51 protein-coding genes and 5 pseudogenes (2 of these 56 only partly in view) are annotated in these 55,688 nt (G+C 72.3%); 26 read left to right on the forward strand and 30 right to left on the reverse strand.

The features are described 5' to 3' along the window. The 6 genes from ACFT41_RS01225 to ACFT41_RS01250 form a co-directional block, all read right to left on the reverse strand. Window positions 1-497, reverse strand: partial view of an AMP-binding protein gene (locus ACFT41_RS01225; protein WP_377587612.1) — the beginning only. Its footprint begins 2,602 nt before the window's first position; 497 of the gene's 3,099 nt are visible here — the first part of the coding sequence; the start codon lies at window positions 495-497; its stop codon lies off the left edge, out of view. A gap of 16 nt (window positions 498-513) precedes the next feature. Continuing rightward, the gene (locus tag ACFT41_RS01230; protein ID WP_377587611.1) at window positions 514-732 is read right to left on the reverse strand and encodes a phosphopantetheine-binding protein; all 219 of its coding nucleotides are present in this window, start codon (window positions 730-732) and stop codon (window positions 514-516) included. A gap of 89 nt (window positions 733-821) precedes the next feature. Beyond that, window positions 822-1,865, reverse strand: a complete 1,044-nt coding sequence (locus ACFT41_RS01235) for a hypothetical protein (protein WP_377587610.1) — start codon at window positions 1,863-1,865, stop codon at window positions 822-824. Continuing rightward, the gene (locus ACFT41_RS01240; protein WP_377587609.1) at window positions 1,862-2,464 is read right to left on the reverse strand and encodes an O-methyltransferase; all 603 of its coding nucleotides are present in this window, start codon (window positions 2,462-2,464) and stop codon (window positions 1,862-1,864) included. Before ACFT41_RS01240 ends, ACFT41_RS01235 begins: the two co-directional genes overlap by 4 nt. 153 nt (window positions 2,465-2,617) lie before the next feature. Beyond that, a complete protein-coding gene (locus tag ACFT41_RS01245) occupies window positions 2,618-3,307 on the reverse strand; it encodes an O-methyltransferase (protein WP_377587608.1) in 690 nt (229 codons plus the stop codon). A gap of 241 nt (window positions 3,308-3,548) precedes the next feature. Then, window positions 3,549-4,814, reverse strand: a complete 1,266-nt coding sequence (locus ACFT41_RS01250; RefSeq protein ID WP_377587607.1) for an MFS transporter — start codon at window positions 4,812-4,814, stop codon at window positions 3,549-3,551. 184 nt (window positions 4,815-4,998) lie between these two features. On the opposite strand from ACFT41_RS01250, the gene ACFT41_RS01255 reads away from it, so the two are divergent. Beyond that, window positions 4,999-6,810 (forward strand): condensation domain-containing protein, encoded by a 1,812-nt coding sequence (locus ACFT41_RS01255; RefSeq protein ID WP_377587606.1) that lies wholly within the window; start codon window positions 4,999-5,001, stop codon window positions 6,808-6,810. On the opposite strand, the gene ACFT41_RS01260 is transcribed toward ACFT41_RS01255, so the two are convergent. The 3 genes and pseudogenes from ACFT41_RS01260 to ACFT41_RS01270 all read right to left on the reverse strand — a co-directional run bounded on the left by ACFT41_RS01260 (window position 6,771) and on the right by ACFT41_RS01270 (window position 10,589). Then, window positions 6,771-9,839: a BTAD domain-containing putative transcriptional regulator gene (locus ACFT41_RS01260; protein WP_377587605.1), complete on the reverse strand. Its 3,069-nt coding sequence runs from the start codon at window positions 9,837-9,839 to the stop codon at window positions 6,771-6,773. The two genes, ACFT41_RS01255 and ACFT41_RS01260, sit on opposite strands and share 40 nt — an antisense overlap. A 191-nt stretch (window positions 9,840-10,030) precedes the next feature. Further along, window positions 10,031-10,282, reverse strand: a pseudogene (locus ACFT41_RS01265) (BTAD domain-containing putative transcriptional regulator); the annotation flags it as partial. Further along, the gene (locus tag ACFT41_RS01270; RefSeq protein WP_377587604.1) at window positions 10,257-10,589 is read right to left on the reverse strand and encodes a winged helix-turn-helix domain-containing protein; all 333 of its coding nucleotides are present in this window, start codon (window positions 10,587-10,589) and stop codon (window positions 10,257-10,259) included. The gene ACFT41_RS01270 and the pseudogene ACFT41_RS01265, both read right to left, overlap by 26 nt. Window positions 10,590-11,039: 450 nt before the next feature. Here ACFT41_RS01270 and ACFT41_RS01275 point away from each other — a divergent pair, with 450 nt between their 5' ends. Continuing rightward, entirely contained in the window at window positions 11,040-13,376 is a 2,337-nt protein-coding gene (locus ACFT41_RS01275; RefSeq protein WP_377587603.1) for an ATP-binding protein, read from the forward strand. Between the two features lie 196 nt (window positions 13,377-13,572). On the opposite strand, the gene ACFT41_RS01280 is transcribed toward ACFT41_RS01275, so the two are convergent. From ACFT41_RS01280 to ACFT41_RS01295, 4 genes and pseudogenes are all read right to left on the reverse strand, one after another. Further along, the gene (locus ACFT41_RS01280) at window positions 13,573-13,929 is read right to left on the reverse strand and encodes a transposase (RefSeq protein WP_377587602.1); all 357 of its coding nucleotides are present in this window, start codon (window positions 13,927-13,929) and stop codon (window positions 13,573-13,575) included. Between the two features lie 234 nt (window positions 13,930-14,163). Further along, a pseudogene (locus ACFT41_RS01285) lies at window positions 14,164-14,513 on the reverse strand (DDE-type integrase/transposase/recombinase); the annotation flags it as partial. Window positions 14,514-15,086: 573 nt separating this feature from the next. Next, the gene (locus ACFT41_RS01290; protein ID WP_377590455.1) at window positions 15,087-16,610 is read right to left on the reverse strand and encodes a cellulase family glycosylhydrolase; all 1,524 of its coding nucleotides are present in this window, start codon (window positions 16,608-16,610) and stop codon (window positions 15,087-15,089) included. A 573-nt stretch (window positions 16,611-17,183) separates the two neighbouring features. Then, window positions 17,184-17,396, reverse strand: a complete 213-nt coding sequence (locus tag ACFT41_RS01295; protein ID WP_377590457.1) for a hypothetical protein — start codon at window positions 17,394-17,396, stop codon at window positions 17,184-17,186. Window positions 17,397-17,559: 163 nt separating this feature from the next. Between ACFT41_RS01295 and ACFT41_RS01300 the strand changes: the two genes are divergently transcribed. After that, window positions 17,560-18,765: an MFS transporter gene (locus ACFT41_RS01300; protein WP_377613710.1), complete on the forward strand. Its 1,206-nt coding sequence runs from the start codon at window positions 17,560-17,562 to the stop codon at window positions 18,763-18,765. A gap of 34 nt (window positions 18,766-18,799) precedes the next feature. Here ACFT41_RS01300 and ACFT41_RS01305 read toward each other — a convergent pair whose 3' ends face one another. From ACFT41_RS01305 to ACFT41_RS01320, 4 genes and pseudogenes are all read right to left on the reverse strand, one after another. Continuing rightward, window positions 18,800-19,063, reverse strand: a complete 264-nt coding sequence (locus ACFT41_RS01305; RefSeq protein WP_377590399.1) for a hypothetical protein — start codon at window positions 19,061-19,063, stop codon at window positions 18,800-18,802. A gap of 126 nt (window positions 19,064-19,189) precedes the next feature. Next, window positions 19,190-19,651: an SRPBCC family protein gene (locus tag ACFT41_RS01310; RefSeq protein WP_377590397.1), complete on the reverse strand. Its 462-nt coding sequence runs from the start codon at window positions 19,649-19,651 to the stop codon at window positions 19,190-19,192. 52 nt (window positions 19,652-19,703) lie between these two features. Continuing rightward, a complete protein-coding gene (locus tag ACFT41_RS01315) occupies window positions 19,704-20,120 on the reverse strand; it encodes a DUF2795 domain-containing protein (RefSeq protein ID WP_377590403.1) in 417 nt (138 codons plus the stop codon). A gap of 114 nt (window positions 20,121-20,234) precedes the next feature. Next, a pseudogene (locus ACFT41_RS01320) lies at window positions 20,235-21,083 on the reverse strand (YihY/virulence factor BrkB family protein); the annotation flags it as partial. A gap of 188 nt (window positions 21,084-21,271) precedes the next feature. Here ACFT41_RS01320 and ACFT41_RS01325 point away from each other — a divergent pair. Then, on the forward strand, window positions 21,272-21,676 hold the full coding sequence (locus tag ACFT41_RS01325) for a ChaB family protein (protein WP_377590395.1): 405 nt from the start codon (window positions 21,272-21,274) through the stop codon (window positions 21,674-21,676). A gap of 58 nt (window positions 21,677-21,734) precedes the next feature. Here the strand turns inward: ACFT41_RS01325 and ACFT41_RS01330 are convergent, their stop codons facing one another. Further along, window positions 21,735-23,168 (reverse strand): aldehyde dehydrogenase family protein, encoded by a 1,434-nt coding sequence (locus ACFT41_RS01330; protein ID WP_377583226.1) that lies wholly within the window; start codon window positions 23,166-23,168, stop codon window positions 21,735-21,737. A gap of 72 nt (window positions 23,169-23,240) precedes the next feature. Between ACFT41_RS01330 and ACFT41_RS01335 the strand changes: the two genes are divergently transcribed. Continuing rightward, window positions 23,241-24,881 carry a phytoene desaturase family protein gene (locus ACFT41_RS01335; protein ID WP_377583224.1) on the forward strand — a complete coding sequence of 547 codons (1,641 nt, stop codon included), beginning with the start codon at window positions 23,241-23,243 and terminating at the stop codon, window positions 24,879-24,881. 24 nt (window positions 24,882-24,905) lie between these two features. Here ACFT41_RS01335 and ACFT41_RS01340 read toward each other — a convergent pair whose 3' ends face one another. Further along, complete coding sequence (locus tag ACFT41_RS01340; RefSeq protein ID WP_377583222.1) at window positions 24,906-25,673, reverse strand: polyprenol monophosphomannose synthase; 768 nt, start codon at window positions 25,671-25,673, stop codon at window positions 24,906-24,908. A 301-nt stretch (window positions 25,674-25,974) separates the two neighbouring features. On the opposite strand from ACFT41_RS01340, the pseudogene ACFT41_RS01345 reads away from it, so the two are divergent. The 8 genes and pseudogenes from ACFT41_RS01345 to ACFT41_RS01380 form a co-directional block, all read left to right on the forward strand. Further along, window positions 25,975-27,618, forward strand: a pseudogene (locus ACFT41_RS01345) (HAD-IIIA family hydrolase); the annotation flags it as partial. A gap of 215 nt (window positions 27,619-27,833) precedes the next feature. Continuing rightward, on the forward strand, window positions 27,834-28,808 hold the full coding sequence (locus tag ACFT41_RS01350) for a glycosyltransferase (RefSeq protein WP_377583220.1): 975 nt from the start codon (window positions 27,834-27,836) through the stop codon (window positions 28,806-28,808). Then, window positions 28,793-30,010: a glycosyltransferase gene (locus ACFT41_RS01355; protein WP_377583218.1), complete on the forward strand. Its 1,218-nt coding sequence runs from the start codon at window positions 28,793-28,795 to the stop codon at window positions 30,008-30,010. Before ACFT41_RS01350 ends, ACFT41_RS01355 begins: the two co-directional genes overlap by 16 nt. After that, complete coding sequence (locus ACFT41_RS01360) at window positions 30,010-30,759, forward strand: SIS domain-containing protein (protein WP_377583216.1); 750 nt, start codon at window positions 30,010-30,012, stop codon at window positions 30,757-30,759. Before ACFT41_RS01355 ends, ACFT41_RS01360 begins: the two co-directional genes overlap by 1 nt. Before the next feature lie 12 nt (window positions 30,760-30,771). Next, entirely contained in the window at window positions 30,772-32,262 is a 1,491-nt protein-coding gene (locus ACFT41_RS01365; protein WP_377583214.1) for a PfkB family carbohydrate kinase, read from the forward strand. Beyond that, window positions 32,259-32,960, forward strand: a complete 702-nt coding sequence (locus tag ACFT41_RS01370) for an SDR family oxidoreductase (RefSeq protein ID WP_377583212.1) — start codon at window positions 32,259-32,261, stop codon at window positions 32,958-32,960. The genes ACFT41_RS01365 and ACFT41_RS01370 overlap by 4 nt, the downstream gene beginning before the upstream one ends. Beyond that, window positions 32,957-33,931, forward strand: coding sequence for a glycosyltransferase family 9 protein (locus tag ACFT41_RS01375; RefSeq protein ID WP_377583210.1), 975 nt, complete (start codon window positions 32,957-32,959; stop codon window positions 33,929-33,931). The genes ACFT41_RS01370 and ACFT41_RS01375 overlap by 4 nt, the downstream gene beginning before the upstream one ends. Continuing rightward, entirely contained in the window at window positions 33,909-34,898 is a 990-nt protein-coding gene (locus ACFT41_RS01380; RefSeq protein WP_377583208.1) for a DNA topoisomerase IB, read from the forward strand. The genes ACFT41_RS01375 and ACFT41_RS01380 overlap by 23 nt, the downstream gene beginning before the upstream one ends. A gap of 348 nt (window positions 34,899-35,246) precedes the next feature. Here ACFT41_RS01380 and ACFT41_RS01385 read toward each other — a convergent pair whose 3' ends face one another. Then, window positions 35,247-35,690 (reverse strand): winged helix-turn-helix transcriptional regulator, encoded by a 444-nt coding sequence (locus ACFT41_RS01385; protein WP_377583206.1) that lies wholly within the window; start codon window positions 35,688-35,690, stop codon window positions 35,247-35,249. 142 nt (window positions 35,691-35,832) lie between these two features. Between ACFT41_RS01385 and ACFT41_RS01390 the strand changes: the two genes are divergently transcribed. After that, on the forward strand, window positions 35,833-36,696 hold the full coding sequence (locus ACFT41_RS01390) for an aldo/keto reductase family oxidoreductase (protein ID WP_377583204.1): 864 nt from the start codon (window positions 35,833-35,835) through the stop codon (window positions 36,694-36,696). An 83-nt stretch (window positions 36,697-36,779) separates the two neighbouring features. Here the strand turns inward: ACFT41_RS01390 and ACFT41_RS01395 are convergent, their stop codons facing one another. The 4 genes from ACFT41_RS01395 to ACFT41_RS01410 form a co-directional block, all read right to left on the reverse strand. Then, on the reverse strand, window positions 36,780-37,268 hold the full coding sequence (locus tag ACFT41_RS01395) for an ankyrin repeat domain-containing protein (protein ID WP_377583202.1): 489 nt from the start codon (window positions 37,266-37,268) through the stop codon (window positions 36,780-36,782). A gap of 168 nt (window positions 37,269-37,436) precedes the next feature. Continuing rightward, a complete protein-coding gene (locus ACFT41_RS01400) occupies window positions 37,437-37,940 on the reverse strand; it encodes a hypothetical protein (protein WP_377583200.1) in 504 nt (167 codons plus the stop codon). Between the two features lie 240 nt (window positions 37,941-38,180). Continuing rightward, the gene (locus tag ACFT41_RS01405) at window positions 38,181-39,131 is read right to left on the reverse strand and encodes a TIGR03557 family F420-dependent LLM class oxidoreductase (protein WP_377583198.1); all 951 of its coding nucleotides are present in this window, start codon (window positions 39,129-39,131) and stop codon (window positions 38,181-38,183) included. A 156-nt stretch (window positions 39,132-39,287) separates the two neighbouring features. After that, complete coding sequence (locus ACFT41_RS01410) at window positions 39,288-39,413, reverse strand: hypothetical protein (protein WP_377583196.1); 126 nt, start codon at window positions 39,411-39,413, stop codon at window positions 39,288-39,290. A gap of 147 nt (window positions 39,414-39,560) precedes the next feature. Here ACFT41_RS01410 and ACFT41_RS01415 point away from each other — a divergent pair, with 147 nt between their 5' ends. Next, window positions 39,561-41,141 carry a glycoside hydrolase family 3 protein gene (locus tag ACFT41_RS01415; RefSeq protein ID WP_377583194.1) on the forward strand — a complete coding sequence of 527 codons (1,581 nt, stop codon included), beginning with the start codon at window positions 39,561-39,563 and terminating at the stop codon, window positions 41,139-41,141. A 68-nt stretch (window positions 41,142-41,209) separates the two neighbouring features. On the opposite strand, the gene ACFT41_RS01420 is transcribed toward ACFT41_RS01415, so the two are convergent. After that, on the reverse strand, window positions 41,210-41,497 hold the full coding sequence (locus ACFT41_RS01420) for a GNAT family N-acetyltransferase (protein WP_377583192.1): 288 nt from the start codon (window positions 41,495-41,497) through the stop codon (window positions 41,210-41,212). 172 nt (window positions 41,498-41,669) lie between these two features. Between ACFT41_RS01420 and ACFT41_RS01425 the strand changes: the two genes are divergently transcribed. From ACFT41_RS01425 to ACFT41_RS01455, 7 genes and pseudogenes are all read left to right on the forward strand, one after another. Further along, entirely contained in the window at window positions 41,670-42,035 is a 366-nt protein-coding gene (locus ACFT41_RS01425; protein WP_377583190.1) for a hypothetical protein, read from the forward strand. Window positions 42,036-42,097: 62 nt separating this feature from the next. Next, complete coding sequence (locus tag ACFT41_RS01430) at window positions 42,098-42,922, forward strand: DUF1206 domain-containing protein (protein ID WP_377583188.1); 825 nt, start codon at window positions 42,098-42,100, stop codon at window positions 42,920-42,922. 104 nt (window positions 42,923-43,026) lie between these two features. Next, window positions 43,027-44,208, forward strand: a pseudogene (locus tag ACFT41_RS01435) (mechanosensitive ion channel family protein); the annotation flags it as partial. Window positions 44,209-44,536: 328 nt separating this feature from the next. Further along, window positions 44,537-44,971: a phage holin family protein gene (locus tag ACFT41_RS01440; protein ID WP_377583186.1), complete on the forward strand. Its 435-nt coding sequence runs from the start codon at window positions 44,537-44,539 to the stop codon at window positions 44,969-44,971. Beyond that, a complete protein-coding gene (locus ACFT41_RS01445; protein ID WP_377583184.1) occupies window positions 44,968-45,324 on the forward strand; it encodes a DUF3618 domain-containing protein in 357 nt (118 codons plus the stop codon). Before ACFT41_RS01440 ends, ACFT41_RS01445 begins: the two co-directional genes overlap by 4 nt. Beyond that, window positions 45,321-45,593: a DUF4235 domain-containing protein gene (locus ACFT41_RS01450; RefSeq protein ID WP_377583182.1), complete on the forward strand. Its 273-nt coding sequence runs from the start codon at window positions 45,321-45,323 to the stop codon at window positions 45,591-45,593. Before ACFT41_RS01445 ends, ACFT41_RS01450 begins: the two co-directional genes overlap by 4 nt. A 293-nt stretch (window positions 45,594-45,886) precedes the next feature. After that, a complete protein-coding gene (locus ACFT41_RS01455; RefSeq protein WP_030338233.1) occupies window positions 45,887-46,090 on the forward strand; it encodes a cold-shock protein in 204 nt (67 codons plus the stop codon). Window positions 46,091-46,249: 159 nt separating this feature from the next. Here ACFT41_RS01455 and ACFT41_RS01460 read toward each other — a convergent pair whose 3' ends face one another. Together ACFT41_RS01460 and ACFT41_RS01465 are read right to left on the reverse strand one after the other, a co-directional pair. Further along, window positions 46,250-46,447 carry a hypothetical protein gene (locus ACFT41_RS01460; RefSeq protein WP_377583179.1) on the reverse strand — a complete coding sequence of 66 codons (198 nt, stop codon included), beginning with the start codon at window positions 46,445-46,447 and terminating at the stop codon, window positions 46,250-46,252. Window positions 46,448-46,532: 85 nt separating this feature from the next. After that, the gene (locus ACFT41_RS01465) at window positions 46,533-47,516 is read right to left on the reverse strand and encodes an aldo/keto reductase (RefSeq protein WP_377583177.1); all 984 of its coding nucleotides are present in this window, start codon (window positions 47,514-47,516) and stop codon (window positions 46,533-46,535) included. Between the two features lie 84 nt (window positions 47,517-47,600). On the opposite strand from ACFT41_RS01465, the gene ACFT41_RS01470 reads away from it, so the two are divergent. Further along, the gene (locus tag ACFT41_RS01470; RefSeq protein ID WP_377583175.1) at window positions 47,601-48,407 is read left to right on the forward strand and encodes a trans-aconitate 2-methyltransferase; all 807 of its coding nucleotides are present in this window, start codon (window positions 47,601-47,603) and stop codon (window positions 48,405-48,407) included. Beyond that, a complete protein-coding gene (locus tag ACFT41_RS01475) occupies window positions 48,404-49,429 on the forward strand; it encodes an adenosine deaminase (RefSeq protein WP_377583173.1) in 1,026 nt (341 codons plus the stop codon). The genes ACFT41_RS01470 and ACFT41_RS01475 overlap by 4 nt, the downstream gene beginning before the upstream one ends. A 285-nt stretch (window positions 49,430-49,714) precedes the next feature. Here the strand turns inward: ACFT41_RS01475 and ACFT41_RS01480 are convergent, their stop codons facing one another. Next, entirely contained in the window at window positions 49,715-51,118 is a 1,404-nt protein-coding gene (locus tag ACFT41_RS01480; RefSeq protein ID WP_377583171.1) for an ATP-binding protein, read from the reverse strand. Between the two features lie 29 nt (window positions 51,119-51,147). Further along, the gene (locus ACFT41_RS01485) at window positions 51,148-51,837 is read right to left on the reverse strand and encodes a response regulator transcription factor (protein ID WP_377583169.1); all 690 of its coding nucleotides are present in this window, start codon (window positions 51,835-51,837) and stop codon (window positions 51,148-51,150) included. A 72-nt stretch (window positions 51,838-51,909) separates the two neighbouring features. Between ACFT41_RS01485 and ACFT41_RS01490 the strand changes: the two genes are divergently transcribed. Further along, a complete protein-coding gene (locus tag ACFT41_RS01490; RefSeq protein ID WP_377583167.1) occupies window positions 51,910-52,827 on the forward strand; it encodes an ADP-ribosylglycohydrolase family protein in 918 nt (305 codons plus the stop codon). A 79-nt stretch (window positions 52,828-52,906) separates the two neighbouring features. On the opposite strand, the gene ACFT41_RS01495 is transcribed toward ACFT41_RS01490, so the two are convergent. Further along, the gene (locus ACFT41_RS01495) at window positions 52,907-53,815 is read right to left on the reverse strand and encodes a YcnI family protein (RefSeq protein WP_377583165.1); all 909 of its coding nucleotides are present in this window, start codon (window positions 53,813-53,815) and stop codon (window positions 52,907-52,909) included. A gap of 255 nt (window positions 53,816-54,070) precedes the next feature. Between ACFT41_RS01495 and thrS the strand changes: the two genes are divergently transcribed. Beyond that, window positions 54,071-55,688, forward strand: partial view of a threonine--tRNA ligase gene (gene thrS / locus ACFT41_RS01500; RefSeq protein ID WP_377583163.1) — the 5' portion only. It continues 395 nt past the right edge of the window; the window shows 1,618 of its 2,013 coding nt (coding positions 1-1,618); the start codon lies at window positions 54,071-54,073; its stop codon lies off the right edge, out of view.

Consider the following 55,688-nt stretch of genomic DNA (forward strand, 5'->3'; position numbering starts at 1 on the left):
ACGCAGTATGCCGCTGCCCGCGGTGTCCGCACCGCCATGCGTTCGCTGTGTTCGAGCACAGCATGGTCATCCCATTGCTGAGCGTGTCTACTCAGGTCCCGTCCGGTAACGGTGACCGGTTCGTTCGTCAGGTTCGCCGGCGTGGTGTCGGCGGATGCGCCGGCCAGGAGGACCACGTCGGCGCCGAACTGGTCGATGAGCTGCCGCCGCACGGCGTCGCTTTCCTGGTCGTCGATGACCATGAAGGTCCGCCCCGTCCAGAAACATGCCGCGATCAATGCGCTGACCTCGATCGACGCCGCGCCGACGATGACAACCCGTTCCGCGTGCCGTTGACCGAAGAAGTCGTCGCATGTGCGGGCGAGCGCGCCGAGGTCGGCGTACGACAGGACATTGCCGGTGCTGTCCACCAAGGCTGTCTCGGCCGCTCCACGACGGATGCGCTCTGCCAACACCGTCGCCAGGGTTGCTTGTCCGTCCACACCAGAGCTGATCATGATCGCTTCCCCTTGGTCACGCGGCGTCCGCCATCATCACCACGAATTCATTCATGCTGGCCGCGGACAGGAGGTCGTCCAGTGAAACGTCGTATCCGGCCTCCCGCAGTCCTCCCAGCAAGGAGAGAATCCCCAGCGAGTCGAGGCCAAGCCCGAATACGTCTACCGCCATGTCCGTCAGTTCGCGACCAGTCACCACGCGGAACTCTTGTTCAAGAACTTTGCGCGCCTGCATCGTCAGCCTCCTTTTTCGCGTAACGCGAGGTAGTCAGATCGCCGCGATCACGGCCCGTCGGCTTTCCCCCGCACTCCGCGTGCCTGAGGTCATCGTGCTCGACAGTCCAGTGCGTCCGTCACCGTACTTATTTGCTGCTTGATGATCTCGGGATAGTCGGCCATCAGTCGGCGTAGCGCCGAGCGGTCATTGTTGTGCTTCGCACTGAACACCGCTACGGGCAGAGCGGAATAGAATCGGAGGACCGTGCTGTATCGCTCGCTGATATAGCGTTGCCACAGACCATCGCCGAGCAGCAACCGCAACCGCTCGGACATCAGACTGCTGTGCTCGAACAGCGCCCGCGGGGCATGGAGATCGAGCCCCGTGTCGTCGGGCGGCGTGTCCAGGAGCTCGTCCCGGTACGCCTCCAGCGCCGCTACGCCGTACAGGCGATCGTCCGGCATGACCAGGCCCTGCGTAGCTCGACCCGGGTTCCCGGAAGCGAGAAAGAGCTCGAGCTCGGCAACCACGAACCGTGGATCGAACCGGTAGGACGCCAGTGGGTTGAACTTGAAGAGAATGAATGATCGCGACCACGGGTGGTCCGCGTTCGCACAGGATTCGTAGGCGGCGTCAAGCTCTCTCCAGGAAACCTGGGTGGTCTCGAACCGAATCACCTCGTCGTAACCCAGCAGATGCGCGATCCCCGCGTCACTGTCTGATCCATGGACGAGAACGTCATGATGACGAGGACTCTGCCCGTACGTCGGTCGCCGCGGAACAAAGAACTCGTCGATGAACGTGTGCACATACCAACCGTCGAGAAGCTGTTCGTGTACGAACTGCGCGAAGCTGTGGCCGATCCACCGCTGCATCCACTCGCGGCCGGCCCTGATCGTATGCAGATACGGATTGGCCGCGGAATCGTATGAATAGAAGCACAGCGATGGAGACTCTATCGGGTGTTCGTCGTAGGCCAGGTGTATGAAGTTCGAGAGAATCCAGTCACGGTTCATGGGGGCATGCGCCTCGACGATGGAGACCGGGTACGCATACGGCTGGTAAGCCCGGACACTGGGGTTCGTTGTCACCGGCAAAATCGTGCGTTGACGCCGCACATCCTCGACGTGTTCGGCCGCTACGCTGTTCACCGGTATTGCCCAACCGCCCACGCGCGCTCGGCCGGTCCCTGAACTCGGCTGACGGCGAGCGAGTCGGACATGTACTCGAGCGGGGTGACGATGCCGTCCCGGACCGCCTCGTCCCATGCGGTCGTTGGGCCGATTCCCCACTTGAACCAAGGGGTCAGGTCGTCGACCACGATCGTGGCACCTGGCTTGGCCAGCCGTCGAGCGTTCGCGATGTCCGCCTTCACGCACGGGTAGTCGTGGCCCCCGTCGATGAAGACGAGATCGAAACCATCCGATGACGGGGGCACCTGGAACGCGGGAACCGTGTGCGTTGAATCACCGTAGATCAGGTGATGGCGATCCGGGTAACGGGAGTCGATGAACTCCTTCGCCGACTCGACGGAGGCCTCGGTGTTGATTTCGAAGGATGTGACCTTCGCCTGGGGAGAGCTTTCGAGGAAGGCGATGCTCGAGTAGCCGATGTTGAAACCTATCTCGGCTATGGAGCTGGCCTTCCGGGCGCGCGCCAGATACATGAGATAGAGGACCTGGGCCAGGCCGCTGATTCCGTCGTCCAGTGCGCTTCCGGACCCTTGTGCACGCCGGAATACGCCCTCCATGAGCGAGTTGATACGTGATCGGTCGCTGACTCCCGAATCAGGAAATAGGGCGGACTTGAGTCCTGCTGGAGGCATTGACGTGTCCATACGTGAATGTTGTCTTTCTCAAGCTTTTGCTGTCAACACTTCGGTGCCGGCGTCCCGAGCGTTCGCTTACTGGAATTGTCCGACTGCCCACGCACGGTCGACCGGCCCTTGAATTCTGCTGACGGCACGCGCGTCGGACACGTACTCGAGCGGGGTGACGATGCCGTCCCGGACCGCCTCGTCCCATGCGGTCGTTGGGCCGATTCCCCACTTGAACCAGGGAGTCAGGCTGTTGACCACGATCGTGGCACCTGGCTTGGCCAGCCGTCGAGCGTTCGCGATGTCCGCCTTCACCGACGGGTACTCGTGGGCGCCGTCGATGAAGACGAGATCGAAACCGTCTGTTGACCGGTGCGCCTCGAAGGCTGGGACCGTGTGCGTGGAGTCTCCGTAGATCAGGTGATGGCGATCCGGGTAACGAGAGTCGATGAACTCCTTCGCCGACTTGGCCAGTGCCTCGTTGTGAATTTCAAAGGACGTGACCTGCACGGCGGGCGAGCTCTCCAGGAAGGCGATGCTCGAGTAGCCGATACTGAAACCTATCTCGGCTATGGAGCTGGCCTTCCGGGCGCGCGCCAGATACATGAGATATAGGACCTGAGACAGGACGCTGACCCGGTCGTCCAAGGTGATCATGGGGTCTTCTGCATGCCGGAATATGTCTTCCATGAGCGACTGAATGCGGGATTGATCGCTGAATCCCGAATCGGAGAATAAGGCGGACTTGAGTCCTGCTGGAGGCATCGACATGTCCATGTCGCAATGTTGGCTGCCGAAATCCGCCACTGTCAACGCTGTGATGTGCCAGCGCTCCGGCAGCCTCAGAACGGCTTTCCCGAGTGGCAGTGGTCAGCTTCCGAGGTATCGGAACGTCGCGGTGGGTTGGTTGTCCCGCCGGCAGGACAACCAACCCGCGGTGCCCAGGTGGAAGCTCTCCAGTAGAGCCCGCGGCCGCTGGCCAGCGCGTGCGGAAGCAGGCGGAGGCCGCGTGTCGTGGTCACGTCGCGGATGTGGCCTGTGCCGTCTGGCTGGTGCTGGTCTGCTGCTGGCGATCGTTGAGTAGTGCGGCGATGGCGATCAGGCCTACCAGCGCGATGAAGGCTCCCACGCCGATGACCCACCGCGGGCCGAACCATTCCGCCAGCACGCCGCTCGCGAGCATGGCGACGAGCGACACCCCGGCGTAGATGGCGCCGGTCGTGCCCACGATCCGGCCGCGCAGCGAGAGCGGCGTGCTGAGCAGCAGCCAGGTCTGTCCGCCCACCCACGAGATGGTGAAGGGCAGCCCGGAAACGACGAAGGCGATCAACGCCAGCGGGAGCGACGGCCAGATCGCCAGCACCACGATCGCGCCATTGGAGATGGCGGCGCCGAGCAGGACGGGAAGGCGGTACCCCAGTCGGCGGACCACCGTGCCGATCATCGGGCCCGCGATCAGGGCCGAGACCGCGAACAAGCTGTTGACCAGGCCCATCTGCCCGGACGTGGCGCCGATCACGCCCAGCATGAGCACTGGGAACAGGGAAGACAGCGGCCCCTCCCTGATTGCGTCGAGGATTTGCAGGAGTACCAGGCCCCGGACGCGACGGCTGCGTCGGACGATCGCCAGATACCTGTCGCCGGCGCCTTCCGTGCCTTCCTCCGCCGTGTCGCCGGCGGGCGGCGTCTTCCGCCCGGAGCCTCGCAGGAGCAGGCTGAGCAGTGTGGACAGCAGCATCAGCGTCGTCACCCCGATGACCGTCCAGCGGAATCCGGCCCATCCCATCGCGAACCCGCCGAGTGCCGGCCCCACCAGCCTGGTGGCATTGGAGGCGAACGAGTTCAGGCCGTTGGCCTCGGCCAGGTCCTCGACGGTGACGTAGTCGGCGATGAGGACCTGCTCGGCCGGAGTGTAGAGCTGCTGGACGGCGGCCTGGGCGAACACCGCGCAGATGAGGCCAAGCGGCGAGTCGGCGACCGCGAAGAGGGCCATCAGTACCAGCACCCGCAGGAAGAGCGCGATCCGCATGATCCGCAGGGGAGCGCCCCAGCGGTCCGTGACCGTCCCGGCCAGGTGCCCGAAGGCCACCCCGGCCACGGTCGGGGTGGCCGCGAGCACGGCTGTCCAGATCGGCGAGCCGGTGAGCTGGTAGAGATGGACGCTCAAGGCGATGCCGACGCCCGCTCCCACCAACGACGAGACCAGGTTGACGACCAGCAACGTTCCGAAGCGAGGATTCCTCATCAGGAACCCGAGCGGTTTGGCCCCCTTGTTGACGCGCACCCGGCCGCTCCTCTCGGAAGGATGGCCACATCAGCCGTACGCGAAGACGTAATCATCCCTCAGTCATGACGTCAAGGCATGTATCTCGCTTATTGACGATGACAGTTGCCTGCGCTAGAACTGGTTGAAGTCGATGGCAGAACCATCAGGGCTTGCACTCCGTGAGCGTGCATGGAGAAGTGGTATGTCAGTCATCAAACTTACCCCGCGATCGTCAGTACCCGCACATTTCTCCGCCGGCACCGCCCGGCAGGGGCCACTGACCATAGGTCAGATCAACATTCTGAAGTGGATTAATGATTTCGGTTCGAGAGAGGGCCAGCCGTATCCTGTCGTGACGTGTGCGGTCAGCCTGAGTGGGACGACGAGCGTGGAGGATGTCACTGACAGTATTGCCCTGCTGATCGCTCGCCATGAAGTGCTGCGGACGTCCTTCGTCACCGGACCGCCGCCATGTCAGCGTGTTTCCTCCGCTGGCACGGTGATGGTCGACATCTGTTCGCTGGAAGACGCCCGAGCCGATCGGGTTGACGTCGAGGCTGAGCTCGCCAGGTACCTGGAGAGCACAACTCCACCACGGCCCGCGGGGGAGCGGCTGGCTGGCCACCAGTTGCGAGTTGCCCTGGCCGCGAGCGCTGACGTGGTATGCGCGGTCCTCGTCGAGTTCTCTCACATGGCGGTGGACAGGGCTGGCGCGCAGATCCTCGAACATGAGCTGGCTGAACTCATCAGCGATTCCTCGGCCCGAGTTATGGGACCGCCTCGCCATCAGCCGCTGGATCAGGCGGAACTCGAACGCTCCGAGCGTGAGTGTGCAAAACGTCGTAAAACGCTGGAATACTGGAGCCGCAAGCTTGCCGTGATGCCCTCGCCTCTCTACCTGACGCCTTCTGCGGGGCCCGAACTCACCGAGGCGAATGCTGACGAAACGGTTGGCGTCTTTATGTCATCACCGGCCGCCGCGCTGGCCGCGCGGTGCGTGAGCGCACGCACGCGAACCAGCCGGTCCAGCTGTCTGCTTGCTGCGGTGTGCGCCGTGCTCTCCGTGCGTACCGGCTATCGCGAAATAGTCTTTCCGGTGATGCCCTCGAACCGTTTTGAGCGCCACCTCTACGACTACGTCGGCACGCTTGCACAAACAGGTATCGCCGCCATCGACGTCGGATCCGCGAGCTTCGATGAATTGGTAAGAAACGCGTGGAGTGGCATGCTGAAAGGGTGCATGCACGGCGTTTACGATGCTTATGAGCTCGAAGAAGTCGGCAACCGGATAGCGCATGACCGCGGTGTCTTCTTCTGTTTCGATGCCATCTACAACTGTAGTGTCATCGAAAGCGGTGTACCTGTGGAGGAACATCCACCATCGCCCGAGTACCTGACCGCTATGCTGAGTCGGACCCGACTGCGCCGTCACCCTATGCCGTTCCGTCTGGCGACACCCGTCCGATTCGATGTTTCCAGGCTGGAAGGCGAGGTGGAACTGGGTGGCTGGAGTTCCGACCTTGGCCGGGTGCCAGCGGAACACCTGACATCGTTGCTGCAGGACGTTGAGCGTCTCCTGGTGGCGGCATCCGGCGTCGACCTTGATCACGAGGGTATCGTCGACGTCCTTCAGATGGAGCCAGTCCGTCGGGACTCGAGCTGGGTCAAGACCGATATCCAGTGGGTTGACCTGGCTGAGGTCCAGGGACTCCTCGATGACACGTTCGCGCCAGCCAGAGCGCGGATTTTCTCACAGGTGGCCGGCGAACCGCTTGTGGCGTATGTCGAGGCTTCCGATTCCGTCCGGACGCCGGAGCAAGCTCACGCACGGTGCATGGCCGCGCTACCGGCACACCCGTCAGCGATGACGCCGCGCCGTTACGTCGTCTGCGAGGCAGTTCCGGTTGGTGTTGACAACCCCATCGGTTGGCCGGCGACGAGTGCGGGGTCGGGAAGGAGCGGGCTGCCAGACACTCAAGGCCAGTCCAATGAGGCGCCACTACACAGTCGATAGCCGCCGTGAAGATCCGACGCGATGCCGGAGCCGTACTGCTGGGTGATACCAAGGGCCTCGCCACGGGCTGCGTCCGCGGCCCGGGGATTTCCCAAACTCGTCTCCACGTGGGCCTTGAACTCAAGGAACCTGGCACGGAGCACCGGAATCGGACCGGTCTCACTGAAGGTCATCAGCGCCTCGCCGATCAGGGTGGCGGCGCGGTCCCAGTCCCCGACGACAACACAGAACTCGACGAATGACAGCAGCACTCGGCCACTGGCTAGACCACTGGCCGTGCCACGCGACAACGTGAGCGCGGCACACAGGGCGACCTGTGCGGACTCGTACTGTCCCTGGCGAGTCAGGAGTGAGCCGAGAGCGGCCAACGCGTGCGCCTCGCCCACCGTGTCACCGCATTCCCGCACCCGTGCCAGCACCCTGATGAACGACTTCTCAGCGTGCCGCCAGTTCCCCGTGCGGAGGTAGAAGGCACCGAGCCGATGCTCGACCCGGGCGGCTGTGCGTGGCGCCTGCGTGGCGCTCTTGGCAACCGCCTGGTCAAGGAGCGGCCTGGCGTCGTCCCAGAGTCCCCTGTCCATGTAGATCTGCGCTATGTTGCCCAGCGCATCGACCTCGCCTACCTGGTCACCGACAGACCGGTAGTCGGCCAGAGCCCGCCGATAGCCCAGCAGCGCCTGGTCGAACCGGCCGGCCATTCGGTCAGCGAACGCGAGCGCACCGAGAGCCCGTGCCCGGCCGGGCGCATCGCCGAGTTCCTCGGAGAGGCGCAGGGCGGACTCGAGGGTGGACGTGGCATCCTTCACGCCGCTGTTGAGGGTCATCGTCCCCAGCGAGTACAGCAACGCGGCCTCACCGTGCTTTTTGCCCGTGCGTCTGACGACGTCAAGCGCTGTCTCGTGCGTCCGCAGCCAGTCCTCGATCCGGTGATCGGATTCGAACAGTGCGACGAGGGCGACAGCCAGCCCCCAGCACACCTCGTCCAGTCCGAGATGAGCTGCTTGGGACACGGCGAGAACCAGTCCCGCGCTCTCCAGCCGGAGCCAACCAAGCGGGTCCGCCACGAGTTGATCGCGTACGCTGGCCGGCAGCATCCACAACTGCGCGGCACAGCGCGGCCCGTCACCGCCGTAGACGCGGCGGTGAGCGTCTACGGCTAGGGAAAGCCAGCAGGACAACAGCCGGGACAGTGCGGCACGGCGCTCGCTCGGCACCTCGTCCGCGGCCAGCCGCTCCAGGGAGAAGATGCGCACCAGAGCGTGCAGTCGAAACCGGTATCGGCCCGTGTCGTTCGCCCTCACCTCAACGAGGCGAGCCGCGACGAGTTCGTCAAGCAGGTCGGCCGCAGAATCACTGTCGGCATCGAGCAACGGAGCGCAGACCCAGGATGCGAAGTCCGCCGGGCCGAGGAGCCCGAGCCTGGTGAACAGCTGCCGCGCACCCTGGCTGAGGCCACTGTGTGAGGAAGCGATCGTGGCCCTGACGCTCATGTCACCGAGGGTCAGCTCGTCAAGTCGCCGAGTTTCATCCTTCATGCGGGAGACCATCTGCCCGATGCTCCAGTGCGGCCACTTCACCAGCTTGGCGGCCACGATCCGGACGGCGAGTGGCAGGCACCCGCACAGCCTGACCAGTTCGAGTGCCATGTCGGACTCGGCTGCCACGCGCTCAGGGTGGACTATCTTGCCGAGCAGCTCGACGCAGGCTGCCTCGTCCAGGTTCTGGACATGAACGTGCACGGCGCCGGGCAGGCTGGTGAGCGGGTAGCGGCTCGTGACGATCACACAGCAGTTGGAGTTTCCTGGCATCAGCGTCGTGACGGTGGCCGCACTGTCGGCGTCATCGAGCAGGATCAGGACCTTGCGATCGCCGAGCCAGCTCCGGTAGACGGCCATCCGGTGTTCGAGCTCCTCTGGAAGTGCCGCCGGGGGGAAGCCGAGCGAGCCGAGCAGCTTGGCCAGCACATCCAGCGGGGCGCTGCGATGGCCGTCGCTGCCGGGGAGCTGAACGAAGATCGCGCCTTCGTCATACAGGTGATGGACGGCGTGCGCCACGTGTAGGGCCAGGGTCGTCTTGCCGACGCCTCCATTGCCGTTGAGGCACACGACAGGCATGTAGCGCCGGCCTTCCGCGGAACTCGATCCGGAGAGCTTCGTGATGATGGTATCGACCAGTTCCTCTCGACCGGTGAAGTCGGCGACAGTCGGCGGAAGCTGTCGGGGGACAATGGCGTCAACCCTGCCGGTGGGTTCCGGCCCGAGACCAGTTCGGGGCGCGACTGGCAGCGAGTTGACCCGTTTCTGGAAGGACTTGTGCAGCCTGTCAAGCTGGTCAGACGGCTCCAGCCCGATTTCTTCTCTGAGGATGGCCCGGATTTCTTGGAACGATTCAAGGGCGTCTGCTTGCCGGCCTGACCGGTACAGGGCGAGCATGTGCAACGCTCTCAGCGACTCCCGCAGTGGGTGAGCTCGGACGAGCTCACTCAACTCGGCTACGAGTTCGTGATGCCGATCGAGTTTGAGCTCGAGCTCGATACACTCTTCGGTGGTCCTGATTTGTTCCTCTTCAAGCCGAATCGCCATCGTTCTGACCAACCCGCTCTCGACGTCCGAGGCTACCGCCGGGCCGCGCCAGAGCGCGAGTGCGGCACGAAGCTCGGCTGCCGCGTCCCTGATCTTCCCGGCAGCAGCCAGTTCCCGGCCGGAGTCGACCATCTGGCGGAACACGGCGGAGTCGAGCGACTCGGCGGGAAGATGGATCGTATAGCCCACCAGGCTGGTGACGATCACATGGTCGTAACCGATTTTTCGCAGCTCACGCCGCAAAGCGGAGATGCAGGTATGGATCTGCCCCTTGGCGGTGACGGGTGGATCCTCTCCCCATATCCCCTCAGTGATCCGATCGAGCGATACGAGGTTTCCTTCCTGCATGAGGAGCATCGCCAACACGGTTCGCTGGCGCCCGTTCGGAAACTGTAAAGCCCTTCGACCAAGTGAGACGTCGAGCGAACCAAGGATCCTGAAGTGCATAACCCGAAGCCATTTCGACGTGATGGACACGAGGTGGAAGTTCCGCTTCGTGGCGGACAATCCCGTGGTCGCTCGACAGGTGCGAGGCCCCGTCGTCGTGGTCCGTCAGCGGGCGGTGGGGCCTGGGGGGAGTGAGCCGTCGACTCTGCAGGAGACGCCTCGCCGCCGTCGACCGGGCCGCTGACCAGTTCGTTGTGCTGACCGTGTCGCAGCCGCGCGTCGATGTGCATCTCGACCATGGTCAGCTGCCGTTCGACCAGCTGAGCGTCGATGTACTGGACGAGCTGGCTGCGAACTCCCGCCAGCGGGGCGGTGCCGTGCCACAACCGCAACGCGTCACGTAAGGCGTTCGCCGCGTCACCAGCCGGTGTCGGGCAAGTCCTCGCCGTGCGCTGGCCACCAGGTAGTCGAACGCCATCAGGTCCAACTCCCGTACGACACACCGGATCGAGTAACCGGTGGGCGCGTCACGATGGCGCCGGAGTTGCCGCCGGCGGCCAGAGTCCGCCTGATGGCCGAGACACAGATCTGGATCTGCTCCCTGGCCGTCAACGGCGACGCGGTGCCCCAGACGGCGTCCACCGGACGTTCGACAGACACCGCCCGGTTGGGTTGGAGCAACAACATGGAGAGGACAATCCTCTGCCGCGGTGCGAACGACAGTCGGCGGGTCGCGCCAATGAACTCCAGTGTGCCAAGAATGCGAAACCGCACAGGCTGCTCCTTCCCGCAACGAATTCCGGCCAACATGTGGGTCAGACCATTCGGCGGCCCGCGTTCACCGTGGATGGTTCACGTGGATACCCTGGACACGGTTCGTAGGCCGATCGACCACTATGTCCGGTAAGGCTTGGTCATATTCCTCGGCCGGGGAGGAGTTTTGCCGGCGAAGGCAGGCGACCTGAGCGGCCGATACCCGACGTAGTAGGTCGGCGGCATGATCGCGTTCCTCTCGTCAGCACGACGTCAGTGAATTATTTTCATCGGTCGGTATACTGACCATCGTGGATACCGGACAGCTGCGGACACTCGAACTGTGCGGCGCAGGTGAATGCGCGCTGTCCGTGGGAAAAGGCGGACGGCGGCGTACACACCGGAGGCCCCCAGTTGGCCGCTGACTCCGCCCCGCAGCTCCTGCGGCGATTGTGTGATGATCTACGGCGCCTGCGGAGGCAGGCCGGTGGACCGAGTCTGCGGGCCTTGGAGCTGCAGCTCGGCCGCGGCAAGACTCAGCTCGCGGCGGTGCTGAACGGCCAGATTCGGCGACTTCCCGACTGGGAATTGATCAAGGGCCTGGTCACCAACTGCCAGCGGTACGCCGACGAGAACGGCCGGCTGGACCGGCTGTCGGTGGCAATCGGCATCGAAGAGCACTGGCGCCCCCGATACACCCTGCTGGAGTACGCCTTCAGCGAGAAGTCCGCCGCACCAACGGATCCCGACGGCGGCGGTGTCGACCACCCGGGCGGCATGCCGGTTCCCCGACAGCTTCCGTTGGCGGTGCGCCACTTCACGGGTCGCGCCCACGAGCTGACGACGCTGGACGCCCTGGCCGAGATGAGCGCCCGCGCGGGCACGATGGTGATCGTCGCCATCGGTGGCACGGCGGGGGTGGGCAAGACCACGTTGGCCGTGTGCTGGGCGCACCGGGTAGCCGGCCGGTTCCGTGACGGGCAGTTGTACGTGGACCTGCGTGGCTTCGATCCTAGCGGCCGGGCGGTGGACCCGGCCGAGGCGGTCCGCCGTCTCCTCGACGCCCTGGAGGTGCCGCCAAGCCGTATCCCCGCCGATCTGGACGCCCAGACAGCGCTCTACCGCAGTCTGCTCGCCGACAAGCGCATGCTGATCGTGTTGGACAACGCCCGCGACGCCGTCCAGGTACGTCCGCTGTTGCCGGCCGCACCCGGCTGTCTGGTCCTGATCACCAGTCGCAACCGGCTCTCCAGTCTGGTGGCCGTCGAGGGTGCTCACCCGCTCATGCTCGACCTGTTCACCACCGTGGAGGCCCAGGACGCGCTGACCGACCGGCTCGGCCTCGACCGGGTCGCCGCCGAACCCAAAGCGGTCGACGAGATCGTCGACCGCTGCGCTCGGCTTCCACTGGCACTGGCCGTGGTCGCCGCCCGCGCAGCGATGTACCTGGAGCTGCCGCTGGCGGCCGTGGTCCGGGAACTGGCTGACGTACCAGGCCGGTTGGACGTCTTCGGGGACGGCGACCCGCAAACCGACGTCCGGGCAGTGTTCTCCTGGTCCTATCAGGCACTGACCCCACCGGCGGCCCGGCTGTTCCGGCTGCTGAGCCTCCACCTGGGCCCGGATGTCACCATCGCGGCCGCGGGCAGCCTCGCCGCCGTTCCCCTCCCCGAGGCGCGGGCGTCACTGCTCGAACTGATCTCGGCGAGCCTCACCGCCGAGCGTCATCCCGGCCGGCACACCTGGCACGACCTGATGCGTGACTACGCCGCACACCTGGCTCGGTCCACCGAATCCGCACCGGACCGCCGGGCCGCCATCGGCCGGATCTTCGACCACTACCTGCACACGGCGTACAACGCCAACCAGTTGCTGGACCCCGCGACGGACCACACCGAACCGGCCCCGCCGGCCGAGGGAACCGTGCCGGAACAGTTCACCGACTACCAGCACGCACTCGACTGGTTCACCAGCGAACGCGCTGTCCTGCTCAACCTCATCGACCACGCCACCACTGGCCGGGAGGCGCAGGTCGGACAACTCGCCCAGGCTGTAGCGGTCTTCCTGGACCGCCGGGGGCACTGGCACGACGGGCTGGTGATCTGGCGGACCGCGATCGCGGCCGCGGCCCGATTGGCCGATCGGGTCATGGAGGCGCGCGCCCACCGCCAACTCGGCCGCGCGTACACGCGGTTGTACCGGTTCGACGACGCCGACACCCAGCTCCACCGCGGCCTGGACCTCGCCGTCCGAGCCGGTGATCGCACTGAACAGGCCCACATCCACAACACCTTGTCCATCATGTGTGAGCGACGGGGTGACCTGAGCCAGGCTCTCCGACACGACCACCGAGCCCTTGACCTTTACCGCGAAACCGGCCACCGGCTCGGGCAGGCCAGATGCCACAACGCGATCGGCTGGCATCTCACCTTGCTCCGCGACCACGAACAGGCCCTGGCCTACTGCGAACGGGCCCTCATCCTCTTGCGAGAGCTCAACGACCGGGCCGGTCAGGGACTGACCCTGGACAGCCTCGGCCACATCCACCACCACCTCGGCCAGCACGCCCAGGCCGTCGTCTGCTACGAGCAGGCGGTAGACGTGCATCGAGAGCTGGGCGACCAGTTCAGCGAGGCGGAGGCACTCGATCACCTCGGCGACACCCAGCACGACATGGGCGACAGCGTCAACGCCTTCCGGTCGTGGCACAAGTCCCTCGAACTACTCACCGGCCTCGACCACCCCAGCGCCGGTAACGTCAGGGCCAAAGTCACCGCCCACGGCGCCGGATCCACGTCGCGACAGTCGACGGCGCGCCCTCCGACCGCGTCCGGTGAGGCGTGACCCGTGGTCGCCTACACCCGCGGCGACGTATCGACCGGGGCTCACGGGACGAGCACCGCGAGTGCGTCAGCCGCTATCGCCCATCGACGATGTCGTCGCGACGGTCCGCCGCAGCGCGCTGAACCCCCGCTACACCGCCGCCTAGCCGCTGCTGTCCAGCCGGTTTCCGCCGGCGGCATCCCCGACCCGCTCGGACTCACCAGCGCCGCTGAAATCGTCGTTCACACCAACCTCGTCGCCGCGGACCGGTCGCTCTTGCCCGGCGGTGGCGGGTGGCCCGGTCGGGCCGGTTGACCTCGATGACGCGGTAGCCGCGTCGGCGCAGTACTCGGGCGAGCTCAGCGCCGTAGGAACCGGTACCTTCCACCCCGAACGCGTCGACCGGGCCGAGTGAGATGGCCCAGTGCTCGAGCTGGTCGTGGCCGGCCTGTGTGGTGGGGATGGGTAGCTCGTCGAGGCGAGCCCCGAGCTGGTCCAGGGCGACTGCGACGTGCGTGTCGGCGTGGGTGTCCACGCCGACCGTGATCCGCCGTCCGGTCTCGGGGTGCGGCATGCTGGTGATGGCTGTCTCCTCCGTCGCGATCGGTGGTGGTGGCCACCGCCGGACGGGCGGGTGGACAGGACTGCGACGGTGCCTCTAGGCCAGGCTCCTATCAGGTCACTACCCGCCTGGCCGGCGGGCCAGGCGCCACCCCGGACACGGGCCGACAGATCAACCCGAAGGCACCAAGGCCGGTCGTTGCGAGGGGTCAGACCCGGCCCGGGGAGGCGTAAGAAAATCATCGCAGTCGTTGGACACCTTCGGCCGGGAGTGTGAGCGGGTCACATTCAGGTCTTCGAGGTGCCCTGGTCGGCGTGCACCACGTGTGGCACGCCGTGGGCGTCGAACACCTCCCGCATCATGTCTTCGGCGAGAGGTCCGGACTCTCGGGCGTGGACCCGCACCCCGACGATGTATCGGGAGTAGATGTCGATCATCACGTAGGCGTCGTAGTAGACGCCCTTGACCGGGCCGGCCAGCTTGGTGATGTCCCAGCTGTAGACCTGCCGCGCAGCGTCAGCGACCAGCTCGGGACGCCGACGCGCCGGGTGCCGGGCCTGCCGGCGCCGCTCCTTGACTTGTTCGTGCTCGTGCAGGCGGACCCCCGCCGCGTTGCGCGTACGGTCTATGGCCTGGTGACGCTGGATTGTCATGGACGCATGGCCGACCGGACCGTCATGAGGGCTTGGGCTCAGCGCCGCCAGGTCATGGTCAACATGGACTTTCTCGCGAACGACATGGCGGTACAGACGGACGTCAGCCCCTGACGTCATTGCAGGGCTGGGCGCTGACATGGTCAGGACCCGGTCGCTTCGGGATGGTCGCGAGTTTCGGCCCCATGTTCTGGGGCGAAACAGGCACGCCGCCGACGGTTCAAGCCGCCGTACCCCCTTGGGTCAACGCAGTAGGAAGGGCCCGATGACCGTACTCGTTCACTGCCTGAAGTCGGGCAGGCCCTCGTAAAGTGGTCGGCCTGCCTTCCATGCCGGACATGACCTGCATCGACGAACTCCAGGGTGCCATGCTCTCGGGGTGCAAGCTGCGGATCCGGTCCGAGCCCGGATCCGCGATATGCCCGCCGTGCCCGGCATCGACGGCTCGTTGCCGCCTCAGCGCCGTGACCGCGCGGGCCGCGTCACAGACGTCCGGCCCGCGCGGTCACGACCTGCTCAGCTCGCCGCGCAGGACAACGACGTTATGCCGTTGACGCTGCCCGACGATCCCAGGAAGCCGAAGGTCGTGCTCCCTCCGGCACTGATCGAACCGTTGTAACCGACGTTGCGGGCGGTAACCGTCGAGCCGCTGGTGGTCACCATGGCGCTCCACGCCTGCGTCACCTGCTGCCCGTTCGCGAACGTCCAGGTCACCGTCCAACCGCTGATCGCCGAGCCGCCGGCGGTCACCCGTACCTCGGCCTGGAAGCCGCCCTGCCACTGACCGGTCACCGTGTACGACGCTGAACAGGACCGTCCGTTCGACGGCGGCGGGGTCGTCGGCGGGGCGGTGGTCGGCGGCGGCGTGGTTGTCGGCGGGGCGGTGGTCGGCGGCGTCGTCGGGGTGGTGCTGCCGACGCCGCTCATGATGGCGTCGATGATGCCCTGCTGGGTGACCGTGGCGCTGCTGCGGTTGAACAGCCCGAACCCGTACGCCCCGTTGTAGCCGTTGTCCCAGTAGGCGGTGGCCGCCCCGTACTTCTTGGCGGTGGACACCAGGGTGCGCGCGTAGTCCGCGCGGTACCTGTTGTTCGTCGAGTCGGCCGACGTCTTGTCGACCGAACCGTATTCACCGACGAACACCGGGTATCCACGCGAGACGAAGGTGTCACGCATCTTCTTCAGCTGCGTGTCCATGAAGTCCTGCTGTCCCCAGGTCGACTTCCGTGCGGGATTGGTGGCGGCCGGACCCCACTGCGTGATGGTGCCGTTCTCCTCGCCGGCGAAGTCCCAGGGGTCGTAGTAGTGCACGGAGATCATGAGCCGCTGCTCGTTGGCGGGAACGGACGGTGACCGGTACTGGTCCGTCGGCAGCGCGAAGCCGTAGTTGCCTGCGGTGTAGTCGATGTTGGTGTTCCAGCCGGCGATGAGCAGCCAGCGCGAGTTGTTGTTCCCGCCGGACCGGCGGACAGTGTCCACGAAGATCTGGTTGTAGGCGTTGATGTTCGAGTAGCAAGGCTGGGTCGGGTTGCCCCACTGTCCGTCGAACTCCTCGTTCATGGACTCGAAGATGAGGCGCTCGCTGTAGCTCTGGAACCTGGTCGCGATCTGCTGCCAGACCTTCTGGTACTTGTCCCTGATCGTCGTCTGATCCGCCGAGTCGCAGATCAACCACGAGCCGGTGATGGTCTTGTAGCCGTCGCCGTGCATGTTGATCAGCACATACAGGCCGCGACCGTAGGCGTAGTCGACGATTTCCTGGATCCGATTCAGCCAGGCGGAGTTGATCGTGTAGTTCGGGGCTGACCCGATGTTTCCCAGGTAGGAGACCGGGATGCGGATCGTCTTGAATCCGGCTGCCTTCACCCGATCGATGAAGGCCTGCGTCACGACCGGGTTGCCCCATGCCGTCTCGCTGGGGATCCCGTTGACGTTGGCCTCCAGGCTGTTTCCCAGATTCCAGCCCGCCCCCATGTTGGCAACGAGTTGGGTGGCGTTCAGCTGGGCCATGCTGTCGGCCGACGCGGAACTCGTCAGCACGGCTGTGGATCCGGCCAGCGCCAGTACGCCGGAAAGTATGGCGAACTGAACCTTCCTGAGTGTGGATTTCACAAGCATCTCCCGTCTTCGAGCCGACCGTCACGTTGGGTTGTCGAAGCGATTCGACGATATTCGATTGCCTGCGCTGGCAGTCGATGGGCCGTCAAAGAATAGATGTGCATGCATGAAAGGGGCAAGGTTGTCGGCAGCGCGCCTCCGTCGAGGGACCGCCCGCCGTGCGCCACCTCGGCCACGAGACGGTCAACTCCAGTCCGGCGGCGCCTGCGCGTAGGCGGGCAGCAGGTGGGGGTGGGGCCAGCTCAGCGGGCGGCCGTCCAGGTGGCCCGGCGGGCTGATCGCGCTCCACCCGTTTCCGAACGCAGTGCGATAGGCGTCGGCCCGCCTCCCGCGCGCCGCGGTCGCGGCGACGGGTGCGACGTGGCGGGCTACGCCGGGATGCTGCCGCCTGCCCACCACGGCACCGAGTTACGGGCCAGGAGGTGCGGTGGTCGGGTAGGACTGGGCGAGCATGACTCAGGGTGAGCTATCGGCCGATCCGCGGCGGCGCCGCAGCTAGTCGGAGGAGCGCGCGTTCGCCGGGCGGCGGCGGGCGGCGTCGTCGGCGATGATCACCGTGGCGACCATCAGGGCGACGCAGAGGCTGAACAGCCACGAGTCGTCGGTGGCGAACCTGGCGGCGACCGGCGCCTGGACGGCGGCGAGGAGGAAGCCGAGCCAGGCGAGGCGACGCTGACGAACGGTGAGGAAGCCGGAGCCCTGCTGCATTCGGAGAGTCTTGCGCGACGTGTCGGGATCGCCGTCACCCGATCGGACGATTCTGGATGACCTGTCCGGGTTTCCGGCCGGACGTACCGCGCTTCTTGCCGCTTCGGGGGAGGCGCGAGAAGCCGGTGGTCGACCGGGCCTGCCTGAGGCAGGATGGTCGATCGTGTCCACCCCCGCCGCGCCGTCCACCCCCGCAGCGCCCCGTCCCGCCCTGCTCCTGCTCGCCTACCTCGCCTTCGTCAGCCTCGGCCTGCCCGACGGGCTGCTCGGCGTCGGCTGGCCGTCCATGCGGGCGGACTTCGACGTGCCCACCGAGGCCGTCGGCCTGATGCTGACCGCCGGGACCGCCGGATACCTCACCGCCAGCGTGCTGGCCGGGTTCTCCCTCGCCCGGCTCGGCGTCGGCCGGCTCCTCGCCGGCAGCACCCTGCTGGCCAGCCTCGCGCTCACCGGCTACGCGGCCAGCCCGGGGCTGGCCGTCACGACCGGCTGCGCGCTGCTGCTCGGCCTCGGCTCGGGGGCGATCGACTCCGGGCTCAACGCGTACGCGGCCAACGCGTTCGGGCCCCGCCACATGAACTGGATGCACGCCTTCTTCGGCCTCGGCGTGGCAATCGGCCCGCTGATCATGACCGCCGTGCTCAGCGCCGGCCTCGCCTGGCGCTGGGGGTACGGCATAGTCGCCGCCGCCCAACTCGCCCTCGGTGCCGCCTTCGCGCTCACCGTGCGGGCCTGGGCCGACCGGCCCGCGCCGGGGGCGCCCGCCGCCGGCCCGGCCCCGCTGGCGACCACCGACCCCGTCCGGGTACGCGACACGCTGCGCCTGCCGGCCGTCTGGCTGGGCGCCCTCGCCTTCGCCGTGTACGTCGCGATCGAGATCGCCGCCGGCCTGTGGGCGTTCCTGCTGCTCACCGAGGGGCGGGGGCTGGCCGCCGGGGTGGCCGGCGTCTGCGTCTCCGGGTACTGGGGGAGCCTGTTCCTGGGGCGGGTGGTGCAGGGCTTCGTCGCCGAGCGCCTCGGCACCGGGCGGGTGCTGCGCGCCAGCCTGCTCGGCATGGTCGCCGGGGCGGTGCTGATCGCCCTGCCCGCGCCGGCCTGGGTAGCGGTGGCCGGCCTGCTGGTGCTGGGCTTCGCCGCCGCGCCCGTGTTCCCGCTGCTCACCCTCGGCACCGCCGAGCGGGTGGGCGCCGCGCACGCCGACCGGACCATCGGGCTCCAGATCGCGGCGGCGGGGCTGGGCGGGGCGCTGGTGCCCACCGGCGTCGGCGCGCTGGTCGCGTACACCTCGGTCGAGGCCCTCGGGCCGGCGTTGGTGGTCCTCGCCGCGGCCTTGACCGCCCTGCACGCCGTCGCGTCCCGCCGGCCCTGACCGCCGAGCCCCGACTTCGGCCGGCCGGCACCGGTCACATCGTGTCGGGGCCGGTCCGTCCCGTGGTCGACGGCCGGTACGCCCGCTCCGCGTCGGTGCGCTCGCGTTCCCGGTCGGACGGCGACGCGCCCCGGTCCACCGCCTCCGGGCCGTGCCCGAAGGCGGCCTCCTCGCCCGCGTCGTTGCCGGTCACGTCGTCGGCCTGCCCGTCGAGGGTCGACCGGGCCAGCGCCCGGTCCAGCTCCTCCAGGCCAAGCCGCTCCTCGTCGCGCCACACGTGGCGGTCGTTGTCCGTCATGCCTTCGCGGTACCCGGGGCCGGTGAACGCAAACGGGCGCGGCCGTCCCGTGACCGGCGAAGGGACCCCGGGCGCGACGATGGCCGCCGGATGCCGGCGGCCATGTCAGCTCAGGTGGGGGAAGGATCAGGGCCGGGGGCGGTCGACGCTGCCGCGCCAGGCACCGGTCTCCTGACCGCGCCGCTCGATGAACTGCTTGAACCGTTCCAGGTCACCCTTGGCCCGGCGGTCGACCACGCCGAGCTTGTCGCCGGCCTGCTCCACCACGCCGTGCGGCTCGAACTCCAGCTGGAGGGTCACCCGCGTGTTGGCCTCGTCCAGGCGGTGGAAGGTCACCACGCCGGCCTGCTGGGTGCCGCCCGTGGAGCGCCAGGCCACCCGCTCGTCGGGCAGCTGCTCGGTGATCTCGGCGTCGAACTCGCGCTTGACCCCGGCGATCTCCACCGTCCAGTGGGTCCTCGTGTCGGTGAGCTGCCGGACCTCCTGCACCCCCTCCATGAAGTGGGGGAACTCCTCGAACTGCGTCCACTGGTCGTACGCGGTCCGGATCGGGACGGACACGTCCACGTGCTCGGTGACGCCACTCATCAGCAAACCTCCTCAGTACGTCGGTGCGGGGCGGGACCGTGGGCCGATCCACTCACCAACGCGTCGTCTCGTTCCGGTGCCCGAGCGCGGCCCACACCTCGGAAACCGTCTGGTAACGGGTGCCCGGCGGCAGGCCCTCCAGGGCGGCGACCAGGTCGGCCGGCGCGTCGTTGTCGCGCGCGTTGGCGACGAGCGCCTCCCGGTCGCCGGGCAGGGCGGTCATCGTGATGAACCGCCCGAGCCGGCTGCGCTGCTCCACGTCGGTGGAGCTCATCCCCTGCGGGGATCCGGTGCGCAGCTCGCCCGCCGGGGCCGTGGTGGCCTCCGGCTGGTCCTCGCCCGCCGGCTCGGGCTGGCGGAACTCCTCGACCCGCGAGCCGCCGGTGCCGGGGCCCTGGACCAGGCCGCTGACCTCCTGGCTCATCTGCTCGTCGACCCTCGGGCTGTGCTTGCTGCTGCCACGTTCCATGCCTTCTGCGCTACCCGAGGCGGCCGCCGGTAAACCGCTGCGGATGCCCAGGCCCCGTTGCAGCTCGGCGTTGATCTGCACGCCCAACATCAGCGCCGAGTTGGACAGGTAGAGCCAGACCAGGAACGCGATCACCGCGCCGAGGCTGCCGTACGTCACGTCGTAGGAGCCGAAGTTCGCCACGTACAGGCCGAAACCGGAGGAGACCAGCGCCCAGGAGACCAGGGCGACCGCGCCACCCGGGGTGAGCCAGCGGAACCGGGGCTGGCGCCCGTTCGGGGCGATCCAGAACAGCAGCGACAGGAGCACCAGCATCACCATGGCCAGCACGGGCCACTTCGCCACGCCCCACACCGTCCGGGCGAGCCCGCCTGCGCCCAGCAGGTCGCCCACCGCGTCGGCCACCGGGCCGCTGACGATCAGCCCGGTGGCCACCACGGCCAGCAGCACCAGCGTCACGGCGGCCAGCCCGATCTGCAACGGGCGCAGCTTCCACACCGGCCGGCCCTCCCGCACGCCGTAGATGGCGTTGGACGCGCGGGTGAAGGCGCCGATGAACCCCGACGCCGACCACAGCGCGCCGAGCAGGCCGAAGCTGAGCAGCGTCTTCGCGCCGCTGCTCTGGTCGACGACGCCCCGCACCACGCCGACGAACTCCTCGTTGCCGACCACCGACCCGGCGCCGACCTGCCGGGCCAGGTCGATCACCGTGTCCACCGTCCGCTCGCCGTCGGAGACCAGGCCGACCAGGGCGACCACCACGATCGTCGACGGGAACAGGGCGAGCACCCCGTAGTAGGTGAGCGCGGCGGCCCAGTCCGCGCAGTTGTCCCTGACGAAGTTCTGGCCGCTGCGCAGCAGTACGCCCCGCCAGGTGGGCCAGCTGAGCTGCCGGACCCGCCGGGGCAGCCGCGCCCGCCCGCCGTCGAGGGCCACCGTGCCCGGTTCCGTCGTCGCCGCCATGATCGCCCCCTGCGCCCGGGCGGCCGGGTGACCGGCACCCGGCGTTCGCCTGGCCCCGCCGGTACCCAGCGCCGGAAATCGACAAACCCGACACCGGGCGGCCCGGTCCGCCGCAGAGGGCCGGCGGTTTGCCCGCGCGGCCCCGGGGAACGGTCGATCGGGAAGCAGTCGACGCGGAGGAGGACGACATGCCCGGGCGCGAGGTACTGCCCAGCACGCTGCGACGCTCTCCGGAGAAGGCGCAGCGCACCTGGGAGAAGACGCACGACTCGGCGGTGCAGACGTACGGCGAGGGGGAGCGGGCGCACCGCGCCGCGTTCGCCGCCGTGAAGCACGAGTTCGAGAAGGTCGGCGACCACTGGGAGCCCAAGGGCCGCAAGGGGCCCAGCGACCGGCAGGCGGCCGGCGGCGGTCCGGCGCGACGCGCCCCCACGGCGGGCGGCGTCGACGCCAACGCCACCAAGGACCACCTGCTGGCGGTGGCCCGCAAGCTGGACGTCCCCGGGCGCTCCCGGATGACGAAGCCGGAACTGGTCAAGGCCATCGAGAAGGCGAACGACAACGCCACCCGCCGGGCGCGCGGAGGCCGCTGACCGGCCACCACCACGGCGGGAGCCCGGGACCGCGCTGTCCCGGGCTCCCGCCGTACGCTCACCAGTGGCCGTCGCCCGGTGCCTCGACGTGCACGGCCTTCGTGGCGGTGAACTCGTCCAGCAGCTCCGGGCCGTAGCCGAAGCCCTGGCCGCTGCCCCGGCGCGGCTGGGCCGCCCCGCCCGGCGCGCCGCCGAACACGGCGTTGATCTTCACGGTGCCGACCGGCAGCTCCCGCCAGGCCCGCTGGGCGTGACTCATCGAGCCGGTGAGCACCGTGGCCGCCAGCCCGTACGGCGAGTCGGCGGCGCACCGCAGCGCCTCGCTGAACGAGTCGACCACCACCACCGGGGCGACCGGCCCGAACGTCTCCTCGCGGACCAGGGCCATCTCGTGCCGGCAGTCGACGACCACCGTCGCCGGGTAGAACGCCCCCGGCCCGTCCGGCAGCACCCCGCCGGCGCGCAGCCGCGCCCCGCCCGCCACCGCCGCCGTCACCTGCCCGTGCACGTGGTCGCGGTGCCGCCGGTCGACCAGCGGCCCCAGCTCCGTCCCCGGTGCCCGCCCCGGGCCGACCCGCAGCGCCTCGGCCCGGCGCGCCAGCGCGTCGACGAAGTCCTCCGCCACGTCCCGGTGCACGTAGATCCGCTCCACCGCCACGCAGAGCTGCCCCGCGTTGGCGAACGCGCCCAGCGCCGCCTGCTCCGCCGCCCAGACCGGGTCGACGCCGGCGTCGACCACGAGCGGGTCGCTGCCGCCGTTCTCCAGGAGCACCTTCGCCCCGGTGCGGGCCGCCGCCGCGGCGATCGCCCGGCCGGTGGCCGTGGCCCCCACGTGCGCCACCACGTCCACGTCGCCGCCCGCCAGTGCCGCGCCGACCCCGCCGCCGCCGGTGAGCAGCGACAGCACCCCCGGCGGCAGGACCTCGTCCAACGCCCGCGCCAGCAGCCACCCCGTCGCCGGGGTGCGCTCGCTCGGCTTGTACAGCACCACGTTGCCGGTCATCAGGGCCGCGCCGAGCAGCCCGCAGGAGACCGCCACCGGGTCGTTCCACGGGGTGATCGCGGCGACCACGCCGCGCGGCTCCGGTGTCATGAAGTCGATCGACTCCGCGCCGCCGAGCAGCGTGCGCCCGCCCCGCACCGGGGCCAGCTCGGCGTACTGTCGCAGGGTGCCGACGCCCGCCTCGACGCCGCCCCGGGCGTCCGCCAGGGGCTTGCCCATCTCCGCGGTCACCGCCGCCGCCAGCTCCTCCGTCGCGGCCTCGACGACGGCGGCGGCCCGGTGCAGCGCGGCGGCCCGCTCCGCCGGGGCCGTCGCCGCCCACCCGGCCGCGACGCCCCGCGCGGCCTCCACCGCCTTGCCGACCTCGTCCGCCGTCGCCACCGGCACCGTGCTGACCCGGCGGCCGTCGGCCGGATCGTGGACGACCAGCTCGCCCCCCGCGCCGCCGGCACCCCACACTCCACCGATTAGCTGCGCAACCGTGTACATGCGGCGGTGCATCCCCCGGCCCCGGCCCGGCAAACGCGTTTCGCCGCGAGCGGCCCCGGGTAGGCGGGCCGGATGACCTCGACCGGCATCCCGACCGACGCCGCGTCCGGCGGGCCGACCGGCCCGGAGAGCGCCGACGCGATCGTCGTCGGCGCCGGCCACAACGGACTGGTGGCCGCCAACCTGCTGGCCGACGCCGGCTGGGACGTGCTGGTGCTGGAGGCGACCGGCTCGCCCGGCGGCGCGGTGCGCTCCGCCGAGGTGACCGTCCCCGGATACCTCAGCGACCTCTACAGCTCCTTCTACCCCCTCGGGTACGCCTCCCCGGTGCTCGCCGGCCTCGGCCTCGACCGGCACGGGCTGCGTTGGACCCACGCCCCCGACGTGCTGGCCCACCTGCTGCCCGACGGGCGGGCGGCGGTGCTCAACCGGGACCTCGACGCCACCGCCGCGTCGCTGGCCGCGTTCGCGCCCGCCGACGGGGAGCGCTGGCGGCACGCGTACGCCGACTGGCTCGACGTGGCCGGGCCGATGCTCGCGGCCATCACCACCCCCTTCCCGCCGGTGCGCGGCGGCGTCGGCCTGCTGCGCCGGCTGAAGGTCGGCGGGGCGCTGCGGCTGGCCCGCCGGCTCGTCGTGCCCGTGCGCAAGCTCGGCGCCGAGCTGTTCGACGGCGAGGGCGGCACGCTGCTGCTGGCCGGCTGCGCCCTGCACACCGACCTCTCCCCGGAGGAGGCCGGCTCCGGAGTGTACGGCTGGCTGCTGGCCATGCTCGGCCAGCAGGTCGGCTGGCCGGTGCCGGTCGGCGGGGCGCAGCGGATCACCTACGCGCTGGTCGGCCGGCTCACCGCGCGCGGCGGCCGGATCGTCCACGGCGCGCGGGTCGACCGGGTGCTCACCGCCCGGGGCCGGGCGACGGGGGTACGCACCGTCGGCGGCGGCGCCTGGCGGGCCCGGCGGGCCGTGCTCGCCGACGTCCCCGCCCCCGCGCTCTACCTGGACCTGGTCGGCGCGGCGGCCCTGCCGCCCCGGCTCGTGGAGGACCTGGCGCACTTCCGCTGGGACGGCTCCACGCTCAAGGTCGACTGGGCGCTGTCCGGGCCGGTGCCGTGGACCAACCCGGCCGTGGCCACGGCCGGCACCGTGCACCTCGGCGCGGACCTCGACGGGCTCACCACATGTTCCGCCGAGCTGGCCCGGGGCCAGCTGCCCCGCGACCCGTTCCTGCTGGTGGGGCAGATGAGCGTGGCCGACCCGAGCCGCTCCCCGCCCGGCACCGAGTCGCTGTGGTCGTACACCCACCTGCCGTTCCGCCGCGACTGGCGGGCCGAGGACGTCGCGGCGCACGTCGAGCGGATGGAGGACGTGCTGGAGGCCGCCGCCCCGGGCTTCCGCGGCCGGATCCTCGGCCGGCACGTCGCCGGCCCGGCCGACCTGGAGCGGGGCGACCCGAGCCTGGTCGGCGGGGCGCTGGGCGGCGGCACCGCGGCGGCGTACCAGCAGCTGTTCCTGCGGCCGGTCCCCGGCCTGGCCCGCGCGGACACCCCGGTGGACCGGTTGTACCTGGCCAGCGCCTCGGCGCACCCCGGCGGCGGGGTGCACGGCGCGCCGGGCGCGAACGCCGCCCGGGCGGCCCTGGCCCGCGACCGGGCGCTCACCGGCGGCCTGTACGCGGGCGTCGTCGGCGCGGCCCACCGCGCGGTCTACCGCTGAGCCGCCCGGGGTGCGCGGGCCGTGTCAGGGCTCGATGTTGCGGTGCCGGGTGCGCAGCTTGAACGGCATCAGCGCGCTCTCGATCTTGGTGGCGGTGGTCATCTTCGAGGTGCCCTCGCGGCGCTCCTCGAACCGGATCGGCACCTCCAGGATGGTGTGCCCCAGCTTCGTGGCCAGGTAGTGCATCTCCACCTGGAAGCTGTAGCCGTTGGACTGCACCCGGTCCAGCCCGATGTCGCGAAGCGCGTCGGCCCGCCAGATCTTGAAGCCCGCCGTGAGGTCGCGGATGCGCACCCGCAGCAGCGTGTGCACGTACAGGTTGGCCCAGCCGCTGAGCGCGCGACGGTACAGCGGCCACGCCTCGTCGAGCTGGCCGCCCGGCACGTACCGGGAACCGATGACGACACCCGCCTGCGTGGACAGCAGCGCGCCGAGCATGCCGGGCAGCGCCTCCGGCGGGTGGGACAGGTCCGCGTCCATCTGCGCCACGTACTCCGCGCCGCCGTCGAGCGCCCGGCCGATCCCGTCGACGTACGCCCGGCCGAGGCCCTCCTTTCCGGCGCGGTGCACGACCTCCACCCGGTCGGGGTGCTCGATGGCCAGCTTGTCGGCCACCTCGCCCGTCCCGTCCGGGGAGTTGTCGTCGGCGACCAGCACCTTCAGGCCCGGCAGCGGCAGCGCGAGGAGCCGTTCGACCAGGACCGGGAGGTTCCCCGCCTCGTTGTAGGTGGGAACCACGACGGTCAGGCGTGCGTCCCGCCAGGGGGCGGGCAACTGCACGGGTTCGATCATGACGGACATCCTCGGTTTGCCGACAGGTTTACCTGAGAGGGTAGCCAGTTGCCCGTTCCATGTCGTAATGGCTCCCCGTCCCGCGCGCCTGACGTGCCGTGCGCAGGACGGGAAGCCCCGCCCGGAGCCCGAGCCTGCCGGAGCCCGGCCGGGTTAGCTTCTCGGCGGCGGCGGGTATCGCCGCACCTACGAGCGGGGCGTCGCCGCCCGGAGCCGGCGCACGAGCGGGGCGTCGCCGCCGGCGGGGACCACGTTTACTCCGCAGGGCCCAGGGAACCCGCCGCCCGTGCGACGGGACCAGATGGAGCCGGATCAGCGCAGGTCAGCCCGGGTCGACCCGGGTGCTGGCCGGGGCGGGTCCGGCGGCGTCCTGTTCGACGCCGTGCTGCTGGACCGCGACGGCACGCTGGTGGAGGACGTGCCGTACAACGGTGACCCCGAGAAGGTACGCCCGCTGCCGGGCGCGCGGGAGGCCCTGGACCGGCTGCGCGCCGCCGGCCTGCGGCTGGCCGTGGTGACCAACCAGTCCGGGCTGGCCCGGGGCTGCTTCACGGCGGGGCAGCTGGACCGGGTGCACGCCCGCATCGAGGAACTGCTGGGGCCGTTCGACTCGTGGCAGGTGTGCCCGCACGACGACGCCGCCGGATGCGACTGCCGCAAGCCCGCCCCGGGCCTCATCCGGGCGGCGGCGGCGCGGCTGGGCACGGTGCCGCAGCGGTGCGTGGTGGTGGGGGACATCGGGCGGGACATGACCGCCGCGCTGGCCGCCGGGGCGTACGGGGTGCTGGTGCCCACGCCGGTGACCCGGCCCGAGGAGGTGGCGGCGGCACCCTGCGTCAGCCCCACCCTGCCGGCGGCGGTCGAGGAGATCCTGCGCCGGCAGGCCGCCGTGGCCTCCGGCGCGCCCCGCGCGGCGGGCACGGTGCTGGTGGTGCGCAGCGACTCGGCCGGCGACGTGCTGGTGACCGGGCCGGGCATCCGGGCGGTGGCCGCCCACGCGCGGCGGGTGGTGCTGCTGTGCGGGCCGCGCGGCCGGGCGGCGGCGGAGCTGCTGCCCGGGGTCGACGAGATCATCGAGTGGCCCCTGGAGTGGATCGACCCGGACCCGGGCCCGGTGGACGCGGACCGGACCCACCGGCTGGTGCAGCGCCTCGCGGCGGTGGGCGCGGACGAGGCGGTGATCTTCACCAGTTTCCACCAGTCGCCGCTGCCGCTGGCGCTGCTGCTGCGCCTGGCCGGCGTGCCCCGGATCGCCGCGATCAGCGACGACTACCCGGGCAGCCTCCTCGACGTGCGCCACCGGGTGCCGGCGGGGGTGCCCGAGCCGGAGCGGGCGTTGTCGCTGGCCGTCGCCGCCGGCCACGCCCTGCCCGGCGACGACCAGCCCCGGCTTCGCCTGCGCCGCGACGCGGTGCCCGCCCCGCCGTCGGAGCTCGACCGACCCGGGTACGTCGTGCTGCACCCCGGCTCGACGGCCACCGCCCGGGCCTGCCCGCCCGAACTGGCCGCCCGGATCGTCCGGACGCTCGCCGGGGCCGGACACCGGGTGGTGGTCACCGGTGGACCCGGCGAACGCGAACTCACCGACCGGGCCGCCGCCGCCGGCGGCGTCGACCTCGGGGGGCGCACCGGGCTGGCCGAGCTCGCCGGGATCATCGCCGGCGCCGCCGCCCTCGTCGTCGGCAACACCGGACCCGCCCACCTGGCCGCCGCGCTCGGCGTGCCCGTGGTCAGCCTGTTCGCCCCGACCGTCCCGTACGGGCAGTGGGGGCCGTACCGGGTGCCCACCGTGCGCCTCGGCGACCCCGAGGCACCCTGCCGCGACACCCGCGCCGCCACCTGTCCCGTCCCCGGGCACCCCTGCCTGGCCGGGGTCGACCCCGGCGCGGTCCTCGACGCGCTCCGCCTCCTCGGCGTCCGCGCCGGCACGCCCGGCGACACGTCCGGCGACCGGGGCACGCCCGGCGGGCACGGCACGGCCGGCGGGCACGGCACGGCCGGCGGAACGGCCGGCGACGCGGCCGGCGAGCGCGGCACCCCCGACGACGGCCCGGCCGGCGAGCGCGGCCCCGATGGCGGACCGGCGGGCGGCCCGGACCGTGGGGCGGCCGGTGCGGCGGCCCGGGTGGCCGTGCCGGCTGGTGGCGGCGGGGGCGGCCGATGAACGTCCTGGTGTGGCACGTGCACGGCTCCTGGACCACGTCCTTCGTGCACGGCAGGCACCGCTACCTGGTGCCCGTCACCCCCGACCGGGGCCCCTACGGGCTCGGCCGGGCCCGCACCTACCCGTGGCCCGACAGCGCCGTCGAGGTCACCCCCCGGGACCTGCGCCGGGCCGACGTCGACCTGGTCGTCCTCCAGCGCCCCGAGGAGTTCGACCTGGCCTGCGACTGGCTGGGCCGGCGGGTCGGCCGGGACGTGCCGGCGATCTACGTCGAGCACAACACCCCCAAGGGCGACGTGCCCCACACCCGCCACCCGATGGCCGACCGCGACGACCTGCTGCTCACCCACGTCACCGGGTTCAACGAACTGTTCTGGGACAACGGGGCCACCCGCACCGCCGTCGTCGAGCACGGCGTCGTCGCGCCGGCCGTCGACTGGACCGGCGAACTCGACCGGCTCGCCGTCGTCGTCAACGAACCGGTACGCCGCTGGCGGGTCACCGGCACCGACCTGCTGCCCCGCTTCGCCGAGCTGGCCCCGCTCGACGTCTTCGGCATGGGCGTCACCGGGCTGGCCGACCGGCTCGGGCTGCCCGCCGACCGCGTCACCAGCCACGACGACGTGCCGCAGGAGCGGATGCACGCCGAGCTGGGCCGGCGGCGGGCGTACCTGCACCTGTGCCGGTGGACCTCCCTCGGGCTCAGCCTGATCGAGGCCATGACCATCGGCATGCCGGTCGTCGCGCTCGCCACCACCGAGGCGGTGGTGGCCGTGCCGCCCGAGGCCGGTGCGCTCTCCACCCGCGTCGACGACCTGCTGGGCGCCGCCCGCCGGTTCCTCGACGACCCCGAGGCGGCCGGGCGGGCGGGCGCGGCGGCGCGGAAGGCCGCCCGGGACCGCTACGGCCTGGAGCGTTTCCTCGCCGACTGGGACCGGCTGCTGGAGGAGGAAGTATGCGCATCGCGATGATCTCGGAGCACGCCAGCCCGCTCGCCGTCCTCGGCGGCGAGGACGCCGGCGGCCAGAACACGCATGTCGCGGAGCTCTCCGCCGCGCTGGTGGCCGCCGGTCACGACGTGCGGGTCTACACCCGCCGCGACGCGGTGGACCTGCCGGTGACGGTCCGCGCCCCCGACGGGTACGACGTGGTGCACGTGCCGGCCGGCCCGGCCGAGCCGATGGCCAAGGACGCGCTGCTGCCGCACATGCCGGCGTTCGGCCGCTGGCTGGCGCAGCGGTGGCGCGGCGGGGGCTGGACGCCGGAGGTGATCCACGCCCACTTCTGGATGAGCGGCCTGGCCGCGCTGGCCGCCGGCCGGCGCACCGGGGTGCCGGTGGTGCAGACGTACCACGCTCTCGGCACCGTGAAGCGGCGGCACCAGGGTGCCCAGGACACCAGCCCGCCCGGCCGGATCCGTGACGAGCGGGAGCTGGGCCGGGCCGTCGACCGGGTGGTGGCCCAGTGCCAGGACGAGGTCGGCGAGCTCGTCCGCCTCGGGGTGCCCCGCAACCGGATCAGCGTCGTCCCGTCCGGGGTCAACCTGGCCACGTTCGCCCCGCTCGGCCCGGCCGCCGAGCGGGATCCCGGCCGGGCCCGCGTCCTCACCGTCGGCCGGCTCGTGGAACGCAAGGGCTTCCAGGACGTGATCCGCGCGATGCCCCTGGTCCCGGACGCGGAGTGCGTGGTGGTGGGCGGCCCGCCCGAGGGGCTGCTGGAGACCGACCCGCACGCCCGCCGGCTGCGCGCCCTCGCCGGGGAGTGCGGCGTCGCCGACCGGGTGCGGCTGGTCGGCGCGGTGCCCCGGGAGGAGATGGGCCGCTGGTACCGCTCCGCCGACGTGCTGGTCGCCGCCCCCTGGTACGAGCCGTTCGGGCTGACCCCGTTGGAGGCCATGGCCTGCGGCGTGCCCGTGGTCGGCACGGCCGTCGGCGGGCTGACCGACACCGTGCTCGACGGGGTCACCGGCGACCTCGTGCCGGCCCGGGACCCGCGCGTGCTGGGCGCCGCGATCCGGGGCCTGCTCGACGACCGGATCCGCCGGTTCGCGTACGCCGGAGCGGCCCGCGACCGGGCCCGGCGCAGCTACTCCTGGGCGGCCACCGCGCAGCGGCTGGCGGAGGTGTACGGCGCGGTGGCCGCCGTGCGCAGACCCACCCGGGTGGTCGCCTGATGGCCGCCGCCCGCCCGGCCCGTCCCGCCGCCGCGTCCCGCCCGGCCCGTCCCGGCGGGCCCGCCGCCGCGTCGGTGCTCGACGCGCACCTGGCCGCCCTCGCCGCCGCGCTCCTGCCCTACCGGCGGTCGGAGGAGCTGCTGGCCCGCTGGGGCGGGGAGCTGGCACACCGGCTGGCCGCCGGCGGCCGGTTGCTGGTGGCCGGCAACGGCGGCAGCGCCGCCGAGGCCCAGCACCTCACCGCCGAACTCGTCGGCAAGCTGCGCGACGACCGCGAACCGCTGTCCGCCATCGCCCTGCACGCCGAGACCAGCGCGCTCACCGCCATCGGCAACGACTACGGTTACGACGAGGTCTTCGCCCGCCAGGTGCGTGCCCACGGCCGACCCGACGACATCCTGCTGCTCATGTCGACCAGCGGCGCCAGCGCCAACCTCGTCGCCGCCGCCCAGGCGGGCCGCGACGCCGGCCTGCGCTGCTGGGCGTTCACCGGCCCCACCCCCAACCCCCTCGCCGACGCCTGCCACGACACCCTCGCCATCGCCTCCCCCGACAGCCAGGTCGTCCAGGAGCTGCACCTGGTCTCCACCCACGTGCTCTGCGAGTACGTCGACCGGGTGCTCCCCGCCGCGCTGGCCGCGGCGGGCCGCCCGAGGGCGGCCGGCCGGGGGCCGGCCGCCGGACCGGTGCGCGCCGGGGTCGAGGTGGTGCTGGACGACGGTACCGGCCGGCAGGTCGAGGCGGAATGAGGAGGCGAGCCGATGACGGGACCCGTGGTGGTGGTCGGTGACATCCTGCTCGACCGGGACGTCGAGGGGGTGGTGAACCGGCTCTGTCCGGACTCGCCGGTGCCGGTCCTCGACGAGTCCACGGCCGTCGACCGGCCCGGCGGCGCCGGCCTCGCGGCGGTCTTCGCGGCGGCGCAGGGCGCCGAGGTGGCACTGGTGGCCGCCCTCGCCGACGACGCGGGCGGGGCACGGCTGGCCGAGCTGCTCGCCGCCGCCGGGGTGCGGGTGTACGCGTTGCCGCTGCGCGGCGCCACCTGCGAGAAGATCCGGCTGCACGCCCGGGGCCGGGTGCTGCTGCGCCACGACCGGGGCGGGGCGGCGGGGGAGCCCGGCGAGCCGAGCGAGGCGGTGCTGCGGCTGCTGGCCACCGCGTCCGCCGTGCTGGTCAGCGACTACGGCCGGGGGGTGGCCCGGCAGCCGGCCCTGCGGGCGGCGCTCGCGGGTACCCGGGCGCCGGTGGTGTGGGACCCGCACCCGCGCGGCCCGGCCGCCGTGCCGGGTGTGCACCTGGCCACCCCGAACGAGTCGGAGGTGCGCGAGCTGGTGAAGGCCGCTCCGGGCGCGTCCCGGCTGGCCACCGCGTCGCGGGGCGCGCAGGAGCTGCGCCGGCGCTGGCGGGCCGGCGCGGTCACCGTGACCCTGGGCGGCGACGGGGCGCTGCTCTGCCACGCCGGCTCCACCCCGCTGGTGGTGCCCGCGCCGGCCAGCGCCGAGGGGGACACCTGCGGCGCGGGCGACCGGTTCGCCGCGACCGCCGCCATCGCCCTGTCCCGGGGCGCGCTGGTCTCCGAGGCGGTGCAGGCGGCCGTCACCGAGGCGTCGGCGTACGTCTCCGCCGGGGGAGTGGCCGCCGTCCTGCCGGTGCCGCCCCGGGCCGTCCTCGTGCCCCCGTCGCGCCCCGGTGGGCCCCGGATCGGGGTCGGTGCCGCCGCCGAGGTCGTCGCCGGGGTCCGCGCAGCGGGCGGCACCGTGGTGGCCACCGGCGGCTGCTTCGATCTGCTGCACGCCGGGCACGTGGCCACCCTGGAGGCGGCCCGGCAGCTCGGCGACTGCCTCGTCGTCTGCGTCAACTCCGACGCGAGCGTGGCCGGGCTGAAGGGGCCGGACCGGCCGGTGGTGCCGCAGGGCGACCGCAGCCGGCTGCTGGCGGCGCTGGGCTGCGTCGACGCGGTGCTGGTCTTCGACGGGCCCACCCCGGAGGCGGCGCTGACCTGGCTGCGCCCGGACGTGTGGGTCAAGGGCGGCGACTATGCCGGCGGCGGCGAGCCGGCGCTGCCCGAGGCGGAGGTGCTGCGCCGCTGGGGCGGGCACACGGTGGTCGTGCCGTACCTCGACGGGCGCTCGACCACCGACATGATCGCCGCTGCCCGCGCCGGCCGGGGACCCGTCGGGGCCCGAGCGCCGGTTCCCGGGGTGGGCGTGGAGGTGGCCGTGGACGGCACGACGATCAGGGGGGCACGATGAGCGCGAGCGCACCGGGAGCCGGGCCGACCGTCCTGGTCACGGGCGGGTCCAGCGGGTTGGGGGCGGCCGTGGTGGCCGCCGTGGCGAAGTCCGGCGGCCGGCCGCTGGTGCTGGACCGGCAGGCGCCGGCCGACGGGGTGCCCTGGGCCGAGTGCGACCTGGCCGACACCCGCGCCGCCGAGGCCGCCACCCGACACCTCGCCGAACGCTCCGGCGGCCTCGACGCCGTCGTCACCGCCGCCGGCATCGACGCGCCCGGCCGGCTCGCCGACGTCCCCGGCGACACCTGGGACCGCATCGTCGCCGTCGACCTGCTCGCCACCGCCGCCGTGATCCGCGCAGCCCTGCCCTGGCTGGAGGCGGCCCGGGGCAACGTGGTCACGGTGGCGTCCACGCTGGGCGTCAAGGCCGTCGGCGACGCCACCGCGTACTGCGCCGCGAAGTTCGGCGTGGTCGGCTTCACCCGCGCCCTCGCCGCCGAGCTCGCCGGCACGGTCGGCGTCACCCTGCTCGTGCCCGGCGGCATGCGCACCGCCTTCTTCGACGAACGCGATCCCCAGTACCGGCCCGGCCCCGACGCCAGCCTCAACGACCCCGCCGACACGGCCGCCGCCGTCATGTTCGCCCTCTCCCAGCCGCCCGGCAGCGCCGTGCGCGAACTGGTCGTCTGCGCCGAGCGGGAGTCGTCGTACCCGTGATCCTCGCCCTGCGTGCCCTCGGCGTCGGCGACCTCGCCACCGCCGTGCCCGCGCTGCGCGCGCTGCGCGCCGCCCACCCCGACCAGGCGCTCGCCCTGGCCGCCCCCGCCTGGCTGACCCCCCTGGTCGACCTCGTCGGCGGCGTCGACCGCATCGTGCCGGCGGCCGGCCTGGACCCCCTCGACCGGCCCGATCCGCCCCCGGACCTGGCCGTCAACCTGCACGGGCGCGGCCCGCAGTCGCACCGGCTGCTCGCCGCCACCCGGCCACGCCGGCTGCTCGCCTTCGCCAACCCCGACGCCGGGCACGCCGACGGCCCCGACTGGCGGCCCGACGAGCACGAGGTCGACCGCTGGTGCCGCCTGCTCGACTGGTACGGCATCCCCGCCGACCGCACCGACCTGGCCCTGCGCCGCCCGCCCGCCGGCCGGACCCCGACCGGGGTGAGCGTCGTGCACCCGGGCAGCAAGATCCCGGCGAAGCGCTGGCCCGCAGGGCGCTTCGCGGCGCTGGCCCGCGCGCTCGCCGGGCGCGGCCACCGGGTGGTGGTCACCGGGTCGGCCGACGAGCGGGAGCTGGCCGGGCGGGTGGCCCGCCGGGCGGGACTCGCGCCGGACGCGGTGCTCGCCGGACGCACGGACCTCGGTGGATTGGCCGCCCTGGTGGCGCACGCCCGCCTCGTGGTCAGCGGCGACACCGGCGTCGCCCACCTAGCCACCGGCTACGGCACCCCGTCGGTGGTGCTCTTCGGCCCCGCCCCGCCGGCCCGATGGGGCCCCCCGCCGGGCCGGCGGTGGCACCGGGCGCTGTGGGTGGGGGAGCACGGGCGTGGCGGGCGGGAGGGGGATTGGTCCGCGTCCGTCGGGGTGGAACCCGATTTGGCGTTGGCGGCGATCGGCGTCGGCGAGGTGCTCGCGGCCGTGGCGGACGTGGAACAGGCGGTGCGAGTTGCCGGCGCGGTTACGGCGTAGCGATCCGGGCAGGCCGGGATACGGCCGCCGCCGGCGCGGCCGGGGTTGGCTCTTCCTCGACCCGGCCGGCGACCTGGTCCGCGACCCCGACGAGCTGACCCGGCTGCGGGAGCTGGTGATCCCGCCGGCCTGGCGGGACGTGTGGATCTCGCCCCACCCGAACGGGCACATCCAGGCCACCGGCGTCGACGCGGCCGGGCGCAAGCAGTACCTTTACCACCCTCGGTGGCGGCAGCAGCGCGACGAGGCGAAGTTCGACCACGTGCTGGAGGTCGCCCAGCGCCTCCCCGCGCTGCGCGAGCGGGTGGGGCAGGACCTGTCCGGCCGGGGCCTGAACCGGGGCCGGGTGCTGGCCACGGTCGCCCGGCTGCTCGACATGGGCATGTTCCGCGTCGGCAGCGACCAGTACGCCGTCGGCGACGACGCCACCTTCGGCGTGGCCACGCTGCGCCCCGAGCACGCGCGCAGCCGGGGCGGCTGCGTGGTGCTCGAGTTCCCCGCCAAGGGCGGCGTCGAACAGGTGCGCCGCATCGAGGACCCGCAGCTGTGCCGGGTGCTGACCAACCTGCGCCGCCGCCGGCGCGCCGCCGAGCGGCTGTTCGGCTACTGGGACGGCCGGGGCTGGCGGGACGTGCGCAGCGACGAGGTCAACGGGTACCTGCGCGACGCCAGTGGCGGCGAGATGACCGCGAAGGACTTCCGCACCTGGCATGCCACCGTGCTGGCGGCCACCGCGCTGGCCGGCCACGCGCCGGCATGCTCCCTGACGGCCCGCCGCAGGGTGGTGGCGGCGGTGATGCGTCAGGTCGCGGGGCTGCTGGGCAACACGGCGACCGTCGCCCGCACCTCGTACGTGGACCCCCGGGTGGTGGACCTGTTCCACGACGGTGTGGTCGCCCCGGTGGGGCCGGACACCCCCCGCGCGGAGGCGGAGCTGCGGGTGCTGGAGTTGCTCGAGGACGCCTGAGCGCCCCGCCGGGATCCTGGCGGCACCGGGCGGCCGTCCGCGATCGTGTTGTCGCGGACGCCTCGCCACGGCCCCCTGTTGTGTGCGGGCCCGCCGTCTCGTCCGCCACCTCGTCCGCCACCTCGCCCGTCGCGTCGGCGGCGTGGGTGCGGGCCTACGAAGCCGACGTGAACGTGGCGGTCCGACCAGGGTCTCAGGCCGGGGTCTCCGACGACGATCCGCTGGCTCGGGGAGTCGGTCTCCATGTCGATGTCGACAATGTCGGTCGCCCTGGCCTGGCTGTTGCGGCGCTCGCCGAACATCCTGCTGATCCCCGGTGGATCCCCGCCCGCCCCGATTCTTGTCGGCTCAGGCGGCGTGGTCGTCGTACGTCGCGCGGTTGGCGAGCACGTCGTCCATGTGCGCCTCGGCCCAGCCCTTCACGCCGCGCATCGTCCGGTGCAGGGAGTGGCCGAGGTCGGTCAGCTCGTAGGTGACCGTGACGGGCACGGTCGGCGTCACGGTCCGGGTGACCAGGCCGTCGCGTTCGAGGGAGCGCAGCGTCTGGGTCAGCATCTTCTGGCTGACGCCGGCCAGCAGGCGCGACAGCTCCGAGTATCGCAGCGGCCGGGGTTCACCGGCGCAGTCGGCGCCGAACCGGTGCGAGCCGTCGCTGCCCAGCGCGGCCAGCACCAGCGTGACCCACTTGTCCGCGATGCGGTCGAGCAGCTGGCGACTCGGACACTGTGCCACAAAAGCATCGTATTCGACCTTCGCCTGCACCCTCTTCTGCGCCGCCGTCGTCGTTGCCATCGAGCCGCCCCCTCCACCGCCGCCGGTGCGTTACACACCTTCGGGTGCCTACTTCCGGATGGGAAGTTACCCGATCACAGTGGAGCAGGCATCCGCGGTGCACCAGAACCGACCAGCGTCACACGAAACCAGAGGTACGAGCATGTCCACTTCCCTTCCCGGCGGCACCTGGACACTGGGAGACCTGACCGTCACCCGGTTCGGCTACGGCGCCATGCAGCTCGCCGGCCCCTGGGTCATGGGCCCGCCGGCCGACCGCGACGGCGCGCTCGCCGTCCTCCGCGAGGCCGTCGCGCTCGGCATCACCCACATCGACACCTCCGACGCGTACGGGCCGCACGTCACCAACCAGTTGATCCGGGAGGCGCTGCACCCGTACCCCGACTCGCTGCACATCGTGACCAAGGTCGGCGCGAACCGCGACCAGCGCGGCGGCTGGCCCCCGGCCCGCGATCCGGAAAGCCTGCGCCGGTCCGTCCGCGAGAACCTCGACAACCTCGGACTCGACGTGCTCGACCTGGTCAACCTCCGGCTCGGCGACGCCGAGGGCCCCCGGCCCGGCCCCATCGCCGAGGCGTTCGAGACGCTCGTCGCGCTTCAGCAGCAGGGCCTGATCCGGCACCTCGGACTGAGCAACGCGACGCCGGAACAGGTCGCCGAGGCCCGGACGATCGCGCCGATCGTGTGCGTGCAGAACATGTACAACCTCGCGCACCGCCAGGACGACGAGCTGATCGACGCGCTCGCCGACCAGGGCATCGCCTACGTGCCGTTCTTCCCGCTCGGCGGCTTCACCCCACTGCAGTCCTCGGCGCTGGCGGTCGTGGCCGCCCGGCTGGAGGCGCCACCCATGTCGGTCGCCCTGGCCTGGTTGTTGCAGCGGTCACCGAACATCCTGCTGATCCCCGGTACCTCGTCCACGACGCACCTGCGCGAGAACATCGCGGGCGCGGGCCTCGCCCTCTCCGACGAGGACCTCGCCGAGCTCGACAAGGTCGGCCGCTGACCGAACAGCCCTCGGCCGGGCCTGCCGTGTTCGGCCGTTCCCCGGACCTCAGCCACGTCCGGCATCCCGCGCCGATCTTGCAGTCACGGCCCAGGCAGAAGGGGTGAAGCGTCCATCGGTGGGGCCCAAAGTGCAAGATCGGCGAACAGAGGGAGGGACGGGGCGGGAGGGGGCGGACAGGAGCAGATCCACGTCTGCGAGTGTTCTCCTTGCAGCGCCCAGTCCAGCGGCGAGTGGCCGGTTCCTCCGTCCTCGCGAAGGTTCGGGTCTGCGCCGTGGGCGAGCAGTTCTCGTACGACGGCGGTGTGTCCCCAGGCTGCGGCAGCGCACAGGGGCGTTCCCTCCTGGCCGTGCCCGCTTTCGAGGTCCGGCGCAGCGCCGGCGGCAAGAAGAAGCCGCACGAGGTCGGTCGCGCCCTGCACGGATGCCTGGTACAGCGGGGTGGTTCCCTCGCGGTCGGCCGCGTCGGGGGCCGCTCCGGCGCGCAGGAGGGCGCCGACGATCGCTGCGTCTCCGCGTAGCAACGCCTCCACCAGGCGCTTCGCTCGCTTCTTTCGCTGTCGCCCGTGCATGCCCCTCAGCGTAGGTACGCGCCGCTGACGCACAGCACGGCTGTCTTGATCGTTTGCTGTCTACCGGCACGACACGCCGGTGGGGGTGCCGGTAGACAGCAAACGATCATCGAAAACCGCAGCGCCGCAGCGCCGACGTGGCCCCGGGCGACGGCGCGGCGTCCGAGGTCAGTCGTTGAGGACCTGGGAGAGCCGGTCGCGGAAGCGCCGCTCGGAGTCGCTCACCACGTCGCCGCCGAGGCCCAGGATCCCGCCGCTGGACGCCGCGCTCACCACCTGCTCGGCGATCTCCACCAGCCAGTGCTTGTAGGCGCCGGCCTCGCCCTCGTCGACCTTCTCGGCCAGCAGCCGGGCCGCCGAGGCCGCCCGGTTCAGCACGTCCTCGATCACCGTCCGCGGGTCAGCCTGCGCGATCACCGGCAGCTCCTCGCCGGCCTCCGGGTCACCCACCCGGGACACGATCTCGCCCGCCACCGCGGCCACGAGCGGGCTACCCGACTCGCGGCCCGTGGCGATGCTCTCCAGCCCGGCCGCGTTCTCGGCCATGGTGCGGCGGGCGCTGTCGTGCTCGGCGGCGCTCGCCGCGGTCAGCACCGACTGCGGCAGGCCGACCAGCAGCCCCCACTCCTCGTCGGAGAAACCGAACCCGGTGTACGCCGGCTGTTCGATCACGACCGCGCTCCTCTCGTCTGTTCCATCTCGGTGCCGTGGGCACGGTGGTCCATCTCGGTGCCCGTGGCCGGTGGCCCGGCTCAGGCTAGTCGAGGGTCAACAGGCCCTGTTCGGACACCGCACGAAACCCGGCGGGGGAGCAAGGGAGGGCCCCTGTTAACGCATTCTGTTGCACAGGGGGCCCTTCCTGACATGTGCACGCCGGGCACCCGGCGCCGAGCGCGGGGCGGAGGCGACGCCTCAGCGCAGCCGGGGGAGCACCCGGGTGCGGTAGAGCTCGAACAGCCCCTCGTGGTGCGGGCCGGTGTTGGCCACGTAGACCTCGTCGAAGCCGGCCTCGGCGTACCGGCCGATCATCTCCAGGTGCGCGTCGGCGCTGTCGCCGCACACGAAGGACTCCTTCATCATCTCCGGCCGGACGAGCTGCGCGGCCTGCTCGAAGTGCCGGGGCGAGGGCAGCACCTGGGACAGCTCGCCCGGCACGCCGGCGTTGGGCCACCGCTCGTACGCGATCGCCGCGCCGGCGTCCTCGCTGTCGGCGTACGCGGCCTTGAAACCGGCCTGGCACGGCTTGTCGCCGCCGCCACCGGAGCGGAACCGGCGGACCAGGTCGGCGTCGGGCGAGGTGCTGACGTACCCGTCGCCGATGCGGGCGGCCAGGTCGACGGCCTTCGGGCCGAAGCCGGAGACGTAGACCGGCGGGGGAGCGTCGGGCAGGGTGTAGAGGCGGGCGTGCCCGACGGTGTAGTGCCTGCCGCGGTGGTTGACGAACCCGCCCCGCCACAGCTCGCGCATCACCTCGACGGCCTCCTCCAGCATCTCCAGCCGCACGTCGGTCTGCGGCCAGGCGTCGCCGAAGATGTGCTCGTTGAGCGCCTCGCCGGAGCCCACCCCGAGCACGAACCGTCCGTGGTGCAGCACGGCGCTGGTCGCCGCCGCCTGGGCGAGCACCGCCGGGTGGATGCGGACCGTCGGGCAGGTCACGGCCGTGGTGACCGGCAGCGAGCAGACCTGGCTGAGCGCCCCGATCATCGACCAGACGAACGGGCTCTGGCCCTGGGCGTCCGTCCAGGGGTGGTAGTGGTCGGAGATCCACAGCGCCTCGAAGCCGGCCCGCTCGGCGCCCCGGGCCTGCTCCAGCAGTTGCGCCGGGGTCAGCTCCTCGCTGGACAGGAAGTAGCCGATCCTCATCGTTCCCCCTCGCCGTGCCCGGTGCGCGGCGCACCGGCGGCACGACGACAGCCGTACCCCATGGGTCACGGGGTGAACCCGGCGCGGCCGGGCGGCGGCCGTGGCGGTCGGCACCGGCCAACGGCGGGGCGGCCCTGGCGGGGCGGCCGTGGTGGATCAGCGGCGGCCGAACATGGCCCGGATCGCGGCGAGCAGCAGGAGGCCGCCGACGATCAGGCCGAGCAGGCGGACGCCGGGCACGTCGGCCACGCCGGTGGCGTCGGCGAGTGGCGGGACAGGCATGTGGGAACTCTCCCACGAAGGGCCGGGCGGCACCAGACAGTAACAGTAAGGTTTATTGACTATTTGCCGGCGGTGGTGTGACCATGGCAGCACCGCCGCGGTCCGCGGGCGGTCCGACACAGCACAAGACGGGGGTACGGCAGCCGCATGAGCAGCGCACCGACGGGGAACCTGGCGAGCCTGGCGGCCGCCGTCCTGCAACCCGGATTCGTCGGCACCACCCCGCCCCCGTGGGTCCTGCGGTGGCTCGGCGACGGACTCGGCTCGGTGGTGCTCTTCGCCCGCAACATCGTCGACCTCGACCAGGTCGCCGCGCTCACCGCCGCGCTGCGCACCGAGCGCCCCGACGTCGTCGTCGCCATCGACGAGGAGGCCGGCGACGTCACCCGCATCGAGTCCGGCCGGGGCAGCTCCCGGCCCGGCAACTTCGCCCTCGGCGCCGTCGACGACCCGGAGCTGACCGCCGAGGTGGCCCGCGACCTGGGCCGCGAGCTGGCGTCCGTCGGCGTCACCCTCGACTACGCCCCGGACGCCGACGTCAACTCCAACCCCGCAAACCCCGTGATCGGGGTACGCGCCTTCGGCGCCGACCCGGCCCTCGTCGCCCGGCACACCGCCGCCTGGGTACGCGGCCTCCAGTCCGGCGGCGTCGCTGCCTGCGCCAAACACTTTCCCGGCCACGGCGACACCCGCGTCGACTCCCACCACGACCTGCCCCGCATCGGCGGCAGTCGCGAGCAGCTCGACGCCGCCGAACTGGTGCCGTTCCGGGCCGCCGTGGCGGCCGGGGTGCAGGCGGTGATGACCGGCCACCTGCTCGTCCCGGCGCTCGACGCCCAGCTGCCGGCCACCCTCAGCCCCCGCATCCTCGGCGGCCTGCTCCGCGAGGAGCTGGGCTTCTCGGGCGTGATAGTCACCGACGCGGTCGAGATGCGGGCGGTCGCCGACCGGTACGGCTTCGCCGGCGCAGCGGTCCGCGCCCTCGCCGCCGGGGCGGACGCGATCTGCGTCGGCGGTGAACGCGCCGACGAGGACGCCGCCCGCGAGCTGCGCGACGCGATCGTCGCCGCGGTCGTCGCAGGCGAGCTGCCCGAACAGCGGCTGGCCGAGGCGGCCAAGCGCGTCGGCCAACTCGCCGCCTGGACGGTGGCCGCCCGGGCCGGCACCCCGTCCCGCCCCACCGCCGCCCCGGACGGCTCCCCGATCGGGTTGGCCGCCGCCCGCCGCGCCGTACGGGTCACCACGGCGACCGCCGACGCGGCCCTGCCGCTGGCCGGGGCCCCGCACGTGATCGAGTTCGAGCCGCCCCGCAACATCGCCATCGGGGCGGAGACCCCGTGGGGGATCGCCGCCCCGCTGGCCGCCCTGCGCCCGGGCACCACCGCGGTCCGCCTCGGCGCGGGCGACCTCCCCGCCGCAGACGACGTCGGGGCCACCGGGGTTGTTGCCGGAGCCGTTGCCGCAGCCGCCGGCCGGCCGCTGGTGCTGGTCGTCCGCGACCTGCACCGGCACGACTGGATGCGCGCCGCCGTGGCCCGGGCCCTCGCCGCCCGCCCGGACGCGGTGGTGGTTGAGCTGGGCGTGCCGGCCCTGGTCACCGGCACCGTGCACATCGCCACTCACGGCGCGACCCGGGCCGGTGCCCTGGCCGCCGCCGAGCTGCTGGTCGGCACGGGACGCGTCACCGCGACGCCGCTGGCCGGAGTGGCTGAGCCCGTGGTCGGCTGAGCCCTGCGATCGGCGGCGCCCGGCGCGATCAGGTGCCGCTGCGCCGGTCAGGTGTGTCGCTGCGCCGGTCAGGCGGCGGGGGTGACCAGGTCCGCGTACTCGGGATGGCGCTCGATGAAAGCCGCCATGAAGGGGCACTTTGGCACCACCCGGCCGCCGCGCTCGCGGATCTGGTCCAGGGTGGCCCGCATCAGCGCCGTACCGACGCCCATGTTCTGGAACTTCGCGTCGACCTCGGTGTGGGTGAAGATCAGCACCTCGCCCCGGGGCAGGTACGCGGTGAACCCGGCCAGCGCGTCGTCGACCAGGATCTCGAAGCGGTGGCGGGCGGGATCGTCCTCGACCAGGAAGCTCACCTGGCCATTCTGCCCCCCACCCCCGCCGGCCGGTCCAATTCGCCTCCGGTCCGCCCGTTCCCGTCCCGGCCGGTGGAGGTGCGAGAAGGGTGCCCTTCTCTACCGGAGGCGTTAACAAGGGGCCCCTCCTTGCACGCCGGGCAGGTCGCGGGGGCCTCGTACCCTTGATCGCGTGACGAACCGACGCGGTACCTTCCCGTCCACCCCCACCCGCCGCGCCGCCGGCCTGCTGGCCGGCCTGGCACTCGGCGTCGCCCTGCTCGCCGGCTGCAGCTCCGAGGGCGCCTCCACCGACTGCGGCCTGGACTCCTGTGCGGTCACCTTCGACCGGGGCGTCGAGGCGAGGGCCACCATCCTCGGGGTCGAGGCCAAGCTGGTCGGCGCCCAGGGCGACCAGGTGACCGTCGAGGTCGCCGGCGAGCAGCTGTCGCTGACCGTGGGCCAGCAGGCCACCGAGGTCGGCGGCTTCGCCGTCACCCTGGACAGCGTCACCAACGAGCAGGTCGTGATCCGCGTCTCGCGCAACCCCAACGGCTAACGGCGCCGCACCCGGGCGGTGGCCGACGTTTGACAATCTCCGCAATCGGAGATTGTGGCGCCATGTCACTCACCCGGAACGCCGAAGCCACCGCCTCGCAGGCCACGAACAGCCGGTGGCTCGAACTACTCGCCCGGGCCGGTTTCATCGGCTACGGCGTGGTGCACCTGCTGTTCGCCTGGCTCGCCCTGCAGATCGCCTTCGGCGAGTCGGGCGGCAAGGACGGCGACCAGTCCGGTGCGCTGAGCACCCTGGCCGAGCAGCCGATGGGCAAGTTCCTCTGCGTCGCGATCGCCGTCGGCATGCTCGCCATGGCGATCTGGCAGGCGCTGGAGGCCGCCGTCGGGCACCGCGCCGAGCGTGGCCGGGAGCGGGTCTTCGAGCGGATCGCCTCCGCCGCCCGCACCCTGGTCTACCTCTACTTCGCCTGGACCGCCTGGAAGGTCTTCGCCAACGCCGGGTCGAGCGGGGCCGACCAGCAGGAGGCACTGACCGGCAAGCTGATGGAGTCCGGCGGCGGTCGCCTGCTGGTCGGCCTGGCCGGGCTGGTGCTCGCCGCGATCGGCGTCGGCCTGGTGAGCTACGGCTGGAAGAAGAAGTTCCAGAAGCACCTCAGGACCGGCCAGATGAACGCGCACACCCGGACCCTGGCCCTGCGCCTCGGCACGGCCGGCTACGTCGCCAAGGGCGTCGCGTACGGCACCGCCGGCCTGCTGGTGGTCGTCGCCGCGGTCAACTACGACCCGGAGAAGGCCCGCGGCCTCGACGCCGCGCTGCGCGCCCTGCGTGACCAGTCGTACGGCCCGTTCCTGCTCGCCCTGGTCGCCCTCGGCATCGCCTGCTTCGGCGGGTACTGCTTCCTCCAGTCCCGGTACCGCAAGGTCTGATCCGGCCTGGCCTGTCTCGGCCTGTCCTGGCCGGAACGGCGGACAGCGGGCACCATTGGGCCGCTGCCCGGATCGAGGGACCCGCTGAAGGGGGAGAGACACCCGTGCAGAGCTACCTCATGACGATCGTCGCCGCGCTCGCCGCGGCGGCGATCGCCCTTTTCCTGGCCGAGGTGGTGCACCGGACGACCCGCCGGCTCGGCCGGCGTTCGCTGCTGATGACCGAGCTGACCGACCACGCGTACCGCCCGTTCCAGGTCGCCGCGACCGTGTTCGCCGTGCACTTCGCCGTCCGGTTCTCCACCGGCTACGCCGTCGGCGCACCGTGGCGGCAGGTGGTGCTGCACGTGCTGGTGCTCGGCATCATCGCCACCCTGTCCTGGCTGGTCGCCTCGCTGCTGGTGGTGGTCGAGGACGTCGCACTGGCCCGGTTCCGGGTCGACGTGCCGGATAACCGGTACGCCCGCCGGGTCCGTACCCAGGTGGTGATGCTGCGCCGGCTGACGATCGCGGTGATCGTGATCCTCGCCGTCGGCGTGATGCTGATGACCTTTCCCAGCGTCCGTGGGGTCGGGGCCGGCGTGCTGACCTCCGCCGGCGTGGTCGGTGTGGTGGCCGCACTCGCCGCGCAGAGCCTGCTCGGCAACGTCTTCGCCGGTCTCCAACTCGCCTTCAGCGACGCGGTGCGCCTCGACGACGTGGTGGTCGTCGAGGGGGAGTGGGGACGCATCGAGGAGCTGACCCTCAGCTATGTCGTCGTGCAGATCTGGGACGACCGCCGGCTGATCCTGCCCACCTCGTATTTCACCAGCAAGCCCTTCCAGAACTGGACCCGCACGGAGGCGGCGGTGCTGGGCACCGCCGAGTTCGACGTCGACTGGTCGATCAACGTGCAGGCGGTGCGGGAGGAACTGCGCCGGCTGGTGGAGGGCAGCGAGCTGTGGGACGGCCGGGTCTGCGTCCTGCAGGTCACCGATGCCACGGGTGGCCTGATCACGGTGCGGGCGCTGGTCAGCGCGGCGAACGCCGGCAGCCTGTGGGACCTGCGCTGCCTGGTGCGCGAGCACCTGGTCGGCTGGGTCCGGGACCATCGCCCGACCGCGCTGCCCCGGATGCGCGCCGAGGTCGGCGACGCGTCCGGCGCGCTGCCCTGGCAGGCGGTGCAGCCCCGCCGCCCGGTGCGCCGCCGGACCGAGCCGGACGTGCCCGATGACGCCCGGGTCTTCGGCGGCAGCGACGACGGCGCGGCCCGCAGCGAGGCGTTCGTGGGCCCGGACGAGTCCGCCTCCCGCCCGGACGAGCCGGCCCCCCGCCCGGACGAGGCCGCCGCGTCGAAGGACGCCCCGGCCGCGTGGAGCGCCGCCCCGGCCGCGTCGAGGAACCGCGCCGCCCCGCGCTGACGGCGTGCGCGGCGCGACGTGTCCTGTCCCGGTGGCGGTGCGTTGAACCGCCGAGGGCCGGGCTGCTCCGTCGGGAGGGCCGGGCGGGTTTGAACGGCCGTCTCCCGGGGACTGCTGCGCGGCGCGGCGCGGCCAGTACGACTGGCCGCCCCGCGCAGGATTGACGGGCGGCGACTCCGGGCATACAGCGCGGTGATGACGAAAGGAGGACAGCATGGCTGACGTCGCGAATCACCGCACGTCGCGGACCGGGAGCGAGCCGTCCACCGCCGAACTCGTGCAGCGGGCCACGGAACAGGTTTCCCGACTCGTCCGCGACGAGCTGGCCCTGGCCCGGGCCGAGCTGACCCAGAAGGGCAAACACGCCGGCATCGGGATCGGCCTCTTCGGCGGCGGCGGTGCACTGGCGCTCTACGGCCTGGGCGCGCTGATCGCTGCCGGGATCCTGCTGCTGGCGCTGGTAGTGCCCGCCTGGTTGGCCGCGCTGATCGTCGCGGTGGCGCTCTTCCTGATGGCCGGGATCCTCGCCCTGGTCGGCAAGAGGCAGGTCGGCCAGGCGGTCCCGCCGGTTCCGGCGGCGACGGTGCGCAGCGTCCGGGCGGACGTGGACACCGTCACCGCCGCGGTGAAGGACAGGGGGCGGGCATGACGGGCAGCACGGGCAACGGTGCCAACGGCACCGGCGACACGGAGGCGCTGCGGGAGGAGATCCGGCGTACCCGGGTGGAACTCGGCGAGACGATGGAGGCGCTGGCCGCGAAGGCCGACGTGAAGGCCCGGCTGCGCTCCTCCGCCGAGCAGGCGAAGGGGCGGATGCGGGAGCAGGCCGCGCAGACCGTGGCCCGGGTGCGCGGGCAGGCCGCCCAGGGCGCCGAGGCCGCCCGGGAGCGGGCCGGCTCCGGCGCGGAGCTGGGTCGCAGTCCGGTGCCGTGGGCGGCGGTCGCCGCAGGTGCGGTGGCTACCATGATCGTGCTGTTGATCGTCCGGGGGAGGCGCAGGTGAGCAAGGGCATCGGCAAGGCCGCGTACAAGCCCGTCGGGGTGCTGATGGGGCTGGCCGCCGGTGCGGTCGCGGGCGCGATCTTCCGGCAGGTCTGGAAGGTGACCGCCGGCGACGGTGAGGCCCCGAGCGCGACCGACGAGGACCGTGGCTGGGGCGAGATCCTCGCTGCCGCCGCCCTCCAGGGCGCGATCTTCTCGGTGGTACGCGCGGCCGTCGACCGGGGCGGCGCGGTGGGCGTACGCCGGTTGACCGGCCACTGGCCCGACTGACCAGCCGCAACAGGCGTGGGCCCCCTTCCCGGGAGACCGGGCGGGGGCCCTTCTGCCCGCCGGGAAGGGCCCGGGAGGCCGGAATCCGGGCGTCCTTCGGGTCACATGTCGAAGAATTTCGTCCGGTAGTCTGTGCAGAGTTTTCGCTACGTGGTTTGCTGTTCCTCGCTGTTGCGAGACGGCGTGGGTTGAGAGAAGTCTCCTGCACAGGGGGCCGCCTCAGGCGCCGCTGCTCGAAAACGGCCAATCGGCCGCACGGCGTGCTCGGCCGCCAGTTTTAGAAGGAGATACACATGGCGCAGGGAACCGTGAAGTGGTTCAACGCAGACAAGGGCTTCGGCTTCATCACCGTCGACGGCGGGGGTGCTGACGTGTTCGTCCACTTCTCGGCCATCCAGACCAGCGGCTACCGCTCGCTGGAGGAGAACCAGCGGGTGGAGTTCGAGATCGCCCAGGGTCAGAAGGGCCCGCAGGCTGAGCAGGTCCGCCCGATCTGAGCAGCCGTGGCCGGCCCGCCGGCCGAGGGGATGATCCGACCCGGATCAAGTCAAGCCCCGTGTCCCGTTCGGGATGCGGGGCTTTTCACGTGCCCGCCCCGTCGGCGGGCGCCCCCTTTCGCGACCGCCTCCCGCCGCCGGCCGGGAGGCGCCCGGCGGTCAGGGGCGGCGGCGTCGGGCGCGCAGGCCGTACCAGAGGGTGGCGAGTCCGATCAGGACCAGCACCGGGCCGAGCAGCGCCCAGAACCGTTGGTCGGTCATGACGCTGCCGCCGACGTAGCCGAGGCCCTGCACCGTCCAGACGGCGCCGACGACCACCGCGAGCAGGCCGAGGGCGAGTGGCAGCCACCCCTTCATCGCGTTCCTCCTCCGCTCACCGGGCGGGCGGCCCGGCCCGGCTGCGCGTCGTCGCTGCGGTGCGCGAGCACCCGCGCCGGGCGGGTCACCACCGGTCGTGCACCTGCGGCCGGACCAGGTCGTCGTAGGTGTCCCGGACGGCGGTCAGCTCGTCGGGCGCGAGCGGCGCGAGACCGGCCGTGGCGGCGTTGCGCCGGGCCTGCTCGGCATCGCGGGCACCGGGGATGACCACCGTGACGCCGGGCTGGTCGAGCACCCAGCGCAGCGCGAACTGTGCCATGGTACGACCCGTGCCGACCAGCGGGGCGAGCCGCCGCACGGCGGCCAGCCCGGTGCCGAAGTCCACCCCGGAGAAGGTCTCCCCGACGTCGAACGACTCGCCGTGCCGGTTGTAGGTGCGGTGGTCGTCGGGGGCGAAGGTGGTGTGCTCGTCGTACCGGCCGGAGAGCAGGCCACTGGCCAGGGGCACCCGCGCGACGATGCCGACCCCGGCGGCCGAGGCGGCCGGCAGCACCCGGTCGAGGGGCTTGAGGCGCAGCGCGTTGAGGATGATCTGGACGCTCGCGACGCCGGGCCGGGCGATCGCGGTGAGCGCCTGGTCGCAGGTCTCCACGCTGACCCCGTACGCGGCGATCCGCCCGTCGGCGACGAGGGCGTCGAGGGCGTCGAAGACCCGGTCGTCGCCGAACACGGCGGTGGGCGGGCAGTGCAGTTGGACCAGGTCGAGGGTGTCCACGCCGAGGTTGGCCCGGGACCGGTCGGTCCAGGCCCGGAAGTTCTCCGCCGTGTACGCCTCCGGCCGCTGCTCGACCCGGCGACCCATCTTCGTCGCCACGGTCAGCCCCGCGTCGGGGCGGGACCGCAGGAACCGCCCGATGAACTGCTCGCTGCGCCCGTCGCCGTAGACGTCGGCGGTGTCGACGAACGTGACGCCCGAGTCCACGGCGGCGGCCAGGACGGCCATCGCGTCGGCCTCGTCGACCCGGCCCCAGTCCGCGCCGAGCTGCCAGGCGCCGAGCCCGACCACGCCGACGTGCCGCCCGAGCCGGGAAAAGGTGCGCTGCTCCATGCCCCGAGCCTAGTGATCCGCTTGCCCGGCCGCGCGGCGGGCCGTACCTTGAAAACAAGACGGACGTACGGTATGGGGGGCGCGATGTGGGATCCGGCGACGTACCTGCGCTACCGCGACGAGCGGGGCCGGCCGTTCCACGACCTGCTCGCCCGGGTCCCGGCCGACCGGCCACGGGCAGTGGTGGACCTCGGCTGCGGGCCCGGGACGCTGACCGCCGGCCTGGCCGCCCGCTGGCCGCACGCCCGAGTCGCCGGCCTCGACTCGTCGGTGGAGATGATCGACCGGGCCGCCGCGCTGGACGCGCAGGTGGACTTCGCGGTCGCCGACGCGCGCGACTGGCACCCCGCGTCGGACGTCGACGTGGTGGTCAGCAACGCGCTGCTGCAGTGGGTGCCGGGCCACCGGGAGCTGCTGACCCGGTGGGCCGCCGAGCTGCCCGCCGGGGCGTGGCTCGCCTTCGGCGTACCGGGGAACTTCGACGCGCCCTCGCACCGGGCGCTGCGCGCCGTGGCCCGCAGCGGGCCGTGGGCCGCAGCGCTCGCCCCGGCGCAACGCGACGACCCGGTCGACGACGCCGTCGGCTACGCCACGCTGCTGACCGGCGCCGGCTGTGCGGTCGACGCCTGGGAGACTACCTACGTGCACCTGCTGCCGGCCCCCGCCGACGCCGACCACCCGGTGCTGACCTGGATGGAGGGCACCGCGCTGCGCCCCGTCCGGGCGGCCCTGGACGACGCCCGGTGGGCCGACTTCCGCGCCGGGCTCGCCGGCCGCCTCTCGGCGGCGTACCCGGTCCGGCAGGGGCGGGTGTGCTTCCCGTTCCGTCGCGTGTTCGTCGTCGCCCGCACCGGTGCCCGCCCGCCGCACCCTCCCGAGGAGAGCCCGTGACCGACCTGTCCGCCTTCATCGCCGGCCTGCCCAAGGTGGAGCTGCACGTGCACCACGTCGGCTCCGCGTCGCCGCGCATCGTGGCCGAGCTGGCGGCCCGCCACGAGGGGGCCAGCCCGGTGCCGGCGGACCCGGACGCCCTGGCCGACTACTTCGCCTTCCGCGACTTCGCCCACTTCATCGAGGTCTACCTCAGCGTGGTGGACCTGGTCCGCGACCCCGAGGACGTCTGGATCCTCACCCACGAGGTGGCCCGCGAGCTGGCCCGCCAGCAGGTCCGGTATGCCGAGCTGACCGTCACGCCGTATTCCCACGTGCGCCGGGGCATCCCCGCGCCGGCGTTCTGCGAGGCGATCGAGGACGCCCGCAAGCGGGCCGAGGCCGACTTCGGCATCGCCCTGCGCTGGTGCTTCGACATCCCCGGCGAGGCGGGGCTGCCGGCCGCCGAGGAGACCCTGCGGATCTGCCTGGAGGAGCAGCCCGAGGGGCTGGTCAGCTTCGGCCTCGGCGGCCCCGAGATCGGCGTGCCCCGGCCGCAGTTCAAGCCGTACTTCGACCAGGCGAGGTCGGCCGGGCTGCGTTCGGCCCCGCACGCGGGCGAGACCACCGGCCCGCAGACGGTCTGGGACGCGCTGCGCGACCTCGGCGCCGAGCGCATCGGCCACGGCATCTCCGCCGCCGCCGACCCCGAGCTGCTGGCCCATCTGGCGCAGCACCGCATCGCCCTGGAGGTCTGCCCCACCTCCAACGTGCGCACCCGGGCTGTCGCCTCGCTCGACGCGCACCCCCTGCCCCGGCTGGTCGAGGCCGGCGTGCTGGTCACCATCAACTCCGACGACCCGCCGATGTTCGGCACCACGCTCAACGACGAGTACGCGGTGGCGGCACGGCTGCTCGGCCTCGGCCCGCAGGGGCTGGCGGCGCTGGCCACCGACGCGGTTTCCGTGTCGTTCCTGGAAGCGGGGGAGAAGGCGCGGCTCACCGCCGAGATCGACGGCTACCTGGCCGCGACGGCCGGCTGACGGGGCGACCCGGGCTGGCGCGCGGCTTCCGGGCTGGCGCGCGGCGGGAGGAGGTTGTGGGGGGACCGCACTCCCGCCGCGCGCACGGCTCCACCGACCGGAGGAGATCCCGGAGTGGCCGGCGGAACTGATGGGTTCGCCCCAGATCCTGTCACGCCGCGCCCGGTGTGCCGCCGTGGTTAATCCGGATCTAAGGAAGACTTGCGTTTGCGCACAACCCGCCGCGACCCGATCCGGCCGCCGGGGGTCAGCCGTCGCGGGGGAGTCAGCCGTCCGCCGGGGGAGTCAGCCGTCCGACGGGCGCCGGCGGAGCCAGCGGCGGCCCTCGGTCTTCGGCTCCCGCGCGTCCCGGGCCATCCGCCCGACGAGGCCGAACCGGCTGACCTGCCGCGGGGTGGCCTCCGGGTCGGCCAGCAGCATCACCACGCTGGCCCCGCCGAGTCGGGCCCGGTCGATGCTCACCGACCCGTTGGCCTGCAACGCCACCCGCTTGGCGATGTCCAGGCCCAGGCCGGTGGAGCCCTGGTCGCTGGCACCCCGGCGCAGCGCCCGGTCAGGGTTGGCGATGCCGGGGCCGGCGTCGTCGATCCGGATCGCCACGTACCCGTCCCGGCGGGAGACCGCCACCTCGAACGCGGTGCCCTGGGGGGTGTAGCGGAACACGTTGCCGATCACCGCGTCGAGCGCGGCGGCCAGCTCGGCGCGGGGCACCGGCGCCGGGATGCGCAACTGCGCGCCGCTGACCCGGTGCGGCCGGTTCTGGTCACCGGCGAGGGCCGACCAGAACACCATCCGGTCCCGGACGACCTCGCTGACGTCGCACATCGCCGGCCCGGCCTCGTGGGCGACCGCCTTTCGGGTCGTGTTGATCAGCACGTCGATCTCGCCCTCCAGGGTGACGATCGCCTGCCGGATCCGTCGGATCGCCCGCCGCCGGTCCAGCTCCGCCTCGGTGAACGAGCCGACGCTGGTGTCGTCGGAGTCCAGCCCGTCGGCGTCGAGCCGCAGCACCGTCAGCGGGGTACGCAGCCGGTGCGACAGGTCGGCGACCAGTTCCCGCTCGTCGGTGCGCGCCGCCACCAGCCGGTCGGCCATCCGGTTGAACGCGTACCCGGCCTCGGCCAGCTCGCGTGGGCCGCTCGGCTCGACGCGTACCCCCAGGTCGCCGTCGCCGACGGCGAGGGCGGCCTGCACGAGCCCCCGGGTCGAGTCGACCGCCCGGGCGGCGACCCGGTCCACCACCAGCACGGCGGCGCCGACCAGCGCCAGCGCCACCGCCCCCAGTAGCAGCCACCGGCCCGTGGCACCCTCGTCGAGTGCGGCCTCCGGGACGAAGACCTCGACCACCGCCACCGAGTCGCCGAGCACCACCGGGTCGAGCCGCAGCACCCCATCCGGCACGTCGGTGACCACGGAACGCCGGTCGGCGGCGGCCCGGGCCAGCGCCGCCCCGTCGGCCCGGCCGGCCGCGTCGTCGCCGCCCAGCCAGTGCACCACCGGCCGGGTCGCCGGGTCCTCGCCGCTGGCCTCCACCGCGCGCTGGACCACCGCGGGCTCGGTGCTGACCGCGAGCGCCCCGGTGACCAGCGCGCTGCGCCGGGCGGCGTCCGCGACGGCCTCCTCGCGGGTCCGCTCGCCGAGGCTGATGCCGAGGGGGACCAGGAACGCGAGCGCGACGAGGGCGCCCATGCCGGCCGTGAGCCAGGCCAGCGCGACCCTCAGTCCGGGGCCACCAGCCGGAAGCCCACCCCCCGCACGGTGCGCAGGTAGCGCGGCTTCGCCGCGGACTCGCCCATTTTGCGGCGCAGCCAGTAGAGATGAACGTCGATGGTCTGGTCCTCGCCGACCGACGGCTGCCGCCATACCTCCTCCAAGAGTTCCCGGCGGGACACTACCCGCCCCGGTCGGGCAGCCAGATACGCCAACAGGTCGAATTCCTTGCGGGTCAGCGCGAGGGACACCCCGTCGAGCAGGGCGCTACGCTCGCCGACGTCCACCCGCAGGCCGCCGACGGTGTGCACGGCCGGCTGAACGGTCCGGCTGGCCCGGCCGGCGCGGCGCAGCACGGTGGTGATGCGGGCGTCCAGGTGGGCCCCCGTGAACGGCTTGACCATGTAGTCGTCCGCGCCCGCCCGCAACAGCCGCACCACCGACTGCTCGTCGTCGCGGGCGGTGGCGATGATGATCGGGACGTCGGTGATCCCGCGCAGCATCCGCAGCGCGTCCGAGCCGTCGAGGTCGGGCAGGCCCAGGTCCAGCACCACCAGGTCGGGCGTCTGGGCCGCCACGCGGCGCAGCGCGTCCAGCGCGGTGCCCACGGCGTGCACGGCGTGCCCACGGTCGGCGAGGGACCGCAGCATCGCGCCGCGTACGACGTGGTCGTCTTCGACCAGGAGCACCGTGGCCACGTCAGCACCGTACTCGCGATGGCAAGCGGGCGCGTTGCGGCGCACCCGGCGATCGGGCAAGCTGGTACGGCCATGCCTTTCACGCTCTTCGCGGACACCCGGGCCGCGCTGGCCCGGGACAGCCTGCACGGTCTCTCCGTCGGCGATGCCCTCGGCTCGCAGTTCTTCGTGCCGGGCCGGCGGCCCGCCGACCTCGCCGCCGGCCGGTTCCCGCCGCCGCCCTGGCAGTGGACCGACGACACCGAGATGGCCTGCTCCGTGGTGGCCGAGCTGGCCGGCGGCGGGGAGATCGACCGGGACCGGCTGGCGCTGGCCTTCGCCCACCGCTGCGAGCCGTACCGTGGCTACGGGCCCGGCGCGGTGACCATCCTGCGCCTGATCCGCACCGGCACGCCGTGGCCCGTCGCTGCGGCCTCAGCGTTCGACGGGCAGGGCTCGTGCGGCAACGGCGCGGCGATGCGGGTGGGCCCGCTCGGGGCGTGGTTCGCCGACTCGACCCGGCAGGCGGCCGCCCAGGCCCGGGCCTCCGCCGAGGTCACCCACGCCCACCCGGAGGGCATCGCCGGGACGGTCGCGGTCGCGGTGGCCGCCGCCCTGGCCACCCGGGCCCGCCTCGACGGGGGCCGCCCACCGCCGTCGCGGTTGCTCGCCGCGGTGGCCGCGGCCCTCGACCCCGGCGAGGTGCACCATGGGGTACGCCGCGCGGCCAGCCTGCTGGGCCGCCCCCTCACCGTTGCCGTGGACGCGCTCGGCAACGGCTCCCGGGTGACCGCGCAGGACACCGTGCCGTTCACGCTCTGGGTGGCGGCGACGCACCTCGACGACTACCCGGCCGCGATCCGGGCCTGCGTCGAGGCGGGCGGGGACGTCGACACCACGGCCGCCATCGTCGGGGCGGTCGTGGCCGCCCACACCGGCGTCGGCACGCCGGGCGGCGTACCCGCCGACTGGCTCGCCGCCCGCGAGCCCCTGCCCGACTGGGTCGGCTGACCGGCCCCGTCCCCGGCCCGCCGTCGCCGTCTCCGCTTCCCCGGCCCGCCGTTCCTCGTCTGCCGTCGGCGCGGTCGGTCTACCGCACGGCCGGCTGAGGCTCCTTCACCACGCCCGCCGTGTCGCCCGCCGTGCCGACTGTCCTGTCCACTGCCTCGGCCGTCTCGTCCCCGCCGGCTGACCCGTCCATGCTCGACGGCGTCGGGTCGCCGTCGAGGATCCGGCGCAACTCCTCGCCCTTGGGCGCGGTCGCGTCGTCCGGGTCTGTCCGTCGCCGCCACCGGGTCGCCAGCCAACCGAGCGCGGCGCCCCCGCCGAGCCCCGCGACCAGCCCCGCCGCGAGCAGGGCGTCGGTCAGCCGGCGGTCGCCTGCCGCGTCGTCGTCCGACAGGGCGACGGCCGGCGTGGGAGCCTCGCCGGCCGCCGTCGGGTCGGACGGGCCCCCGCCGTGCGCGCCGGTGGCCGCCTCCCCGCCATGTCCGCTCGCCGCCGGCAGCAGGGTCAACACCGGGGCGGGTCGCGCACCGCCGGCCGGGTCGGCCCAGCGCACGACCGTGCCGTCGGAGTACGTCTGCACCACCTCGAACACCATCCGGTCGGCCTGGGGCAGCGGCCCCATCGAGACGGCGAGCCGGGCGGGGCCGGCGGGGGCGCCCTTGGCCCGGGTCCAGACCACCGAGGCGGTGACCGCGTCCATCGTCGTGCCGTGGATGCCGGGGATCGGCTCGGCGAGCTTCCGGGTGGTGATCCGGGGCGCCCAACCGGCCACCGACATCGGGTACGCCTCGCCGACGGGCGCCGCTGCCGGCAGGCGCAGCTCGATCCGTTCGGTCCGGGCGCCCGGGCGCTCCTCGGGTACGACGATCTCCAGCCGTACCGGGTCGCCCTGGCGGGCCTGCTCGGGGGCGCTCGTCACGTCCGCCGCCAGCGCCGTGCCGGCCCAGCCCAGCGTCGCCGCGGCGACGGCCAGGACGGCCGACGCCGACATCCGGAGCCCTCGCTTGCGCCTGCGGATCATCGCCACCCTCGCCCCACCCCTTCGTCTTCCTCGGGCCGCTCCGACACCGGCCCCACCCGGTAGTTCGGTTGGCGCGGCCGAAAGGTTCAATCGCCCGCCCGGCCTCCCGGTGTTAATAGGAGGCCCTTCCGCTACCGAATGCGATAAGAAGGGGCCCTTCCTTGCCCGCTAGCATCAGCGGGGGCGGCCAGCCGGCCGCATCTGTCGTCAGCTGGAGGAGTCACCGTGTCCGCACCCCGTATCCCCGTCGTGGCCGACCCCGTCGTCGTCGCCGCCGGGACGACGGCGGCCGACGCGGTGGCCGCAGCCGGGCTGCCGTCCAGCGGCCCGAAGGCCGTCGTCGTGGTCCGCGACCCGCAGGGCAACCTGCGCGACCTGGACTGGGCGCCGGCCGAGGAGACCGTCGTCGAGCCGGTCGCCCTCGACACCCCGGACGGGCTCAACGTGCTGCGCCACTCGACCGCGCACGTGCTCGCCCAGGCGGTGCAGGACATCTTCGGCGACGCGAAGCTCGGCATCGGGCCGCCGATCGAGAACGGCTTCTACTACGACTTCGCCGTCGACAAGCCGTTCCAGCCCGACGACCTGGCGAAGCTCGAGAAGCGGATGCAGGAGATCGTCAAGTCCGGGCAGCGGTTCCGGCGGCGGCGGTTCGCCAGCCTCGACGAGGCGAAGGCCGAGCTGGCCGCCGAGCCGTTCAAGCTGGAGCTGATCGACGTCAAGGGCGAAGGGCTGGACTCCTCCGAGGTGATGGAGGTCGGCGGCGGCGAGCTGACCATCTACGACAACCTCGACGCCAAGGAGGAGAAGGTCTGCTGGTCGGACCTGTGCCGGGGCCCGCACCTGCCGAACACCCGGCTGATCGGCGCGTTCAAGCTGATGCGGTCGGCCGCCGCGTACTGGCGGGGCAGCGAGAAGAACCCCCAGCTGCAGCGGGTGTACGGCACCGCCTGGCCGACCCGCGACGAGCTGAAGGCGTACCTGAAGCTGTTGGAGGAGGCCGCCCGCCGCGACCACCGCAAGCTCGGCGCGGACCTGGACCTGTTCAGCTTCCCGGACGAGATCGGTTCCGGCCTGGTGGTCTTCCACCCGAAGGGTGGCGTGATCAAGCGGGTGATGGAGGACTACGTCCGCGCCCGCCACATCGAGGAGGGCTTCCAGTACGTCGGGACCCCGCACATTTCGAAGGAAGGTCTCTTCCACACCTCGGGCCACCTGCCCTACTACGCCGACGGCATGTACCCGCCCATGGAGCTCGAGGGCGCGGACTACTACCTCAAGGCGATGAACTGCCCGATGCACAACCTGATCTACCGGTCGCGCGGGCGGTCGTACCGTGAGCTGCCGATGCGGCTGTTCGAGTTCGGGTCGGTCTACCGCTACGAGAAGTCGGGCGTGGTCCACGGGCTGACCCGGGTGCGTGGCCTGACCCAGGACGACTCGCACTCGTACTGCACCCGCGAGCAGGCGCCGGGCGAGATCAAGCACCTGCTCGACTTCGTGCTGAGCCTGCTGAAGGACTTCGGCATCGACGACTTCTACCTGGAGCTGTCGACCCGCGACGAGGCCAAGCTCGACAAGTTCGTGGGGTCCGACGAGGACTGGGCGACGGCGACCGCGGTGCTGGAGCAGTGCGCGCGGGAGACCGGGCTGGACCTGGTGCCGGATCCGGGCGGCGCGGCCTTCTACGGGCCGAAGATCTCCGTGCAGGCCAAGGACGCCATCGGCCGGACCTGGCAGCTGTCGACCATCCAGTACGACTTCAACCAGCCGAAGGGCTTCGGGTTGGAGTACCAGGCGGGCGACGGCACCCGGCAGCAGCCGGTCATGATCCACTGCGCCA

This window comes from Micromonospora sp. NPDC057141, from assembly GCF_042670805.1.
Lineage (GTDB): Bacteria > Actinomycetota > Actinomycetes > Mycobacteriales > Micromonosporaceae > Micromonospora.

Excerpts from the sequence above, each read along its gene's own strand:
- ACFT41_RS01230 (WP_377587611.1), bottom strand. The coding sequence starts at position 732 with ATGCAGGCGCGCAAAGTTCTTGAACAAGAGTTCCGCGTGGTGACTGGT.
- ACFT41_RS01240 (WP_377587609.1), bottom strand. The coding sequence starts at position 2,464 with ATGGAGGGCGTATTCCGGCGTGCACAAGGGTCCGGAAGCGCACTGGAC.
- ACFT41_RS01245 (WP_377587608.1), bottom strand. The coding sequence starts at position 3,307 with ATGGACATGTCGATGCCTCCAGCAGGACTCAAGTCCGCCTTATTCTCC.
- ACFT41_RS01255 (WP_377587606.1), top strand. The coding sequence starts at position 4,999 with ATGTCAGTCATCAAACTTACCCCGCGATCGTCAGTACCCGCACATTTC.
- ACFT41_RS01260 (WP_377587605.1), bottom strand. The coding sequence starts at position 9,839 with ATGCACTTCAGGATCCTTGGTTCGCTCGACGTCTCACTTGGTCGAAGG.
- ACFT41_RS01270 (WP_377587604.1), bottom strand. The coding sequence starts at position 10,589 with ATGTTGGCCGGAATTCGTTGCGGGAAGGAGCAGCCTGTGCGGTTTCGC.
- ACFT41_RS01280 (WP_377587602.1), bottom strand. The coding sequence starts at position 13,929 with ATGCCGCACCCCGAGACCGGACGGCGGATCACGGTCGGCGTGGACACC.
- ACFT41_RS01295 (WP_377590457.1), bottom strand. The coding sequence starts at position 17,396 with ATGCAGCAGGGCTCCGGCTTCCTCACCGTTCGTCAGCGTCGCCTCGCC.
- ACFT41_RS01305 (WP_377590399.1), bottom strand. The coding sequence starts at position 19,063 with ATGACGGACAACGACCGCCACGTGTGGCGCGACGAGGAGCGGCTTGGC.
- ACFT41_RS01310 (WP_377590397.1), bottom strand. The coding sequence starts at position 19,651 with ATGAGTGGCGTCACCGAGCACGTGGACGTGTCCGTCCCGATCCGGACC.
- ACFT41_RS01315 (WP_377590403.1), bottom strand. The coding sequence starts at position 20,120 with ATGGAACGTGGCAGCAGCAAGCACAGCCCGAGGGTCGACGAGCAGATG.
- ACFT41_RS01325 (WP_377590395.1), top strand. The coding sequence starts at position 21,272 with ATGCCCGGGCGCGAGGTACTGCCCAGCACGCTGCGACGCTCTCCGGAG.
- ACFT41_RS01330 (WP_377583226.1), bottom strand. The coding sequence starts at position 23,168 with ATGTACACGGTTGCGCAGCTAATCGGTGGAGTGTGGGGTGCCGGCGGC.
- ACFT41_RS01335 (WP_377583224.1), top strand. The coding sequence starts at position 23,241 with ATGACCTCGACCGGCATCCCGACCGACGCCGCGTCCGGCGGGCCGACC.
- ACFT41_RS01340 (WP_377583222.1), bottom strand. The coding sequence starts at position 25,673 with ATGATCGAACCCGTGCAGTTGCCCGCCCCCTGGCGGGACGCACGCCTG.
- ACFT41_RS01350 (WP_377583220.1), top strand. The coding sequence starts at position 27,834 with ATGAACGTCCTGGTGTGGCACGTGCACGGCTCCTGGACCACGTCCTTC.
- ACFT41_RS01355 (WP_377583218.1), top strand. The coding sequence starts at position 28,793 with ATGCGCATCGCGATGATCTCGGAGCACGCCAGCCCGCTCGCCGTCCTC.
- ACFT41_RS01360 (WP_377583216.1), top strand. The coding sequence starts at position 30,010 with ATGGCCGCCGCCCGCCCGGCCCGTCCCGCCGCCGCGTCCCGCCCGGCC.
- ACFT41_RS01365 (WP_377583214.1), top strand. The coding sequence starts at position 30,772 with ATGACGGGACCCGTGGTGGTGGTCGGTGACATCCTGCTCGACCGGGAC.
- ACFT41_RS01370 (WP_377583212.1), top strand. The coding sequence starts at position 32,259 with ATGAGCGCGAGCGCACCGGGAGCCGGGCCGACCGTCCTGGTCACGGGC.
- ACFT41_RS01385 (WP_377583206.1), bottom strand. The coding sequence starts at position 35,690 with ATGGCAACGACGACGGCGGCGCAGAAGAGGGTGCAGGCGAAGGTCGAA.
- ACFT41_RS01390 (WP_377583204.1), top strand. The coding sequence starts at position 35,833 with ATGTCCACTTCCCTTCCCGGCGGCACCTGGACACTGGGAGACCTGACC.
- ACFT41_RS01395 (WP_377583202.1), bottom strand. The coding sequence starts at position 37,268 with ATGCACGGGCGACAGCGAAAGAAGCGAGCGAAGCGCCTGGTGGAGGCG.
- ACFT41_RS01405 (WP_377583198.1), bottom strand. The coding sequence starts at position 39,131 with ATGAGGATCGGCTACTTCCTGTCCAGCGAGGAGCTGACCCCGGCGCAA.
- ACFT41_RS01410 (WP_377583196.1), bottom strand. The coding sequence starts at position 39,413 with ATGCCTGTCCCGCCACTCGCCGACGCCACCGGCGTGGCCGACGTGCCC.
- ACFT41_RS01415 (WP_377583194.1), top strand. The coding sequence starts at position 39,561 with ATGAGCAGCGCACCGACGGGGAACCTGGCGAGCCTGGCGGCCGCCGTC.
- ACFT41_RS01430 (WP_377583188.1), top strand. The coding sequence starts at position 42,098 with ATGTCACTCACCCGGAACGCCGAAGCCACCGCCTCGCAGGCCACGAAC.
- ACFT41_RS01440 (WP_377583186.1), top strand. The coding sequence starts at position 44,537 with ATGGCTGACGTCGCGAATCACCGCACGTCGCGGACCGGGAGCGAGCCG.
- ACFT41_RS01445 (WP_377583184.1), top strand. The coding sequence starts at position 44,968 with ATGACGGGCAGCACGGGCAACGGTGCCAACGGCACCGGCGACACGGAG.
- ACFT41_RS01455 (WP_030338233.1), top strand. The coding sequence starts at position 45,887 with ATGGCGCAGGGAACCGTGAAGTGGTTCAACGCAGACAAGGGCTTCGGC.
- ACFT41_RS01460 (WP_377583179.1), bottom strand. The coding sequence starts at position 46,447 with ATGAAGGGGTGGCTGCCACTCGCCCTCGGCCTGCTCGCGGTGGTCGTC.
- ACFT41_RS01465 (WP_377583177.1), bottom strand. The coding sequence starts at position 47,516 with ATGGAGCAGCGCACCTTTTCCCGGCTCGGGCGGCACGTCGGCGTGGTC.
- ACFT41_RS01470 (WP_377583175.1), top strand. The coding sequence starts at position 47,601 with ATGTGGGATCCGGCGACGTACCTGCGCTACCGCGACGAGCGGGGCCGG.
- ACFT41_RS01480 (WP_377583171.1), bottom strand. The coding sequence starts at position 51,118 with ATGGGCGCCCTCGTCGCGCTCGCGTTCCTGGTCCCCCTCGGCATCAGC.
- ACFT41_RS01490 (WP_377583167.1), top strand. The coding sequence starts at position 51,910 with ATGCCTTTCACGCTCTTCGCGGACACCCGGGCCGCGCTGGCCCGGGAC.
- ACFT41_RS01495 (WP_377583165.1), bottom strand. The coding sequence starts at position 53,815 with ATGTCGGCGTCGGCCGTCCTGGCCGTCGCCGCGGCGACGCTGGGCTGG.